We start from the raw sequence: 56,782 nt of genomic DNA, 5'->3' as shown, positions 1-56,782 counted from the left end.
TGACACCGTAATGACGTCGCCAATCTTGAGGCCGAGGCCGTCAGCAACTTCCTTGCCAAGGCTGACCTCAGGCCCGCCCGCATAATCCGCTGGCCACCATTCGCCCTCCACCACTTTGCTGCCCTTACCCAGGTCGCTCATGTAGGTGAGGCCGCGGTCACCGCGTAAAACCCAGCGCACCTCGGGATCAACCTCCACGTCCTCGGCCTTCACACCGTTCAGGCGAATAACGCGGCCCCTAAGGTTGGGTACGGTCACAAGGTCCTGCACATCGTCAATGCCAGCAACGGTGGCCTCAAAGTCGGGTAGTTGTGCCCGCTGGATGTCAAGGAAGAAGAAGGCCGGCGCCTCTTCCGGTACTTGTTCCGACAAGCGAGCTTCAAGGTTGCCTTCAATCAGCGCGAGGCTGGCAAAAAGCGTGAGGCCAAGCCCAAGCGACAGCACGACAGCACCGGTGGCAGCGCCGGGCCGGTGCAGGTTGGCAATCGCCATACGCCTTAGTGCGTTTTTTGATCGTGGCGCCTTGGCGGCACCCCGTTCGATCAGCCAGCTAATGCCGCGCAGGATGCCAAGTGTTATACCCGCACCAATCATGAAGCCCGCCGCGAGACCGCGATTGTCCGACATACCAACGGCCAGCAGCACGACCACAAGCGCGGCACCAAAAATAGTGGCGGTATAGATAAAACGCGGCCAGCGGGTCTCGGGTGCGACGAGCGCCCGGAACAGGCGCACGGCAGGTAGGTCGCGGGCCTTACCCAGCGGCCAAACGGTGAAGGCGATAGTGATCATCAGGCCATACAGCGCCGCCAGTGCCAAAGCCACCGGGTAGACACCGCCTTCTGGCTTGACCGGTAAGCTGTCGGGCAGGAACATGGCCAGCACACCCGGGAGGAATGCGCCCACAACAGTGCCAATGGCAATGGCGACCAGCCCCATGATGACAACCTGAAAGAAGTAGGTTTTAAAGATAACACTGCCGTCTGCGCCCAAAATCTTGAGCGTGGCGATGGTACGTGTCTTGCGGTCCATATACCCTTTAACGGCGTTACCCACACCCACACCACCCACCACAAGGGCAGAAATGCCAACAAGGGTCAGAAACATGCCCATCTGGTCGACAAAGCGCCTGAGGCCCGGTGCGCTGGTGGAGCGGTCACGCACGCGCCAGGTCTCGTCAGGGAAGGCTGCGCTCAGGCTTTCCTTGGCGGCTTCAATATCGGTGCCGGGGTTCAGTTTAATCTTGTAATAATGGTTGATCAGGCTGCCAGTGGTTACAAGGCCGGTTTCAGCCAGCGCCTTGTGGCGGATCATTACCGACGGACCAAGCTGGAAACCAAGGTTGGCTTTGTCGGGCTCATGCTCAATGAAGGCGCGAATGTCGGCCTGAATGGCGCCGAAACTCAAGGTGTCGCCAAGCGCAACGCCCAGCCGGTCCGCAAGCAATGGATCGATCGCCGCGCCCCAGCGCCCCCCACGTTCTTCAAACAGGGCGTTATTATCAAGCTGTGGGATGGTTTCAAAATTACCGTAGAGCGGGTAAAGCCCGTCAACCGCGCGCAGTTCCACCAGGGTTGACGTGCCGCCATCCTTGAAATGCGCCATGGTGCGCAGCCGCGCGGACACCGAAAGCGTGCCTTTGTCTTCAACCCAGGTCAGCAGCTCAACACCCGCTTCGCGCTGGAAGATATTAATCTCCATATCGCCGCCAAGGATGGATTGTCCTTCGCGTTCCATGCCTTCGGTAATGGCGCGGGTCAGCGAGCCAACGGCCGCAATGGCCGTCACGCCCAAAATCAGGCAGGCCATAAAAATACGAAATCCCGAGAGGCCGCCACGCAACTCCCTCAGGGCCAGTTTCAGCGCCACTGGCATGGCAGGGCTGCGCGTGATCATTTGCCACCCTTCACTTTGCTGGGAGCTTCATCTTTGATCTGCACCGATTTTGTGTTGCCGGTATCGTCGACAATATTGCCGTCTGACATTGAGATTACGCGGTCGCAGCGGTCGGCCAAAGCCGGGTCGTGGGTGACAAGCACCAGGGTTGAGCCGCGCTGTTCTGACAGGTCGAAAATCAGGTCAATGATGGCGCGGCCGGTTTTACCGTCGAGGTTGCCGGTGGGCTCATCACCAAACAGGATAGCAGGCTGGGGTGCCATCGCACGGGCAAGGGCAACACGCTGCTGTTCGCCTCCTGAAAGCTGGGCGGGGTAATGTTCCATGCGGTGCGCAAGGCCCACGGATTCAAGCTCGTGCGAGGCACGGTCAAAGGCGTCGTTCACGCCAGCCAGTTCAAGCGGCACGGCAACATTTTCCAGCGCTGTCATGGTCGGGATCAGGTGGAAGGCCTGCATGACGATGCCGACACGGCTCAGCCGGTGACGTGCGAGCGTGTCTTCGTCAGCGCCGTCCAGCAAAAGGCCATCAACGGTCACGCTGCCGCCGGTGGCTTGCTCAAGCCCGGTCATCAGGCTCATGAGCGATGATTTACCGCTGCCTGAAGGGCCCACAATGCCGACACTTTCACCGGCCATGATGCCAAAACTGATGTTTTTTAAGATGTTGACGGGGCCCGCACCGCTCTCAAGCGTGAGGGAGACATCCTTAAGCTGGATGATGGCTTTTGCCTCTACCATTGAAATTTACGTCCTTCGCTGCCAATTATTTTTGTTCGAGTGTATCGTTTTTATTACGTCTATAGCTAGGAGCTGGACCTATGATGGTCAATCGCCAACCCCTGATTAAATTATTTACCGCACTTATTGCCCTTTGCGCAATTTTTGGCACAGGGAGCAATAAAGTGCAGGCAGATGAGGGGACTACGGCCGAAATCGTCGCTTTTGGCGACAGTCTCACTGCGGGCTACGGCCTCGCCCCCGGCGAAGGTTTCACTGACCAGCTTCAGGCTTGGCTTGATGAGAACTCGGCTCGCAAGGTGCGGGTGATAAACGCCGGTGTCTCGGGCGACACGTCATCGGGCGGCCGCGCCCGGCTTGACTGGGGTCTCGCGCCGGTGAAGGACGGCAAGCCCGACCTGGTGATTTTGGAGCTTGGCGCCAATGACGGTCTGCGCGGTATCGACCCCAATATCACCGCAGAGAATATCGACGCCATGGTCGCTGAACTGGCTGCTCGCGATGTGACGGTGTTGGTGGCAGGCATGATGGCACCGCCCAATCTTGGGGCTGAGTATGCTCAGGTGTTCAACCCGATTTTCAAGGATGTGGCTGATAAATATGACATGCCGCTTTACCCCTTCTTTCTGGAAGGGGTCGCGGCCGACGCATCACTTAACCAGTCTGACGGTATGCACCCCAATGCCCAAGGGGTGAAAATTATGGTGAGTAAAATTGGCCCGGTGGTGAAGAAACTGCTGGCTGAATAAGCTTATTGTGTTCCCAGTGCGCCAAATAGCGACGCAAGCCCGAACAAAAGCCAGTGTGGCAGGCGCACGAGACGCTCTCTGAACCTGAGCGTAACAAAGATGCTAAGCGCGCTGAGACCCGCTGTCAGCAAATTGGCAGCTTGGGCGAGAAGCCGCACCTCCGGCGATATGGCTGCCCAGAGAAAACCCGCCGCTACGCCGATGTAGAGCAAGGTAAAGGCGTGCCAGCAGCCGTATAGAACCGCTTTCATGGTTTTATTCAGGCCTGCCACCGCCAGCATCGGCTTTATGACCCGCCTGCCGCCAGCGACGCAGTGAAAAGCCACGGTGATGGCGCATATGAGCGCTGCCAGTGCAAGATAGCTGTTCATTGTCTTATCGTTCCCTCTCTGTCTTTCAGTCCTCCTTGCCGCTTGACCGTAGCTTCGCTTTTGTGCGGCGTCCATGTGTCTGTGTGCCGCAACGGGCAACGTAGGCCACGCTGGGTCACAAAAATTTCACGAGACATACATGATTCCCTTTCAGTAAATAATACGCTACAGTTTGTGGGTCGGGGCACCTCGGCCCCACGATATTGATCGAAGGGAGGTCGACCATGGTACGTTTGTTCGTCGGCCTGGAAATTCCGGAGACTATCAGAGACGCGCTCTCAGAGGTTCGCGGTGGCGTCGAAGGCGCGCACTGGCAACGGGATGACCAGCTCCACCTCACTCTCGCTTTCATTGGCGATGTGCCGAAGAAAGCCCTGCATGAAATTGAAGGAGAACTTTCCCGCGTTTCCGTGAACCCGTTTGATTTTGCTCTGAGGGGCGTCGGGCTTTTTGGCAAGCCCAAGCAGCCTAAATGCCTCTGGGTGGGTGTTGAAGACAAAGCGCCGCTGGTGCACCTGCATGAGAAGATCGTCAATGCGCTCGCGCGGGTCGATGTGGATGTAGAGCGGCGCAAATACAAGCCGCATGTTACCCTGGCGCGGTTCAGGCGCGGTGCGCAGGCCCGCATTGGGGACTGGCTCCTGCACGGTGAGAACCTTTATACACCAGCCGAGACAGTGCAGCATTTTACCCTGTTTTCAAGCCAGCGCACCAATGAAGGCTCTTACTATACCGTTGAAAGCCGGTTTGGCCGCGCGCTTGAGACGGAGCCGGAGGCCGGTGATGCCGAGCAAGCCTATCACATGGGCCGTGAATTTGGCTGGGTGCTAGAGCCTGCCTTCTAGGCAAGTCGCATGCCCGTCATGAGCGCGCTTGTCATGATAGTGAGATAAAGCCTCTTTATCAGGAGGTCGGATGGCGTAGACTATATGCCAGTGACCTGAAGGTGGAGGGGATTTTATGAACCGTTTTTCACGGCGGCAGTTTATGCGTGGCGCCAGCCTTATGGGGCTGGCCGCCTTTTCCGCACCGCTTTTGGCCACGCCCGCGTGGATCAGTGGCAAGCCACGGTTTATCTCTTATCCCTTCACTTTGGGTGTTGCGTCGGGTGATCCGCTGCCAACCGGTTTTGTGATCTGGACCCGACTTGCGCCAGACCCGCTTGATGCTGGTGCTGCGGGCCATGAGCCGATACCAGTTGCCTATCAGGTGGCCGAGGATGAAGGTTTCAGGAAGGTCGTGCAAAAAGGCGCGGCCGTGGCGTATGCGGAAAACGCACACGCTGTGCACGTGGACGTGACCGGCCTCGCGCCTGGGCGACCCTATTACTACCGTTTCCGCGCAGGTGATGAGGTCAGCCCCGTCGGCCGCGCCCGCACGATGCCTGCCTTTATGGCACCGTTGGACCGTTTCCGTTTCGCCTTCTGTTCATGCCAGAATTATACTGAAGGTTATTTCAAGGCCTACCGCGATATGGTGGCGCAGGATGTGGAGCTGATCGTCCATCTGGGAGATTATATCTATGAGAAGTCCTACAGCGCACCGCTGCGCCGCACGCCGGTGGTGGAAGCCAATGACTTGAACAGTTACCGTGCCATGCACGCCGCTTACAAGCTCGACAGCGACCTACAGGCCGCGCATGCACACACAAGCTGGCTGTTCACATGGGATGATCATGAGGTCGCGAATGACTATGCTGCTGATCAGGGGCAGTTTTTCGAAGACAGCAAAGAGTTTCTCAAGCGCCGTGCGGCGGCATACAAGGCCTATTACGAGCATTTGCCGCTGAGGCGCGCTGCAGCGCCGATTGGAGCAGACGCCACGATCTTTGGTCGCACCAGTATCGGCAACCTGATGGAAATCAACATGCTGGATACACGCCAGTACCGCACGGACCAGCCTTGCCAGACACCGGAGGAAGGTGGCTGGCAACTGATTGACGGCAAATGCGCAGACCGCTTTGACCCGAGCCGCACCATTCTGGGCACGGAGCAGGAAAAATGGTTACTAGGCGGCATGGGTCGTGCCGGGGCCAAATGGAACGTGATGGCGCAGGGTATGCTGTTTTCCAAACACGACTATAAACCCGGTGACGGGGAGTTGATCGGTAGCGAATATTGGGACGGTTATACTGTATCCCGCGAGAAGGTGCTGAAGATGTTTGAAGACCGTGCGGTCTCAAACCCGGTGATCATCGGCGGGGATGTGCATGCCAATTACGTCTGTGACGTCAAACGCGACTTTGATAACCCAAAATCTAAAACGGTTGCGTCGGAATTTGTCGCAACCTCCATCACCAGTAGCAACTGGTACTGGCAGCGGAATATGCCGTCCATTCCCGAAAACCCGCATATCAAGCTTTATGAAGGTCGCCACCGTGGCTACACGCTCGTAAACGTGGACCGGGAGCGCTGGACCGCTGACCTGAGAACGGTGGGCGATGTGATGGTGCCTGAACTGAAGGCTGAAACACTCAAACGGTTCGTGATTGAGGACGGCGTGCCAGGACCGCAGGAAGCCTAAACGCCGAACTGATCCAGGATGCTGGCCACCTGCCGGACATACCCCCCGCCAAACAGCCGCACATGTACCAGAAGCGGCCATAGCTGATAGATCGCCTTACGTTCTTCGAAAAAACCGGATTCGATAGGTCGGTGGCAGTGGTAGGTGTCAAAGAACGAGTGCTCAAGCCCACCCATAAGCGCGATGAAGGCAAGGTCCATCTCGCCATGGCCATAGGATATGGCGGGGTCGATAAAACCTGCGGCCATATCGCCATCGATCAATATATTGCCTGCCCACAGGTCGCCGTGAAGCAGGCTCGCAGCCGGCGCTTTCGGTAATATGTCTGGCAACTTGGTCGCCAGGGTTTCAATGCGCGCTAACAGCTCAGCCCCAAACTTGTCCGTGCGGTGACAGCTTGTCGCCATCGCCATCAGGCGGTGTTCGGTAAAGAATGTAACCCAATCACGTGCCGGACGGTTTTGCTGCACCAGTGGGCCGATGTAGGTGTCGGCTTTAAAACCATACGGCGCCGTCTTGTCGCTGGAGAGGTTGCCATGGAGGCTTGCCACGTGCGCGGCTACGCTTTTTGCCGCTTTTTCAGGTTCCCTTATGCCCGCATGAGGGATGTGGCTGATGACAAGGATACCAGCGTTTTGAAAAAGCACCTTGGGCACTGGCAAATCTGAATGCGTGCTGAGGTGCTTGAGCATCATTGCTTCAACCGCAGTGGTGTCCGGCTGGTCACCGCGTGGGCGTTTGGCGACAACTTTGTGCCCGCCAGCCAATGTCAAAAGCGATACATCGGCGATGTCGCCGCCACGCATCGGACGTGAGCCAATAACCGCTGAGCCGAGCGCTTTTTCAAGCTGTTTGGCAAGCAGAGAGGCCACGGCCTAGAACCGTTCGTTCTTGATTTTGATCAGCAAGCCTTCCGATGCGTCCATAGCGGCTAGATAGCAGGTGTCAAACTGGTCGCGGTGACCATAATAGGGGTCTGGCATTTCATCAAGCGGCAGGTCCGGCGCATGTGAGAGAAACAGGCTGATACGCGCCTTAAATTCATCCGGGCAGCGTTCCATCAGGTCGCTGTAGTTGTCATGGTCCATGGCCAGAATATAATCAAACGCTGCGAAATCCCCTTCTGTCACCTTTCGTGAACGTTGGTCCGCGATATTAACGCCTCGTTTTTTCGCGGTGGCAATTGCGCGGTCATCGGGCGCTGACCCTGCATGGTAGCCAATGGTACCAGCGCTATCGATACTGAATTGTTCGGCAAGGTTGGCCTGTTCGGTCGCGCGCCTGAAGGCTCCTTCCGCCATGGGGGACCTGCATATATTGCCCATGCAGACAAACAGCACTTTTACCGCCATAACTGTATTGCTCCGTGTTCAGCATTTTGTGTTCGCCGCTAAAGTGGTACCCGATTGGAGCCAGAATAAAAAGGGTGGCCATTTAAACCTGTTTTTTGAAGCCGCCCGGTGGCCCGCCTACATGTAGGCGGGCAAGTACATCTATATGATGATTTGCGCGCTATTCAGCTCATTGAGCGTTAACCCGGCGAGGAAAGCGCTTTCACCGCCCCCGAAGTCGAGCATAACACCGCTTGTCCCATTCACGCTGGTCTCGCTTGCCCCGCTGAATACGTCATCAAGGCTTTCAAACGCACGGTAGGACAGATCAAGCGTGTCCTCATCTGCGTTAAAGTCGGTAACCACGTCATTACCGCTTACCGTGCCAAAACAGAAGGTGTCTGCCCCCACCCCGCCGGTGAGTTGGTCGTCGCCTGCGCTGGCCCAGAGCGTGTCATCGCCCGCACCGCCATCGACAGTATCCGCGCCGGAGCCGTTGAAGGCCAGATCATCCCCGGCACCGCCAAGCATCAAGTCATCGCCCATGTGGCCAAAAAGGGTATCGTTGCCGTCGAGACCTACCAGCTTGTCATCACCGGAGCTACCGCCTATCAGGTCAGTGCCGCCGGAACCCACCCCCACATCATTGCCTGCGCCAGCCCAGATATTGTTTTGTTCGGTGCCGCTTTCTATTTCCTCGCCGTCATCATAGCGACCGTTATCGTCGATCAGGTCATCATCCCAGCCGCCGCCGAGAATGGTGTCATCCCCTGTGCCGCCACGGATGGTGTCTGCGCCGTCGCTTGAGGTATCGCTGTTTTGTGTGAGGGATTGGCGGGTTGCGCCGTCAGATGCGCCATCGCCCACAATAAAGTCATCGCCGCCACCGGCCCGCACCATGTCGTTGCCAGCGCCGCCAACGATGATGTCCTGTCCGTCGTCGTTGCTGTCCTTCAGGATGGTGTCATCGCCGTCGCCGCCATCAAGTGTGTCATTGCCAGCGCCGCCTGTCAGCGTATCCCGACCATCACCACCCATGACCATATCATTGCTGTCCGTGGGCTTGTTGACAATAGCGTCCGGCAGGTCATTCACGGTAATGTTCAGGAAGGCAGACCTGCCTGTGTTGCCGTCTGACGCGGTCACTTTGATGCTAAGCTCTTGAAGTTCTTCATGGTTGAGCGCAACATCGTCAGCCAGATAGAGCTTGTCACCCACCACTTTGAAACGCGGGTCATCCACAGAGAAGCTAACGCCATCCCCTTCTGGGTCGGTAGCGTTCAGGGTGCCAACAAAAGCGCCATTTGTATTTTCGTCAACACCGGTTGAGATCAGCCAGGGCGAGGATGGTGTATCGTTAGCCCCCACGACTGTCACGGTTATTTCCTGTGTGGAACCGTCCGTGGCTTCATAGGTGATACTGTCTGTCAGGTTGCTGCCTGCGCCCTGCCCCTGAACCGCATTACGGTCAAGTGTATAGGTCCATGTGTCACCAGTGAGTTCAAACTTGCCGTATCCGTTATCGCCCCTTGTGGCGCCCTGGTCAGCGAAGGTGGGGGTGTCGTCTTCATCCAGATCGCTGATCGACAGCGTGCCTGTTGTTATGCCCGACGAGGTTGCCTGCTCAGATACGGAGCCGCTGAACGTGCCGGTGATAACGGCGTCATCAGCTGTGCCGGTAATTGTTATTGTGATTTGTTGTTCCGCGTCGTTTGATGCGGTGTAGGTGATGGTGTCTGAGACAATATCGTCAGCGTCCAGGTCCTGCACTGCGGTTTGGTCCAACCTGTAGATCCAGCCCCCACCCGTTAGCTCAAATGTGCCGTAGGCGTTATCCCCCGCTGTGGCGGCCTGATCCGCAAAGCTGGGGTTGTCTGTCGTGTCCACGTCACTGATCGACAGCGTGCCGGATGCTGTCGTGCCCCTGCCGCCATCACCCTCATCACCCTCAACCACCTCGCCGGTGAAGGTGCCGGATACAACGGCCTCGTCATCAACAGCGGTGATATCCACATTGGCGCTTTCGCTCACTGTGGCATTGCCGTCGTTGACCGCGACGGTCAGTGTTGCGGCGTTATCACCTTCCGCATTTTCCGCCCCGGTATACTGAACGTTGCCTATGGTATCCAGATAGCTGGTGATGTCACCCGCGCTGCCCACAAGGGTGATCGTTTGCGCGTCCGTCAGCGTGGCTGTTACCCCGTCGCCAACACTGGCGCCGTCCGCAGGTGCGGTGAACGTGCCGCCGGTGACCGTGAGGGTCAGTGTTTGCGTGTCGTTCGTATCAACATCAGTGATACTGACGGCGGACAGGTCGAGGCTTCCTTGAGTGTCTTCCGTGAAGATATAGTCGCTTCCAACACCGGTAAGCGTTGGTTCGTCGTTCACGCCTGTTATCAGCATGGATATTTCGCGTTTGGTGCCGTCGGCGGCCTCGACATCAATACCGTCACCAAGGGTGTCGTCGCGGCTCAGGCCCGCCACAATATCGAGGTCATTATTGAGGTCGAAAGTCCAGGCGCCGTTTGCGTCAATCGTCAGGGTGCCAAAATCGCCTTCCAGCGTTTCGGCTGTAAAGCTGTCTGCGCCGTCTACATCACTTACATTCAGCGTGCCTGAATAGGTGTCTGTATCTTCATTCATATAGGCCGAGACATCGCCCGTGAAGACAGCAGCATCGTTTATGCCGCTGATCGTAATGTCGATATCGACATTGTTGCCGTCGTCCGCATAAACCGTGACAGTGTCACCAAGCGTGTCGCCCTCTGTCAGCCCATTGACCGTATCGCTGGTATTATCAAGCGCATAGGTCCAGGTGCCGTTGGCTTCAATGGTAAGCGTGCCATGGTCGCCCTCAATCGTATCGGGAGTGAAGGCAACATCATTGTCGACATCATTGATGCCAAGGTAATTGCTGGTGGTTGGCACGCCTTCAAAAATCGTACCTGTTGTGGTGCCGGTGATAATGGAATCGTCGTTGGCACCGGTTACCGTTATAACCACCGAACTTTGGGTGCCATCGTCTGCTTCAATGGTATAGGTCAGGTCAATCTCGTCACCTTCCTGCATTTGATCAACGACGCTATAATCATTGTTGAGGTCAAAGCTCCAGTCGCCGTTTTCGGCGATTTCAAAGTCGCCATAGGATGAGGTTGAAGTATCTGCGTTGAAGCTGTCTTCTCCGTCCACATCACTGACAGACGCAGTGCCGCCAATACTGTCTGTATTGTCGTCAAGGTTTGCTGCGAGGGTACCGCCGATGACAGCCGCATCATTGACGCCGCGGATAGTGACGTTAACTGATTTTTCGGTCCCGTCCGAAGACTGAATGGTGAAACCGTCGCCCAGCGTGTCGCCAGCACCCAGTTCATTAATCGTGTCATCGCTGTTGCTGTCTGGCGTATAGGTCCAGCTGCCGAAGGCATTGATGGAAAGGCTGCCATAATCACCGTCCTGAACACTTGCCGTGAAATAGATATCACCGTCCGGGTCGCTTGAGATCAAATCGCCGCTTATCGATGTGCTGCCTTCGTTGATGGTGCGGGCATCTGTGCCCGTGATCACAGACGGATCGTTAACCGGTGTGACGGCGACATCGATCGATTGCCCGACCGTGAAGTCGTAGGTCAGGAGGTCGTCCTCTGAAAAAGCGCCGACAACAGCCTCATATACGCTGTCGCCGTCAATATCGCCTAAGGCCACGTTGCTGATATAATAAACGGATACATCATTTAACGGGTTGTCGTCGCCGGTGCGCTCGGTGAAGCTGGCACTATTGGTCGAGCCTGTGTTCTCAAAATAGCTGATATCGCCGCTGTTTTGCCCAAGCACGGCGTCCAGATCGCCATCGTTATCCATGTCAATAAGCTCAATTGACGATGTTGAGCTTAGATCTACGCCGTCGAGCGGGTTACTGCTGCCGCTCACCTCTGTGAAGTTAGCATTGTCGTCGTTGCCGTCGTTCCGGAAGAAGGTGAAAGACCCGTCCCCCTGACCCGCGAAGGCGTCGAGATCTCCATCATTATCCAGGTCACCAAAGGCAAGCGCTGCTTTGCTACCCACGTCGAGAACATTGAGCGGGTTGTCGCTGTCTGTGCGCTCTGTAAAGCTTGGGGTCGCGGCGCTGCCCGTATTCTCAAAGAAGCGGACGGTGCCGTCGTTTATACCTACGAATGCGTCCTTGTCGCCGTCGCCGTCAATATCTGCGAAGGTAGGTGCCGCACGTGTACCAAAATCCACCCCGTTAAACGGATTGTTGGCGCCGGTTTGCTCGGTAAAGTCGCCGCTGCCATCGTTCTCCCAAAACCGAATTCCGGCACCCGCGTTCCCAAACCCGACAAACAGGTCTATGTCGCCGTCATTATCAATATCCACCATCGTAGGCGCGGTATATTGATTGCTATATGTATTGTCATAGAAGGGGTTGTCGCCCGATGCACGTTCTATAACCTGACCGCCGCCAAGCACGGAGTTGCCGTCTTTGTCAGCCACATTCAGAGTCAGGGTGCGGGCTTCAACCGGGCTGTCATCTGTGGCGGAGAAAGTGAGCGCTTCGATAAGCGCGTCAACCACTTCATCGGACGCGTTAGCGTTCAGCGCAATGGAGAAGGTGTCGCCGTCACCGCCCGATGTGGTGCCAACGCTCACGCCCTCATAAGTGACACTGGTGCCCGAAAAACCAACTTCGCCGCTTCCGCTTCCGGTATCCTGCAAAGATACCACGTCACCGGACAAAAGGCCGCTAACGGTGAGCGTGCCGCCGCTTGAATCAATGTCGGTGAAGGTCACATCGCCATCAAGTAGGGTGATTTCGTCCTCATTCACCGTAACGCTGCCAGCAAAGCCAGATAGCGAGCCCGGGTCATCGGCCCCGTTGATCGTGATGGTAATATCCTGGTTGGCGCCGTCTGCTGTCTGGATCGTTATCACATCGGTCAGCGTTTCGCCTTCTGTCAGGCCTTGTACGTCAGCGTGGCTTTCATTCAGGTCGTAGATCCAGTCGCCTTCATACTCTGTGGTGATCCGGCCATAATCACCATCATAGGCGAAGCCCGAGAGGCTTTCGGTCCCGTCCGGGTCGGAAAGGTTCAGCGTGCCGGTAACGGTGCCGGTGTTATCTTCATCGATATTGCCGCTTGTATCGCCGGTAATGACCATGGGGTCATCAACCGCAGTGATATCAATCGTGAGGGTGTCGTCATCATTGCCACCGGCACCGTCAGCTGTCTGGAGGCGGATCGAAGCGGCTCCGTCGCCGTAAGCATTGGCTGTTGGTGTAAAGGTGAGGCTGTCGAGTGCCGCGTTCACCTCCGCCAATGTGCCTGAGAAGGTCACGGCCGCATCGTCGTTGCCGTCACCAACCGAGAAGGAAAGATCGCTGCCATCAAGCGAAACCGTGCCGCCCGTTACAGTAAGCGTTACGGTCTGGTCGTTGTCGTCTTCATCAGCAATGGCAATTGCATCGCCAATAGCGACGTCTTCGTCGTCCTCAATCACCCCGGGGGCGTCTGGCAAGGTAATTACCGGCGCGATATTATCCGGCGTGATCGTTACATTCACCGTGAGTGTATCGGTGTCGATGCCATCTGATACTTGCACCGTAAAGCTGTCCGAACCGCTAACATCAGCGTCAGGCGTATAGGTATAGGTGCCCGGCAGATCCCCGCCGCCAGACGTTGCTGTTGCCGTGCCTGTCAGGGTAACCGAGCCTTTGTTGGGGCCGGAAAGAACAGTCCATGTAAGCGTCTCACCCTCGTTGTCGTCTGTTGCCTCGAGGCCGGTGATCGTTGTCGCACCGTCGTTTTCATCAAGTACGAGGGTAACTGTATCATCTGCATCGTCGAATTCGGGGGCATATTGGTTGAAAACCAGATTATCAAAGCCAGGATTGAATGTGCCCCCGTCCCTCATCGTGACAATCAGATTGCCTGCGTCGGTAAAATATGAGCCTGGGTTAAAGGCTTGAACACCACTAATTTCGCTGAAATTAGCGACTCCGAATGTGATCGATTTCAGGTTTCCTTCAGTTACCTGATACTTCGGATTCCCAGTGGCGACGTTATCAATCTCGATATGCTGAATGCTGTCGATGTTGATATTTTCAGAGAACTCAAACGTCACATTGGTGACAGACTGTCCACCCGGCGTGAAGACAAACACACCGTCAGAGCCGCCTCCGCCGCCAACGCTTGACATAATTACAGTGCCGCCCGTGAAGGTGACCGTCATGGTCACACCGTCTTGCGTCTCTGTATAAACCGTATCGCCGTTTGAAAGGGAACCGCTTGAGAAATCAAACATCGGCAGCGTATGCGGATAAGACGACTGGGCCGTCTCAGTGAACGGTGCGGGCACGCCAATATTCCAGTCTCCGCCAAGGGACGCAGCCCCCACGGGCCGGTCTGTGGCATAAATCTCTGCACCCGTGGCGGCTGCCAATGCGCGAATGAAGCTCTCACCCGGCGGTGTCCACGCAACAGAACAGGCCCAAAGGGCGATACTTGCATCGTCGGGCAACAGTGTCTCGATGGCAGCAAGCATGCCTTCCTGCGTGCGAAGATAAGCTTCATCCACATCCACACCGCCAAGGTGCAGCATGCCCGGCGAGCCGTGGGCAAGAATGTGAACTGTTTCAATGCGAGTGTGGAATACCAGCGCTTGCGCGATCTGGAACAGGGGATTCTGGTAGGTATTGAGATAAACAACTTCAGTGGCGCGCGAAAGCTCGTGTAAAAGGATATCTACCTCTTTCACGTTTGGGTCAATAACCAGCAGATTGCGCGCCGCCTTGCGACCAGTTCCAAATACTGAGTTATAATTGGTCATGGGGTCCCTCCCGCCATTTTTTAATCAACAGCGCTCGGTTCGACATTTTAGTCTCGTTGGGCGCATTCCTGTCTTGTTGCTAAGTTCCCATGAACATTGGCGAAAAATCCTGCCAGAAGCCTTGAATTTTCTGCATTGGCAGAAATGTCGGGGTTAATTGGCAGGATTTTCCGGCCTGTTTTCGGTTTGTTTTTACCGCGAGGTTTCTTGCTGCGGTATACTGCATCCATGGCGGGTATTTTTCGCGCAAGTGAAGCCGTTGCGAATGTCAGCCTAAAAGAAACCGCCGCGGTAATCGGGGTGGTGTCAAAAAGTGCCGGTTTGTGGATTCGGCGTTAAGCCCATGTTGGCATCGAGCCCGGTATCTTTTACATCTGCCCGATATCAAACGTGCTCACTGACCGCTCAAGGTCTGACGGTGTGTAGAGCACGTCACTGCTTACCAGCGCGAGGGCCACATCAACCGCCCTTAGTGGCCGGTCAACTTCAAGGCCATCAAAGGCATCAGCCAGTGTGCGGATAGCGCTCTCAACATCCTCGCTTAACGCAGGCTGGTTCGGTTGCTGCTCGGCTGCGGTATTAATACGTGCGCTTTTGCAGAGCTCGCGGCTTATTTTATAGGTGCCCAGACTGTCTGCCTGATTAAAACAAACTGCCACCATCTCAGAGCAAACAAGGTGTTTTTTTTGTCGCCAGCGGTCAAGCGCGCGGTGGAAAATATCCACAAGGAATAACTTGATAGTTTCCGGCCCAACAAGCTTGAACAGCATATCTGTGGCCTGTGCCCCGAACGCAAGCACCAAGGCGGCACGCAGGTGGTCCAAGACAGTGTCTTCCCCTGCCTTGAACAGGCACCAGATAGCCAGAAGGCCTGCATGATAATAGCCGTATTCAATGTCGCCTGCCTTATAGAGGTCAGAAGCTTTTTTTAGCACTGGCCCCGCAGGCAGCAGTTTGTCGCCGAGGGACACCGCATCCTTATGGAAGCGGTAGACACTGATCGGCCCATCCCAATAGTCCTTGAGGGCTGTCTGCATAATGCCTTTGGGGCCAGCCTCAATCACGACGTTTTCATTATCCGCATCCTGCCCGACAATTGCAGCATGGAAATAGCGGCTATTGTCAAACGCCGTGATGGCAAAATGGATAAGCGGCATCAGGGCCGCAAAATGCGTTTCACGGGTTTCCTTGTCATAGTTCGTCCAGTGTTTCCAGTCCTCAACCGCTTGATGTGCCAGCTTGAGAAGCTTCAGCATCTCGGCAACTTTATTGTCTTCAGGTACATAGTGCAGCAACAGGATATCTCCCGGCTGTATGTCTGTCGTGCTGATAGACGGCTCCATCTTCTCATCCCCTTTCGAGGAAAGCGTCGGTTCGTTGCATTTCTTCAGCGCCGCGATAATGGATGACGGTGACATGGAAAGCCCCTTTGTTGCCGAATATATAGGCTTATCCGTTTACAGGCGTTTGAGGAGAAAATCCTGCCAGCAGCCACGATTTTCCCGCCATGGCAGGAATATCGTTTCATATGGCAGGTTTGTCAGGGTTCATGAGCGGGTTTGGATTGGTTTCCCTTATTGCGGGATGTCGTTCAAAAGCTCTGAGGGGGATTTCCGATACCGGTTTGTGAACAGTTTGGTGAAATAGCTCACATCCCTAAACCCGCATTTATACGCGGCTTCTGACACATTGGCGGCACGTGCGCTCAGGATTTTGTGGCCATACTCCAGCCTGAGGGTGCGGATAAGCGCGGCGGGTGTTTGTGCCGTCAGGTTCACGACCCGGCGGTGCAATTGCCGGGTGCTGACGGCGAGGGCCTCAGCAAGCTCGGTTACCTGAAAATCAAAATCACCAAGGTTTTCTTCGATGGCGGTCCTCAGTTTCTGCTCAAACACCTGATCTTTTGACAGAATTTCCGGGTCGATCTTTTTTGCCGCTTCAATGGTGCGGTATTGGATTTCAGCCTCAAGCAGGTCTGTCTGTTCGTCCACACGTTGGCGCGCGCGGTCAAGCGACTGCAACATGGCATTGAAACCGTGGGCAATATCGCTCACCTCGTCTTCAATACCCACATCCAGCCTATGATCCAGATTACCTTCATCAACCTGCTTTACCCCGGCCCGGATACGGTCAAGCGGTTTGACGATGACATGGCTGAGATAAGGCCGAAGGAAAACCAGTAAAAGCGCAATGATTATAATGAGCATAATGGCGAGCGGATAGAGCTTGTCATGCGTGGCGAGACGGCGCCCGAGCGCCAGATCAAACCACAATGAGCCACCTGTGCTGGCGACGGGCATGTCGGCAAGGCTGAGTGAATTCGGTGGCCAGACGGTGCCGTCCAGTATGCCGATGGCATTGGCACGCCGGAGCGACGCTGTGACAGGGAAAGCGTCATACGCCAGGGTGATCGACCCATCTGGCCGGAGTGCGGCACCAAACGCCAGCGAAGCCTGGCTGCCTGTGTCTTCCTCCGGTAACATCCAGACAATCTGCTGAACATCAGGCGTTGAGGCGACATAGATATTCAGCTTCTCTGCGGACAGGCAGAAAACAGCGATGACTGGCTCGCCGTCCCGACAAAAGAAAACTTCCCAAAGTCCAATATGCCCAGCATCACTATTGTTTGTTGGGGAAATTTGCCCGTCGGGGAAAATATCAAGGCGGCTGTACGACCGCCCAAAGAACGGAAACTCAAACGGGAGCTGAATATTAACCGCCCTTTTTTCCTCATGGGTGAGCCGTACCAGATTCTCAGGTTGTGCAAAACCGGCTGTGCTTGTGGCACGGTAGCCGTCCCCGAGCGGGGTGATCTCGACACCGCCCTGACGCAGCATGGCCATATCCTGTCCTCGCATGGGCGGGCGATCTGCAAAAAAGGCAAGCGTTACAAACACCGATGTCATCAACACCGCAACAGAAAGCACTCCGGTGATACGGGCAGCCAAGTTTGCCCGTTTTTCAATATAAGCCAGAAAGGTGATCACCATGCCTGCAACGATCAGCAGGTTATTGGTGAAGAAAAAGCCATACACAAATTCCATTGGCATGCCAGGGATACGGCCAAAAACAGGCGCGGCAGAACTGAGCAGGCGCAAAAACGTGGTTATCAGGAAGCCGATCATCGCCTTGTTGGCGTCAGATATGGGGGGGGCGGCCGCTGCATAGGTTGCTGGACTCAAGAAGCGCACGCCACTTTTAAACAGCTCGCGGGAAAAAATAACCAGTGGCCAGCAAAACAGCAGGATCGGCAAGACAAGAAGCTGGCCATAGATTGCGGCTGTATAGTCGAGGCTGGTATAAAGGGCATATGAAAACGCAGCGAACCATATGGCAGAGACGCTATAGACAACGGCCCTATATATTTTTAGCTGTTTGGTGCCGCCAAGCCCCGCAACAGCGTAACAAAGCTCCCCGTACAGGAGCGCTGCGGCCAGAATAGTAGGATATTCCAGATAATAAGAGATCCGCACGCTGGGGGTATAGATGCTTTCATCCGCAAGGGAACAAACGCAGAAAGCCAGCGTGGCGACAAGATGCCATAATAACCATTTTCGACGCTTGTCCCGGTGCGAGCTGCGCGCGACCTCAATGATCGCAACCACTAGCAAAAGAGCGACGGACAAAATCAACAGCGTGAAATGGGAAAATAGCATCATGAGTTGTCACCTGTGCTGAGGGCGCGGGGGCGTGGCCAATGGCCTTGACCTGGTGTGGTCTGGTGCAACAATTGGCATAACGGCAGCACATCACTCTCCCCAAAACTTCGGCTGTGGCCCGAAATATCGCCTTAAGCACGATACACCAGTCTTTGATGCAGCCTCACGCTAACGTATGCCACAGCTAAACGTCAACTATTCACGTTCTTATGCGCAGGTTATATCAATTAATTACAAAGGGTTACATTGTGCCTGTGATCGCAAGAAGCGAAAAACAACAGCAGCTACACCTGCGCCACGCGGTCCCACGAATTCCATCACACTTTTCAAGTGAGGCCATACATGGTGAGGGACTGGACTCTATCGTTGAGTGTCAGGGGCGGCGTATAAGTAGACGGTCTGGACCTGCTTTGAGCGAGGCGCTAACTGTCATAATGCATTTCGAGGGTGTGGCCATGGTGAGTCCGCCTGCCAGAAAAAGCGCCGGTGGGCGCGCATGTCGCATAAAACGGGGCAAGACCGCTTAACAATTACCATGTCGTACCGACGGTATGTCACCCACGCTCCGGCCATAATTGTATGGTTCGGTGAAATGCCATTTTACATGGATGAGATTGCACATCGCCTGCACGCCTGTGATTTGTTTATTTCCTTCAGTACCAGCGGCACTGTCTACCCTGCGGCTGGCTTTGTGGCCGAGGTGCGAAATGCCGGAGACGTGCGTATGGTGGACATGAACCTGGAGCCTAGCACAGGGGTCAGCTATTTTGCCGAATGCTGTCATGGACGGGCGGGCGAGCTTGTGCCAAAACTTGTGGATGAGCTATTGGTTTGACACAATTCAAAAGGAGGGATGAACCCCATGAATACAGAAACGACACAACTCTCCGCAGATGAGCGCGACGCAGCATTGGCAGCACTTGAAGGCTGGGTTTATGATGCGGATGCCAAGGCGATTAAAAAGAATTTTCGGTTCAAAGATTTCTCCGAAGCCTGGGGGTTCATGAACCGCGCGGCACTACTGGCGGAGAAAATGGACCACCATCCGGAATGGTTCAATGTTTACAATAAGGTAGACGTGAAAATGACCACGCACGACGCCGACGGCGTTACGGCGCTGGACATCAAGATGGCGTCAGCCATGGATGGCTTTTCCGGTGTACTGAGGTAATCCGCACCATTGCGGCGGCTTACATATGGTACTGGGAGGCTGAACTGTCGGTGTATGGCAGCGCTGTACACCGGCCAAAATGCATGACCAACATGATTTTGTCAGGTGTTTTATGATCTGATGCCAGGGGCAGGTAAAGGATACCTGTTTCCTTTTCCCCGGCTTTGACGATACTACACAATTCAGTCCAGTAGTTGGGTTTTGCCTCTTCCCGTGTTCGGGTGACATGTTCCCAGAAGCTGCTGCCTGGGCCTTTCCCGGGGACGTCTGAGAAGCGGCTGCCCGTATAGTCCCGGTTGAGTTCGTCCGCCACATCCTGCCCGATCAGGCGATACTCATAGTCAATTGGGTCATCCTTGACATCGATAATGATGATCTTCGAGGCATAACGCCCAATATCCTTGAGTTTCATGTCCGCCCGGGAGGGGAGGTCGCCCCTGCGCATGGATAGCTTCGTCCAATGACTGAGCATACGTTGCTGGGGTTCTGACATATTCATAGACACCTCCAATTACCTGTCCGGGTCTTGCATCTAATCCTTACTTTTATGCAAAGGTTAATGAACTGTTAAAGATACCACATCACGCCCCAGTCCCGGAGTCTTTTGAGCGAATTTTATGCAAACTTTACATTTTTGTAGAATGTTCACTCAGGCTATTGAGGTCGAGTTCTTGAGTTTTCCCGTCTAAAGCGGCGTGCGGGCCATGATCTGTGATTTAATTTTCTGCCAACCACGCGTCGATAAGATCGCGGGCGATCGCCATGAAGGGCGGCATGAAAAAATCGGGTGTTTCCCCCCTGAGTGCGCGGCGAACTTCATCCTTTGTCACCCAGCGGGCATCATCGATCTCGGTTTTATCCATGGTGATTTCTTCGCCGTCAACCCAGGCAAAACAGCCGATCATCAGGGTCGAGGGCCATGGCCACGGCTGGCTAGCCTTATATTCTACACGGGTTGCCTTAAGGCCTACTTCCTCCATCAACTCCCGGGCCACGGCTTCCTCGATTGTCTCGCCGGGTTCCATGAAGCCTGCGAGCGCGGAATAAATACCGGGAGGAAGTTGATAACCTCTGCCGACCAAGGCTTTTTCCCCATTTGACCCTTCAGGAAAGGCGAGCATGATGACAACCGGGTCTGTGCGCGGGAAATGACTTGCGTCACAGGCCGGGCATCTGCGCTCGTATCCGGCTTTGACCAGCGCGGACTCTGCGCCGCATTTGGCGCAGAAGCGGTGGCTGTGGTGCCACGAGAGCATGGATTTCGCCTGTGCGATAATGCCAAGGCTCGGGTGTGCGTGCCCCAGCTTGGTTGCGACAGCACGTGCTTCGCGGAACTTGGCGGGCGTGAACATGTCGTCAAATTCCTGTGTGTCCCCGTAAAGACTGGCCGCGTACCGCGGTGCCGCATCATCGAGGCCCAGGAATATGGTGGTGCCAAGCGGCAGGAAACGGCACTTGGAAGGCGTCAGCCACAGGATATCGCCAAATTCGTCGGTCAACACACGGTCGCCTGCGAATAAAACGAATCGGGTATCATCGCGCCTGGCTTGAGTTGTGAGAATATCTTCATGCGCGCGCATCAGGTCCGCACGGTCGAGCGGATTGCCGGAAAATGCTGTTGTTATCTTGGCTAAAGCCACATCAAGCTCCCTATTATCTATGCGCCATAAGCTAGGGCGGACATATTCCCCTTGCAAGTGCGGCGAGAAATCGCCATATACCCCGACGGGAGAGCCGGCGGACATTCCGCTCGCCAATCCGGTCAGGTCCGAAAGGAAGCAGCCGTAACGAGTTTTGAATGGGTCGTGCAGGCCCTCCCACCCTTCCAGTTTTCTGCGCATTTATTGCTCATTTATTGCTCAGTCCGCGAAGCACGGCGACAGCTAACCTTTTTGTGGCGCTGATCTGTTTTTCAGAGGTCGAACCTCTTTCCCCACGGGGCCATTCCTGCTAGTCATGATTTTCACCAGATACGGGGAACAGGACCGCGCATGAGCGACAAGGCACAATCACAAAACTACAGGGTGCTCGCCCGCAAATATCGTCCATCGGATTTCGACAGCCTTATCGGCCAGGAAGCCATGGTCCGCACGCTTTCAAATGCGATCGACAGCGGCCGCCTCGCGCATGCCTTTGTGCTGACAGGGGTCCGCGGTGTGGGAAAAACCACCACAGCGCGTATCATTGCCAAGGCACTTAATTGCACTGTACATGATGGACCGTCCATCAACCCGTGTGGCGCGTGTGATAACTGTAAAGCCATCGCGGAAAGCCGCCATGTTGATGTGCTTGAGATGGATGCCGCCTCGCGTACCGGTGTGGATGATATCCGCGAGATTATCGAAAGTGTGCGTTACGCGCCGGTATCCGCGCGCTACAAGATTTATATCATCGATGAAGTGCACATGCTGTCGAAGAACGCCTTCAATGCGCTTCTCAAGACGCTCGAGGAACCGCCAGAACATGTGAAGTTCATCTTCGCGACGACCGAGATCAGGAAACTGCCGGTCACGGTCCTGTCGCGCTGCCAACGCTTTGACCTCAAGCGGGTGGAAGCCGATGTGCTGATTGCCCACCTTGCCAAACTGGTGGAGCAGGAAGGCTGTAAGGCCGAAGATGGTGCGTTGAAGCTGATCGCCCGCGCGGCAGAGGGGTCTGTACGGGATAGCTTGTCGCTGCTTGATCAGGCCATTGCCCACGGTGCGGGTGAGGTGACCGAAGGGCAAGTGCGCGATATGTTGGGCCTTGCGGACCGCGCGCTGGTGCTGGACCTGTTTGAACAACTCATGAAGGGTGACGTGGCGACGGCACTTGGCACCCTTAGGCGGCAGTATGACGCCGGCGCGGACCCGGCGGTGGTGCTGAATGACCTTCTTGAGGTGACCCACTGGCTGACGCGCCTCAAGGTCACGCCTGATACCGGCACCGATACGCTGGTGTCAGAGGCCGAGCGAACGCAAGGTGGCCAGATGGCGGAAAGCCTTGGCATGCCGCATCTTACGCGGGCGTGGCAGATGCTGCTTAAAGGCCTTGGTGAAGTGAAAACCGCCCCCAGCCCTATTGCTGCGGCCGAAATGGTACTGATCCGCCTGTGTTATGCGGCCAACCTGCCCAGCCCCGCCGACCTTGTCAAACAGGTGCAGGCAGGTGGCAGCGGGGGTGCGCCGACGACAGGCCCGGTACCGGCAGGCGGTAGCGGCAACGTGCACGCCATGGCAACTCAGCAGGCACCGCAGACATCAGGCGGGCAGGGTCCGACGGCATCACACAGCGCGCAGGTTCTTGCCTTCAAGAACGATGATGCGCAAAACGGTGACCATGCGCTTTACCCCATGCCGGCGGATTTTGAAAAGCTTGTCGCGCTTTTTAACGCCGAGAAGGAACCCACCTTGGCCGTGATCCTGAAGGACCATGTGCGACTGGTAAATTATAAGCCTGGGGCTATTACCATCCGCACCCTCAGGCAGATACCGCCTGACTTCATGATGCGGGTAAAATCCTGCCTCAAGCTGTGGACCGGCGTGGAGTGGCAGATCACCATCACACGGGAAGCCGAGGGTGAGGATACTATCCGCACCAAGGAAATTGCGCGTGATAAACAACGCAAGGACGAAGCACTGGCGGAACCCATTGTGAAAGCGCTTTTAGCGTCTTTCCCGGATGCACAGCTTATCCACGTGCGGGATAGCCGCGCCGAGGACGAAGACCTTGCGCTTGTTGATGATGCGCTTGAAGGTGTGTCCTTCGATGACGATATGGGTGACCCGTCAGAATTTGATTTTTAGGTCTGGAGTAAAATTGATATGAAAAACCTTTCTGAAATGCTGAAAAAAGCGCAGGAAATGCAGTCCAAAATGGGAGATATGCAGGCCGAGCTTGACCATGTTGAGGTTGAGGGCACAGCCGGTGCGGGTATGGTGAAGGTGGTGTTGAACGCCAAGGGTGACATGAAGGCGGTGAACATCGACCCAAGCCTGTTTTCAAGTGAGGAAAAAGATGTGGTGGAAGATCTTATCATTGCAGCCCATGCACAGGCGCGCGGCAAGGCGGCAGAGGCGACACAGGACCGAATGAAAGACCTCACCGGTGGGCTTGATCTGCCGCCCGGCTTTAAGATGCCGTTTTAAGGCTACCGCTACAGTCATCAGAATGCCTTGATCGTGCGGGAGCGTTGTGCTTACGGTCGGTGACACCAATTCAGGGGGTATTCATGGCATCCAATACCACGTTGCAGGATTTTGTGGGCAAGGCACTTGAGGCGGGCAAAAATCGCAGTGAGATAAAAGCCGTGCTCAAGGATGCCGGCTGGCAGGTGGATGATATAAGCAAGGCACTGGCTGTCTATCACGATAGCGATTTCCCCGTACCGGTTCCAGCGAAGCACTACTCGCTCAATGCGCGGGACACGGTGTTTTACCTCTCGCTTTTTGGTGCGCTTTACCTCGCCTGCTGGGGCGTGATCATGCTTGCGTTTAATATTCTTGACCTCGTTATCCATGACGTGGCCGAACCCGGCAATTCAAATTATATTGAGGGCAAGATTCGCTATTGGACAGCGTGGAGCATTGTGTTTGTGCCTGCCTATCTGGTGCTGGCTTTCAAGGCGGAAAAACGAGGGAAAGGCAGCTTGGCGGCACCCATGTCAGGCGCGCGGCAATGGCTTACCTATCTCACGCTTTTCTTCGCCGGGCTCACGGCCCTTGGTGATGTTGTGGCGGTGCTTTACCATTTCCTCGGCGGAATGGCGACGTCGCGTTTCCTCCTGAAAGTAATGGTGGTAGCGTTTGTTTCGGGCTCGGTTCTGACCTATTATTTCCGCAGCATTAGGCAGGCAGAAGCGCAGGAGCCAACAGGTGAAGGCTGATGGCTTTGGGAAGGTTTTTCTGTTTGCGGTTACTTTCTTCGCCGCAGCCGTCGTCGTGGCGGGTATCATGCTCATTCGCTCGCCAGGTGAAATGAAACTGGTGAAACTTGATGCGCGGCGTGTGAACGACCTCAGACAACTTTCCAGAATGATAAATGCGCATCACAAGGATGGGGGTGTGCTACCTGCATCACTGGCCGAGTTGTCTACTGCGGGGCGGCCACGCGCGCTGCTGACCGACCCGGTAACGGGTGAGGCTTATGCCTATCAGGTTGCCAGCCCTCTTTCCTACAAACTGTGTGCGGTGTTTGCGCTTTCCGACCACGACGAAGACCCATCTGAATTGTATGGCTACAGCGTCGGAGCGCCGACTGATTGGCGACATGATGCCGGGCCTTATTGCTATGAACTAACGGTGAAGAACCGTGACGCTGAGTGAATTCCATTATCCGTGTTTCGTTTATGTGCTGGTTAGTGTGTCGGCCGACAAAGCCCGCACCTATGTGGGCTGGACAACAGACGTGGAAAAGCGCCTTGCGGCGCATAATGCGGGCAGGGGGGCCAAATCTACCCGTGGCCGCATGTGGGTTATTCTGCACACAGAGGAATTTAAAACCCGCGGTGAGGCCATGAGCCGCGAGTGGCACTTGAAACGCGACCGGAAATTCCGCAAAAAGCTATTGGACACCCATCTGGGGACATCATGACAATGGGACAGGGCATATGAGCGAAGCGGCGACAGGGATAACACCGGTGAGGCTTGTGTCATACCTTGGCATTTTTTCCGTCTGGTATATCTGCGCGCTTTTGGCGCTGACAGGTGTGAGCTTCGGTCTCGGTATAGGGTTTGGTCATTTGGGCAATGTGGTGACCCTAATCATTTCCGCGATTATGACAGGCGTCAAGTTTGCCGAAGAAAACCGGCGAGAGTTTATCGGGGCGGAAAAATGGAAACTTGGCCTGATGTGTTTGCTGGCGTCTCATCTTTGGTCGGCGCTAAACACAGCCATGGTGACACTGTTGTTTCTTGACCATGCCGAACGGCAGGGTTTCATGAGGGCGCTGCAAACCCTGCAGCTTGACGTCTGGGCTTTCTCGGTCGCTATTGTATCCTTCTTTTATTATGTCGCTATTGTGCTGTTCCTCGGCGTTGGTGCCACCAATCGCTTCAGGAAACAGCAGCAAGGGACGGAAGGTTAGGCCATGCCCCGCAGTCACGGCAGTGAAATTGATACGCTTATCCAGCTGTTGGCGAAGTTGCCGGGACTGGGCCCGCGCTCGGCCCGGCGTTCAACCCTGCAGCTTCTCAAAAAGCGTGACAGCGTGATGGTGCCGCTGGCCAGGGCGCTTGAACAGGTGGCCGAGAAAATCGTCATCTGTGGCACGTGCGGCAATATCGATACAACCGACCCCTGCCACGTATGTGAGGATGGTCGCCGCGACCGCACGACGGTGTGTGTGGTTGAGGATGTCGCTGACCTCTGGGCGCTTGACCGGTCAGAGACCTATCGCGGGCTATACCACGTGTTGGGCGGTACGCTTTCCGCGCTGGACGGCGTTGGACCGGACGAGTTGAACATCGCCCCGCTGCTTGCGCGCGCCGCCACGGGTGAAGTTAAAGAGATTATCCTTGCGCTCAATGCCACTGTGGACGGGCAGACCACCAGCCACTATCTAGCGGAACGGCTGGCTGAATTTGGTGTGAAGGTCACGGCCCTTGCACACGGTGTGCCAGTGGGCGGCGAGTTGGACTATCTGGATGACGGTACACTTGCCGCTGCGCTAAAGGCGCGGGGCACTGTCAGCTGATTCTCCGTCTATCCTAAAAGTTACTTTTATGCTACTATAGAGCTTGTTCTGTGTTGGCGTTTTCTAACAACGAACAGAGGCCGCGCATGATTACCCGCCGTAGAATGCTGGGAGGGGTATTGGCATCAATACTTCTGCCTGGAGCTGTAGAAGCTCAGTACGCACCTATAGACTTGGGCATTCCGAATATACGCCAGGAGACACCTGTGTGGTGTTGGGTTGCTGTAGCACAACAAATCATCATATGGAGGAGAGGAAATGCGCCTCCCCAATGTGCATTGGTCGCAATGGCTAACAATCGTCCCCCAGCATTTTGTTGTTTCGGCAACCCCCAATGCGTAGTTACCGGCGGCCTGCAGCAAATTCAGTGGTTAATAGCGCAATTTGGAGCGACGATTTCGACTATCCAGCCGCCAGCAGGCCCAACTGTAATATATAATACTCTGGCTCAAGGACGTGCGATCATTATGGCTGTACAGTCAGGTAATTCGGGCCATGTCGTGGTTATCCGGGGCATGTATATTGAGCATGGCGTCCCTTTCTTAATAGTCAATGATCCGATGAATATGCCGTTCATGTCTCAGCCGATCCCCTTTCAACAACTCATGCCTTATTGGCGCGCGGCAATTGTCACAAGCTAATTCAGTCATGCACATTACCCGCCCTCGGTAACCTTTATTATTCGGCCGGATTGGGCTAACTTCCGGGTTTTAAGGTAGTGGATTTATTTGTGACCCAGCTTTTTGTAACCCATAAAGGCAGCTGCCACTGTGGCCGTGTGGCCTTTGAGGTAGACGCCCCCGCTGATATTGAAGCGAAAAACTGCAATTGCAGTATTTGCCGCATGACCGGCTTTGTGCATTATTTCGCCGCGCGGGACGAATTTCGCATTACTGCGGGTGCAGACCATCTGAGCGAATACACCTTTAACACTGGTACGGCAAAACATCTGTTTTGCAAGACGTGCGGCGTGAAGGCGTTTTATGTACCGCGCAGTCACCCGGATGGTTGGTCGGTCAACACCAATTGCCTTGATATGGCAACTGTGGACACTCTCATTATCGGCGATTTTGACGGCGCCAACTGGGAAGATAACATTGCAGCCCTACGCGGCGAAGACTAGGGCGTGACTTGAGCCACAAGAAAAAAGGGGTCTGCGGGAGGCGCAGACCCCTTTACCGTTTGAGCACCCGTCATGTAGGGCAATAGAGCGCTCAGGGGAGCAGGCCTGCATCAGAGTCCATGTGCAACCATATCGGGAGTCCCCTTGGGGCAGAACCGTTGGGACGGCGGGGCGTATTCTCCCGGTATGCCACACAAACTGCTGCAAACCTTTCGCAACCCTACAGGCAGCGCGGTACGCGCGAAACTAGAATTAATTTAGGTAGGGCGTTGCGTACCTGTCTAGCCGAGGAGGCGGTCAAGCACGTCGGTGTATATGTCCGTAAGCGCCTGAATGTCAGCAACGGCGACATGTTCATCCACCTTGTGCATGGTGGCGCCCACCAGGCCAAATTCGACCACCGGACACATATTTTTGATGAATCGTGCATCCGAGGTGCCGCCCGTGGTCGACAGCTCAGGCTTTACCCCAAGGCGTTTCTCAACGGCTGCACCCAAGGCATCCGAAAGGTCACCCTCTGGGGTCAGGAAGCTGTCACCCGACAGCCACCAGTCAACCTCATAGGCAACGCCCGCGCTGTCCATGCGGCGGCCCAGCTCGGCCTTCAGGCTTTCGGGTGTAAACTCGTTGTTGAAGCGCACGTTAAAACGCGCTTTGGCTTCGGCTGGAATAACATTATGGCTTTCGTTGCCCACATCGACATTGATAATTTCGAGGTTGGATGGCTGAAACTGCGCATTCCCGGCGTCGAGAGGGCCATCGAGGCTGGCTAGTAGTTTTACAAGGTCCGGGATCGGGTTTCGTGCAAGATGCGGGTAGGCGACATGGCCTTGCGCACCCTTAACCTTGATCACTCCGTGCAGACTGCCACGTCGGCCGATCTTGATCATTTGTCCCATCTCTGTCGGGTTCGTCGGCTCCCCCACAATACACATATGGATTTTTTCACCGCGTTCGGTCAGCCAATCCAGCACTTTGCGGGTACCGTTTATGGCCATGCCTTCTTCGTCGCCGGTGATGAGAAACGATATTGACCCCTTGGGCTTTTTTGTCCGCCCGGACAAAAATCGCTCTGCCGCAGCGACAAAAGCTGCGATGGCAGATTTCATATCCGCCGCGCCACGACCATAGAGCTGCCCATCCCGTACCTCAGCGGCAAAAGGAGCCACTGTCCACTGGTCGGCGGCGCCAACAGGCACCACATCGGTATGACCCGCAAAGCAGACATTTGGTCCTTTTTTGCCGAAGCGAGCGTAGAGGTTGGGTACAGGGTCGGTACCTTCTTCCTCGAATACCAGCTTATGGCATTTGAAGCCGAGAGTGGTGAGCACGCCCGCCAGAAAATCAAGCGAATCGCCATTGTCTGGCGTGACGCTTTCACGCCGGATCAGATGTTGCGACAGGCTAACAGGATCGAGCGTGAGCATATTCTCTAATCTCTCAAAAGGTCGTTGATCGAGGTTTTGGACCGAGTCCGTTCATCAACGCGTTTTACAATCACAGCGCAGGAGAGGCCGGGGCCCATGCCGCCGTCCGCCATCGGTTTACCGGGCAGCGTGCCAGGCACCACCACACTATAGGCTGGAACGCGGCCCATGAAAATCTCGCCTGTGGTGCGGTCGACAATTTTTGTTGATGCGCCGATGAAGACACCCATGGAGATGACGGCACCTTCTTCAACCACCACACCTTCAGCGACCTCGGAGCGGGCGCCAAGGAAACAGTTGTCTTCAATGATCACGGGGCCAGCCTGCAGGGGTTCAAGCACGCCGCCAATGCCGGTGCCGCCCGATATATGCACATTTTTGCCAATTTGCGCGCAGGAGCCCACGGTCGCCCAAGTGTCGACCATTGTGCCTTCACCAACATAGGCGCCAAGGTTTACGAATGAGGGCATCAGCACGGCACCCTTGGCGATATGCGCGGAGCGTCGCACGATGGCACCAGGTACTGCGCGGAAACCTGCGTCCTTGAAATTACCGGAGGTCCAGCCCTCGAATTTGCTGGGCACCTTATCCCACCAATGAGTGCTCTCACCTGGGCCGCCCGCGATCATTTCCATGTCGTTAAGTCGGAAGGACAGCAGCACTGCTTTTTTGAGCCACTGGTGAACCTCCCATGCACCGCTTTCTTTGGATGCGACACGTAGCACGCCGCTATCCAGCAGGTTTAGGGCTTTGTCCACTGCGTCGCGGACCTCTCCCTTGGTGCTGGCGCTGACCTGATCACGGGTATCAAAAGCTGTGTTGATGGTGGTCTCGAGCGCGGCATAAGACATGGGCGGCAATCCTGCTGTTGGGGAATAGGCATAAAAATCCCGAGAACAATAGCGACGAGACGTTTCAAGTCAATCGCACCTCGAGCCTATCTACCCTAGAATTCCTTATCTAGCGGGTTAAAAAACCGTGCAGCCAATTTGTGAGAGTGTCGGTTTCCGCATGCACAAAACTGTCGTCATGCCCTGCCTCGCCCCACTCGCTGCCGGTGTTCACCCATACAGTCGCCATGCCAAGCGCATGGGCCGGTTTCAGGTTGCGCACCATATCTTCAAACATGACAGAGCGGTTGGGATCTATGCCATATCTATGCACAAACCTGTCATATACCTCGCGCTTTGGTTTAGGCTCAAGATTGGCGGCATGGATGTCGAAAATATCTTCAAATTGATCCGCGACACCAAGCCGGTCTAGTACTTTTTCCGCGTAGGTGAGGTCGGCATTGGTAAAAATGATTTTCCGGCCCTTGAGTTCGCTCAAAAGCGTGCGCAGGTGTTCATCGCGAGGAATGGGAGAAAAGTCTATATCGTGGACATGGTCCAGATAATGGCTGGGGTTAACGTCATGATTTGCCATCAACCCCTTGAGCGTGGTGCCATGCTCAAGCAGGTAGCCCTTTTGCACCTTACGCGCTTCATCTGGCGGCAGAGCCAGAAGGGACTGCACATATTCGCCAATCTTTTTATCGACCTGTGCAAACAGGTTACACTTTTCCGGATACAACGTGTTGTCGAGGTCGAATACCCACGTGTCGCGGGTATCGAGGAAGGCGGGATGATAGCTTTGTTTATAAATATCCAACATAGCTCTTACAATTAGGCCCAAATGTCTGTTTAATCTACATTAACAATAACTAATTTATATTAGTGCAAGTTGAAAAGGTGTGGGAAGTCGGTACGTGAGCACACTGACGAAATTTGTATCATCCTGGCGTAAGTCAGATGTCGGCGCAGACCTGTCATGCGCCGATGTTTGTGCTGTGCGCATTGATGAGGCTGGAAATGTGGTGGATCAGTCGCCTTCGGCCGCTTCACTTGTCGCGCTCTGGCATTCAGACAACCCGGCACTGACTGAGCTTGTTGCGAAAGCATTTGAGCAAGCGCTGCCTGTGGAAGCACGACAGGAAACCAGGGGCGGTACCAATCACTGGCTTGTGGCAATGCCGGAGCTTGGCGCGGTCGTTGTTGTTGCTCGTGATACCACGTTGCACGATAAAGTGACTGAGGCTTTGATGCAAAGCAGGACTCTTTTAAAAGAGTTGCTCGATTCATCTGCTGACCTGGCTTTCGAGGTGGATGGTGATCTCAATTTTCGCTTTTTGACGCCGGTGGAAGCATTCGGTATCAAAACAGAAAACTGGCTCGGCAGGTCGGCGAGCCAGTTTTTCTGGCCGCAAGGGGAAGCGCCGATTCGCAATCCGTTCGCCTCTAACAAAGTGATGGCGTTTGATGCAGTGCCCGTTTGCATTGGGGCGCAGGACAAACGATGGCTGCATTTTGCTGTGCAGCCGAGATTTGACGATAAGGGTGTGCGGGTTTCGCTTCGTGGCACATGCCGCGACATGACGGCACGGTATCTTACGGAACGAAAAGCACGGCAAGACAGCCTGCGGTTCACTTTGTTACAGCGCATTACCAATGGGCTGAACAGGTTTGAAACCGCACAGGAGCTGATGGACAATGCCGCCGAAGCCCTGCTGGATGTCTTGCGAGCCGACATGGTCTGGGCGGTTATTCAGTATAAAGAGGGGTTGGTACCTCTTTCCATGCTGGGGTCACGTCATCAAATTCTCGATCTGGAAACAATATGGGAATCCCTGAGCGGGCAGCACACGTCATCTGCCCTTGTGCAGGACGACGAGCGCGATCATTTGGCGATCCGGCTTGAGCTGAGCGGCAGTGCCCTTGGCATGGTCATCATCAGCCGGGACACGAGCGTCAGCCCATGGTCCGAGCAGGAACATCAATTGCTGGATGGTGTTGCAGGCGTGTTGACCGCAGCTTTCAGCAAGGCGCAACTGATTGACAAGCTGTACAGGCTTTCAAGCAAGGATGACCTCACCGGACTTCTCAACCGGCGCGCACTTGTGGAAACTATTGAAGCCCGCCTGAAACATCAGTCTCGTACCGGGCAAGCCGGATGCTTGCTGTTCATCGATCTTGATCACTTCAAGGAAGTGAACGACACAATGGGCCATCAATCCGGCGACGACGCTTTGCGCATGGTGGCTGACCATTTGCAGAATATGATTCGTCCCTGTGATTATGCAGGGCGGTATGGCGGCGATGAGTTTGTTTTGTGGATTGAGGATGTGGATGCTGAAAAAGCAGCCGAGAAAGCTCGGACTCTCCTGGATGTGATGCCGGAAATCCGTCGAGCGATAGGAGGAGAGGCATTGCGCTTGAATGCTTCGATTGGTATTTGCCAGTCCGTTGCGGGGGAGGACTTTTCCTTTGATGAACTTGCCGAGAGAGCCGACGCCGTACTTTATGGCGTAAAAGCTGCGGGGCGTGGTGATATCGCGATCGTGACCCGGAAAGACAGGTCGGAGGCAGAGGAATAATATGCTCAGGAAGCTGAAGTCGCTGTTCGGCGGCGCTGAGAAAAAGGCGGACGCCAGCGCGGAGGGTTTGCCCGCCACTTTGAGCAAAGAGCAGGAGCAGCATATCCTGCAGTCGGGTACGCAAGGGCAACGCCAGGCATTGGCAGGACGCCCTGACGCACGGCCTGAAGTGTTGTATTATCTCGCTGAAGACACCTCAGCGGAAGTTCGCAAAGCGATTGCACAAAATCCTTCCACACCTATTCAGGCGGCGCAAAAGCTGTCGTCGGATGATGATGAGGGTGTGCGTGAGGAGTTGGCTCGAAAGATCGGCCGCTTGGTACCAGGGCTTGCGCCCGGTGAACAAACCGCGCTGCGTGAAAAAGCGATCAAGCTGCTTGAGACGTTGGCGGAAGACCAGCTGCCTAAAGTGCGGTCTATTATCGCAGATGAAATCAAGACCAGCGATCAGGTGCCGAAGGACATCATTGACCGACTTGCGCGGGATGTGGAGGATATTGTCTGCGGACCGATCCTGCAATATTCACCGTTGCTCAACGATGACGATTTGCGCGAGATTATCGCCGCAGGAATCAGCATCGGGGCACTAAAGGCTATTGCCAGCCGTTCAAATGTTTCGGTTGATGTGTCGGAGGATATTGCGGCTACACTTGATGTGCCCGCCATTGCATCGTTGTTGGCAAATGCCAATGCCCAAATTCGGGAAGATACGCTTGATCAGATCATAGACCATGCAAAATCCGTCGAGGAGCTGCACGCGCCGCTCGCTCTTAGGCCACAGCTCTCCATTCGTGCCATGAAACGCATCGCAGGTTTTGTTGCGTCCGCGCTTGTGCATGCGATGATGGATCAGGCGGCATTGCCAGAGGAACAGGCCGAGGAGCTTTTGGAGCGGGTACGGGACCGGCTGGCAAGCGAACGCGTTGGTGACGACGAAGAATCCGAATTGGCTAAACGTGCTCTGGACTATTTTCAGAAAGGCATGTTGGACGACGCTTTTATACATGATCAAATCGAAGCAAACAGGCGCGAATTGGTATTGCAGTGCCTTGCTGTTATGGCCGACCTGCCAATTAAAACCGTGCGCCAGATTGTCCATTCTAAAAGTGGGCGTGCGGTAACGGCTCTTGCATGGAAGGCGGGCCTGAATATGCGGACCGCTTATGAACTGCAAACCAGATATGCCCTTGTGCCTACAGCGCAACTGCTGAGTGCCAAGGACGGTGAAAACTATCCGATTGATGACAATGAACTTGATTGGCACCTGAGCTATTTTGTTGAGCAGGCATAGTTTGCCCGATTGGCCCAATTCTCACCACAGTAAGCTCTATTCTGAAAGGAAAGGAGATAGCTGATGGCCGATACGCGTACGGAAACTGACTCACTTGGCCCTGTCGAGGTGCCCTCGGACCGGCTTTGGGGCGCTCAGACCCAGCGCTGCCTCATGAATTTTCCTATCGGTCATGAACGCATGCCGCTGCCGTTTATACATGCGCTGGGGATGCAAAAGTACGCTTCTGCAGCAGCCAACAAGGCGCTCGGGCTTTTAGAAGCCCGGATTGCCGACGCCATAATGACCGCAGCGGAGGAGGTGTTCTCGGGCAAGTTGGATGATCAATTTCCTCTGCCTGTGTGGCAAACCGGTAGCGGCACCCAAAGTAACATGAATGCCAATGAGGTCATTGCAAACCGGGCCGCTGAAATTCTCGGTGGCCGGCGCGGCGACAAGGATACGGTGCATCCAAATGATCATGTGAACATGGGCCAGTCGTCCAACGACACCATTCCGACCGCGATGTTGGTCTCTGCTGCGTTGAGGGTGAGCCGTGAACTCGGCCCGGCGCTTGAAGGCATGGTCGAGTCCCTCCAAGGATTCAGCGCCCTGTATGGTGAGATTATCAAACTTGGGCGGACCCATATGCAGGATGCAACGCCAATCACGCTGGGGCAGGTATTTTCAGCATACCAAACCCAGGTCGAAGCGGTGCTTGATGCCCTCGCGGATGTGATGCCAAGACTCTGCAAGCTTCCTCAGGGCGGCACTGCAGTTGGAACAGGTATCAATTGCCATGAGGATTTTCCTGCTGAGTTCTGCAATCAGCTAAACAAGGTAACGGGTTTCAACTTTGAGCCGTCCGCAAACAAGTTTTCCGGTATTAGTGCGCACGACGAACTTGTCGCATTATCTGGTGTGCTGAACGGAGCTGCAGCTGCACTCTTTAAGGTCGCGAATGATATTCGTATGATGGGCTGCGGCCCGCGCGGTGGTTTCGCCGAGCTTGTTTTGCCAAAAAATGAACCCGGCTCCTCCATTATGGCAGGGAAGGTCAACCCCACGCAAGTGGAAGCCCTGACAATGGTTTGCGCGCAGGTTATGGGCAACCATACGACCATCACTATCGCGGGCAGTCAGGGACAATTCGAGTTGAATGCCTATAAGCCGGTGATAATTTACAATGTACTGCAATCGGTGCAGCTACTGACCGATGCGACGTGCAGCTTTACCAAGCGGTGCCTGAAAGATATCAGGCCGGATATAGATCGTATTGATGAACTGCTGAAAGGGTCATTGATGCTGGCGACATCGTTGGTGCCCCATATCGGCTACGACAAAACAGCGGAAATTGCGGGCAAGGCAAGCAAGGAGAAGTCTACCCTTAAGCATGCAGCGCTGGCCCTTGGCTATGTCTCCGAAAGCGATTTTGACCGGTGGACTGACCCGGCCCAGATGGTCGGCCCGGACAAGCGGCGCTAGTCCTTCAGGCGGATCAGCGTACCGGCACCGCGCTCGGTGAAAATTTCCAGCAACATGGCATGTTTGACCCGGCCATCAAGAATAACCGCGCCTTTGACTCCTCTGTCTACCGCGTCGAGGCAGGTTTCCACCTTGGGCATCATGCCGCCCGTTATAGTGCCATCGGCAACCAACGCATCAATGTCGTCACGGTCGAGCTCGGTCAGAAGCTCCTTGTCCTTGTCAAGAACGCCGGGAACATCGGTCAACAGGAAGAACCGACGGGCACCCAGTGCGCCAGCAATTGCCCCCGCCATGGTGTCGGCATTGATGTTATAGGTATGGTCATCCTCTCCGGGCGCGATAGGCGAGATGACCGGTATGATGCCATTTTGGATGCATTGCTGCACAATCTGTGGGTTGACGGTCGTCGGTTCGCCAACGAAGCCGAAGTCGACCACCTTTTCGATATTTGAATCCGGGTCTCGTCTGGTGCGGGACATTTTTGTCGCCATGACCATTGAGCTATCTTTGCCTGATAAACCGATGGCACGGCCACCTGCGGCGTTGATATCAGCCACGATGGATTTTCCGATAGAGCCAAGGACCATTTCCGCGATATCCACGGTGGCTTTACAGGTAACCCTGAGGCCATCTACAAATTCGGTCTCTATGGATAGCCGCGACAGCATTTGACCGATTTGAGGCCCACCACCATGGACAATGACAGGGTTGATGCCGACTTGTTTGAGCAGCACGATATCCTGTGCAAACTGCTTGGCTAAAGCGGGGTCTCCCATGGCGTGGCCACCATATTTGATGACAAATGTTTCACCCGCGTATTTTCGCATGTAGGGCAGGGCCTCTACGAGTGTTGAAGCCTTTTTCTGAAGTTTTCTTTTATCCTGGTCCACTGTGATCATGACCTTTGTCCTGAAACCGAAGGCGTTCTTCTGGGCGGAAACAGCCTTCTAGTCAAATCTATATCCGCCTGAATAGGCCGGGCGATCTTCGGTTAACATCACGCCCAGCGTTACCATGAACTGGCTCATGTAGTAGCTTACCCATACAAAATAGCCGACATAGTCAGGTACACTCATAAATTGGCGGGCGCCAAGCGCGGCGTCGGAAAACACAAATAGCACCGCGCCAATCCCGACAAGCCGGGGGGGGAACTTGCTCAGTAATGCGGCAGACGCCATGAGCACGAGAATCGCAGTGTATCCCAGCACATAATACAGCATATCGCCCAGAGCGTCGTACATCCAGTAACCAGCGACAAAGGCCGCTGCCCAAAGCATGATGACAAAGCGCACCCGGTTGGCGGTGATGTGATTGAGCCGCTCTGCGTTTATCAGGTATAATACGATGAAAAGTATATGTGCTACGCCGAAGGCCATGAGCCCGCGCAGGAAAGACTGATCGTTTGGTATTACCAGCAGCACATCGCCAGCGGTAGAGGCGACAAGCGCCAACAGCAGCAAAAAATGGCTGAATGTTTGCAGGTTGATACCCACGAACAGAATCAGAAAGCCGACGGCGCTCATTTTGACCAATGCCTGCCACAGGATGCCTTCCGGATAAAGGCCCGCTCCATAGAAGATGGCACCCAGAAACGACAGGATGACAAAAATCTGCCCCATGGCTTCTATGATTGGTCGTTTGCGTTGGCTGAAGATGCGTGTCACGACAGTCCCTTCCTCTGCGCACTATAGACAGGGGTTTTACCTCGCCACAAGTCTTTGATTCAAATGCATCAATTTGATGGCGGGATCACCCGTTTTTTTGGATTAGAGACGTGCCATCAGTTTGCTGGCTACCGGCAAAATCAGGAGGTTGGCGACCGCGTATATCAGCAGGACGTGTGACGACGTAAGCCCCGCTACAATGAGGCCTGCTGCGACAATGGTGCCACCTGCCATGAAACCACTGTTAACGATATTGTTGGCCGCTATCATACGGGAGCGTTCGCTCCGTGCGCTGCGATCCTGCAGGATCGCATAGAAGGGCACAATGACCATGCCGGCAGAAATGGCAACTGACACCAGAAGCAGCAGCACAGCCCAGTTGCCTGCAGCGCTTAGGAACGTGCCCAAGCCAATTGTCGCCACGGCATACACACCGTTTTCTCCCGGTAACGCAAGATAAAGCAGGATACTGGTTACAGCCAGAGCGACCAGCGCCGGGCGCGCCAGTCTGGCTGAAATTTCACCCTTCAGGAGCCGACTGCACATTAAAGACCCAAGCCCCACGCCAATGGAAAAGCAGGCAATGATGACGGTAACCACTGTCTCATCGCCACCCAGCCGATTTTTCACGATATCCGGAATCTGCGTAATGTAGATTGAGCCATAAAGCCAAATCCAGCTGATGCCAATGATAGCTGGCCTTGCAATGTCGTGCTGCCAGGCGGTTTTAAGCTGTCGAACCGTCGCAGTGAAGATATTGAAATTGATCTTGAGTGTGGGTGCGGCAGCGCCGGTACGGGGTACAAAGCTGGCTGAGATTGTGCCGATGATGGCGAGGGTGATCATCAGATATGCCATCTTGTCGGTACCGCCAGGCTGGAGAACCAACAGGCCGCCAATAAGGAGGCCCAGCAGAATCGAGATAAATGTGCCTGCTTCAATCAGGCCATTGGCGCCTAAGAGCTCTTCTTTACTCGTCAACTCTGGCAGGATGGAATATTTGATGGGGCCGAAAAAAGTGCTTTGCAGTCCCAGGCCCGAAAGCACGGCGATCATTAGCGGAAGGCTCTCTATGCGGAAGGCTAGGGCACCGATGAGCATCAACCCCACTTCCCACAACTTGATCCAGACGATCTGCCGGGATTTGTCGAATTTGTCTGCAAGTTGTCCTGCAACTGCTGAGAAAACAAAATACGGAAGGATGAAAAGCCCAATTGCCAGATTGTTCAATACGGCAGGCTGTACGGCCATCTGCTCTGCGATACGGTAGGTGATGAGCATGATGAGGGCCTGCCGAAACAGGTTGTCATTCATGGCACCCAGAAACTGGGTCACGAATAATGCCAGGAACCGCCGGGTGCCTAAAAGCGAAACTGCTGAACGCGCCATCCTTGCAGCCTATTCAGCGGCTGCGTGGCGATGATGGTCCACGAGTTCCGCACGTGCCTGCCTGATAATTGCGACGGATCCGGAAAGAAAAATGCTTGCCATTATACCGGCCACGACAAGGTCTGGCCAGCCTGTGCCTGTTGCCCAAACTCCGGAGGCCGCGATCATGACCATGACGTTGCCGATAGCGTCGTTTCTGCTGCATAGCCAGACGGACCGAACGTTGGCATCCCCGTCCTTGAAACGCATGAGTAACAGCACACTCGCGATATTGGCCGCAAGCGCGGCGGCCCCTACTGAGCCCATGATAAAAGCTTGTGGTTCCTTCAGATACAGCACGGTATATAGCGTGGAGCCCAAAACCCACAAACCCATCGCGGACAGGCTGAGACCCTTCAAAAGAGCAGCCTTTGCCCTCATGGTGCCTGCCTTACCAATCACATACAGTGATAGCGCGTAGGTAAATGTATCGCCGAGAAAGTCGAGAGCATCTGCCTTGAGTGCCTGGCTTTGGCCAACAAACCCCATGGGCATTTCCACAAGGAACATGCCGGCATTGATAAAGATCACCGTAATAAGTGCGCGCTTGTATGCCGGATTGAGGCCTTCAAACTTCACATTATGACAACAGTTGGCGCCCATGAGGCAGTCTCCTTCGTCTTTATTTGGCATTACAGGCGGTATATCTGCAACCCAAATTTCTGTATTGGCCAAGATGCGGCATGTATTGTCGATTGCCATCACAGGGGGCGTTCTGCGACTATGCATTCAACAACACTGCGACAGGAGACTGCGTTATGGTCCGTCTGATGGCGAGGCTGATATTGGTATTATTGCTTGGGCCCGGCTGGGCCAGCCAAGCGGAGGACTTTGCCGTAGGAGATGTCCCGGTGATTGGCTCGCTTGATGTCGCAGGTCTGGCAGCGGGACGGCATCACTTCTATTTTAACGCTGGTCGCGGGCCTACCGGTTTGCCGTTGCTTGTGCCGGTGATCGTGCTCAAGGGCGCCCAGCCGGGCAGACAACTGCTTTTGACCGCAGCCGTGCATGGGGACGAACTGAACGGGGTCCGGGTTATCCACCGTCTAGCTGCGGATATCGCGACAGATGATCTGGCAGGCACCATCGTGGCGGTGCCGGGGGTGAACCAGCCGGGCATGGAGGCCCACAGCCGGTATTTCGGCGTGCGTGGAGGCGACCCGAACCGCGCTTTCCCGGGCAGTGAGAGGCAGGGCGATGCCGAGTCACGCTTTGCTTATCATCTGTGGCATGGTTTGTTCCTGCCGGGCACGGACCTTGCCGTCGATCTGCATACCCAGACAACGGGTACAAGCTATCCACTTTTCGTCTTTGCCGACTTTCGTAACGAGACCGCTCGTGGAATGGCCTTTTCTCTGTTGCCGGATATGATCAAGAATGACCCTGGGGAAGAAGGTACCCTTGAAACCAGTCTGGTGAGGAAAAATATCCCTGCAGTTACGTTTGAGATTGGCGGCCCAAAGCAGTTTCAGAAGTCTCTGGTGAGTAAAGCCCAGGCGGGGGTTATGAATTTGTTGACCGAGCAGGGGTTTTTGCAAGGTGAAATACAGCGATCAAGGCGGCAGCCTGTCGTGGGTACAACCTTCACCAATGTGTATGCGGACGAAGGCGGCCTCGCGGTGATCGAAGTAGACCTTCGGGACCGGGTGAAAAAAGGCACCGAGATTGCCACAGTATACGATCCGTTTGGCCAGCCCCTTCGGCGCCACCTTGCTCCTGTCAGCGGGGCGGTAGTTGCGATTGCGACTGACCCTTTGCGTGACCCTGGTGCCATGCTTGTGCGTATCCTACACTAGCGCTTGCGCCCCGCGATTGCTGTCATCGCTATTTTTTGTGAGCCACACTGAGCATTTTATCGTAGGAAAGCTTTAACACCTTAAATAACCAACACATAATGAACACGCGGCGCATCATCATGACCAACCACCCAGATATCAAACACGGTAAAATCGGTATTCTGCTCCTGAGCCTCGGCACACCAGATGAGCCGACATATGCGGCTACCCGCCGTTATCTGGCGGAGTTCCTCTCCGACCCCCGGGTGATTGAAACACCGAAGCTGATATGGCTGCCGGTTCTTTATGGACCTCTCCTGACATTCAGGCCGGCGAAATCAGCCAAGGCGTATGCAAAGATATGGGATTACGAACGTGGTGAATCGCCGCTCAGAACTCATTCGCGCGATCAGGCAGAAAAGCTGCAGTCTATCATCGGAGAAGCGGCTCATGTGGAGTGGGCCTTCCGCTATGGCCAACCCAGCACGGAAAGCGGCCTTGAGGCACTGAAGGCCAAAGGATGCAGTCGTATTCTATTGTTTGCGTTATACCCGCAATACAGTGCGACAACCACTGCTTCAGCATATGACAAGGTGTTTGAACTGCTGGGCAAAATGCGTTGGCAGCCCGCCGTCCGCACTGTGCCTGCCTATCTCGATTATCCGCAGTTCTCGGATGAGTTGGCTGCATCTGTCACCGACAGCCTTGAGGCAATTGACTGGCAGCCCGAAAAGATACTGGCTTCTTACCATTCTATCCCGAAATCCTATTGGGACAAAGGTGACCCATACCCATGCCAATGCTTTAAAACCAGCCGATATTTAAGGGAAAAACTTGGCAAAACAGAAGACGAATTGATCACCAGTTTTCAATCTCGTGTCGGGCCGGTGGAATGGGTTAGCCCCTATACCGACAAGACGGTAGAAAAACTGGCGCAAGACGGGGTGAAAAAGCTCGCGGTTCTGGCCCCCGCTTTTAGTTCTGATTGTCTCGAAACACTCGAAGAGATTAACATGGAACTGCGAGAAACCTTCCTTGAAAATGGCGGCACGCATTTTTACTACATCCCCTGTCTGAACGCAGGTGAGCGCGGTATGCGTGTTATAGAGGCCGTTGCAAGGCGCGAGCTTCAGGGCTGGTTATAAGCCCTGTTCCGTCAGTCCCATAAGGCCAGTAACCTCGACGATTACAGGTTTTTTCCCTGCTTTTTCGAACTCAAGCGTTACGGTAAAAACGTCACCTTCCTCAAGCGGCTGACTAAGTCCCATCAGCATGATGTGATAACCACCCGGTTCGAAAGAAAGCACTTCACCGGGGGCAATCGGCAGGTCGTCAACGTGATCCATCTGCATGATACCGCCCACTTCCTGACTACGGTGAACCATGGTAGTGGCAGCGATATCGGTGCTGGCACCCTTCAGGTGCTCAAGTTGGTGGGTATCGTTTTTGATGGTCAGGTAGACAGCAGCGGACACCATACGGCTGGTTTTGCGTGCCCAGGCCTTCTCGATGCTCAGGCCATGGGTTTCGTCGCTATGCGCATGGGCGGCGAGGCTGGTGAATAAAAGAGCACATATTATGAGTAGGTATCGCATATCAGTCTCCGACGTTTTCTAGGCCCTGAGTAGTCTTAGTTACTCAATTGTGCAAGTGACAGGATGGCGCAGGTCAGAGTGCATCGGTCGCGCATATAAGCTCATGTTGGATTGCTGGTTCAAAAGCGGAATGCCCGGCGACGGGCACAATCTTCAGCGATGCCCAGGGCATGGCCTGAGCCAGATCCCATGCGCTTTTGGGCGGACATATGGCGTCATAGCGCCCCTGAACTATTGTCACCGGGACATCCTTGAGCTTATGGGAATCACGTAAAATCTGGTCATCGTGTTCCAGAAAACACTGATGAAGGAAATAGTGCGCTTCAATACGGGAGAATGCCAAAGCAAAGACAGGGTCGACAGAATGTGTGCGCTGTTCAGTGTCCGGGACCAGTGTTACGGTACTGCCCTCCCACAGGCTCCACTCTTTTGCATAGGTTAGTCGTTCACGCTCGTATTCGGGCGCGGTCAGCCGGTAGTGATAGGCTTTGATCAGGTCGCCGCGTTCTTCCACCGGGATTTTCTCGGCAAAGCGAGCCCAGGCCTCCGGGAAAAGCGACCGTGTACCGCCTTGGTAAAACCATTCCAGCTCTGCCTTGCGAGACAGGAAAACGCCGCGCAAGACTATGTTTCTGACCCGGTCAGGATGCGCTTCGCCATATAACAGGGACAATGTACTGCCCCATGATCCGCCGAACAGAACCCAGCTTTTGATCCGCAGGTGTTGTCGGATCGCTTCCATATCGTCAATCAGGTCCGATGTAGTGTTGTGGTCAAGCGATGCATGGGGCCTGCTTTTGCCACACCCGCGCTGATCAAACAGGATGATACGGAACTTTGCTGGATTGAAGAAACGCCGCTGGATCGGGCTCGTGCCTCCGCCCGGCCCTCCATGAACAAACAATACTGGAATGCCGTGGGGATTGCCGGATTGCTCTACATAAATTTCATGCCCGTCCGAGACCGGAAGACACTCGCTGATATAAGGCTCTATAGGGGGGTAAAGTGAGCGGAAGGTCGTTGAGCTGTCGGCGCGCAATGGGCTATCCTTCTTATTTTCTCCTGCCTGGCCAGAATACGCAGCAAGCGTTAATAAAACAAGAATAGCGTGTGGTGGTGGCCAAAATACGAGAACATAAAAGGCCTCACTGCGAGGCCGCGACAGCCCTGTTATTATTTAGCGGCTGCCGTGGACCGGGATTGCAAGATACGTTCCGTGAGGGCAAAATCACCCGGGTTATCCACATCAATCGGTGCATCGGCAAATGGCATGCGAATAACCTGCACATTCATTTTCCACCGGCGCCCAAGCGTGCGGGCAAGTTGGTCGATTGTTGCGAGTTTGTAGCGGTACCGAAGCATAAACATCAAACCAAATGCCTTGAGGATACGTTGTGGCTTTTTACCAAACTGGCCGCCGCCCTCAAAAACCTTGGCGCTTTTCAGTGCCTTGTTTGATGTCAGCGCATAGAGGTTGCAACTTGACCAGCCACCATCTTTGAGGTTGTGAAAAGCGCGTTTACCATCCGGATAGGCTGCGAGAATAACTGATGCCGGCGTCATGCCGACAGCGGCATCAGCGTTGCCTGCGAATAGCGCGCCGCAAAAATGATTAATCATTTCGGTGGTATGCAACGCATTGTCACCGGTTGTGATGATGAGCGGCCATGGCTTATCAATTTTTTCTACGCTTTTTGCCACTGACAGATACAGGTTCTCTTCACTGGGTACGTAGTGAATTTCGCCGCGATCCAGCATATCGCCAAGAGCAGGTACGGACCTCAAAAGGTCTTCACTTTCAATGGATACATATACGCGGCCTATTCCATCGGCCGCCACCATTTCACGCACGACGCGTTCCAGCATTACCACACCGTCAAGGGTGACAAGACACTTGTGGCTGACGCCCTGAATTTTGGCTACTGTATCCTCTGCTCCGCGACGGCTTGCTGCCAGCACGAGGGCGGTTGCCTGTTTTTTGTCAGTCATGTGATTTATCCTCTGCCGTTCAGCAATTCTTTTAATTTAATTTGTCCGCGATAGCAAAGCCATGAGTTCCCGAACACTACATTCGCCATCAAGCGCCATAAGGACGGCTTTGATCTCCGAAGTATTCTGTGCGGACAGGTGGCCGGAAACGCATCCTTCAAATTTCTCCAGCAATTGTGCTTCGCTCAGCGGAGAGGCATTCGACCCAACCGGCATGGCAACGCTTGTGGACAGTTTTCGCCCGTCGATCAACGTCACATGTACTTCGGTAGGGAAATCGCTTTCCAGCGCGTTGATATATTCTTTACGTACGAGGGGTAACAAATCCGTCACGTCGGGGCGTCTGATCGCCTCCTCTTGGTAGTCTTGCAGCGTCGCATTACCGCTAAGTAGCCCAACAGCAAGACCATATTCAAGGCTGAACTTGGCTTCCATCGTGTTGTGCGGGCGGTCGTACATCAGGTTGTTCAAATGTGCGGCCGGTGCACGAATAAAAATTTCCTTAACGTCTGCCGGCCCGAAGCCATATCGGGCTTTCAATTCAAGCAGCCCGTCCAGTGACCGGTGCACGCTACCGCAATTCGGAAATCGCTTGACCTTCAGACCATATTTTTCGATGTGAAGCGGGTTGCCTATTTCTGTTGTCGCAAACTGCACCTTCTGGCCATATTCATCCTTGTCGGCCATGGCCTTGCGCAGGTCTTCAACGTCCTGCCCCACCATCAGGGTGCCCATGCCGTTTTTGCCGTGCAGAGTTTGGTCTCCGGCCGTAATGCCAGCCTCTGCAAACAATGCAGCCTGAACGGCACCCGCGGCGGCAAGCCCGGCGTGCAGCGGCTTGGTCATCGTGCCAAACTGGCTCATGAAGCCCCCTGCAAGGCTCGTAGACAAGGAGATGGCATGGGCTGTTTGTTCGGCATCCAGTCCCAAGAGGCGAGCACATCCGGCAGCGGAGCCAACCGCGCCAACCGTGGCCGTGGCGTGCCAACCCCGGCTGCGGTGAAATGGATTTACACCCTGTCCGACCCGGCCGATGATCTGCAGCCCTACGATATAGGCATCAAGCAGTGCGGCGCCATCCCTGTCGCGCTCGTCGGCAAGGGCTAGCAGTGCGGGGCCAAGAACTGCGGTCGCATGTGCCTTCGCCGGATCGAAATTGTCGTCGAAGTCCAGCGCATGTGCGGCGGTGCCGCCTACCATTGCGGCCATGGGCGCAGAAAGGCCATCCTCAAACCCTACAGTGTGGCAGTCACCGCGTCCCCAGCTTCGCGCCAACTTGTACACCGTCCGGGTCACCGGCTCCGTGGCGCCTGGGACCATGACGGCGATGACATCAATAAAGGCATCGCGCGCGCGGGCGCGCGCGAGCTCTGACCACGCATGCGAGGCCGTTGCCGTCCATGCAGCGAAAGCATGCAGGGGGTTCTCGGTGTTCGTTTTCATCTGTCCCGTGTTCTTATAAGGGTTGTTTGTTGGGCTATAATCGGCAAGGTTAGGTATAGTGAATTTACGTGAATAGATAAAGCCTTGCGCGCGCCTATTTGGGTGTTAAGGCACCAACAATCAAGGGTTGCCTACCGTGCCGGACGAACTTTTTGCAAGCGATCATGTGCAGGTTGAGGCGGGTTCGCCCTCAGCAATGGTACGCCTGCACGGTGATTGGACCATTGAAAACGCGGAAGCGATTGATGCTGTGATGGCTGAAACCGTGAAGGTATGCACGGGCGGCGCTGTGCTGGACTGTTCCGGCGTTGGCCAACTGGACACGACAGGTGCTGTGTTGATACGGCGCTACGCTGCACGTATAGAAGAGAAGGCGGCGGCTCTGTTAACCGGTGTGAAAGCTGACCACAAGCCGCTTCTGGACGTAATATCAAGTTGCCCACCACCTGCACCGACCGAGCCGGAAAGCGTGGTCTGGTATCTGTCGCCTTTCCTTCAGGTCGGTACCAGCACAATCCTTGGTCTGAGGTCCAGTGGTCGTCTGGTCAGTTTTCTGGGGCTTATCCTGATCAGGCTCTTCGGTGCGTTGATGGACCCTGCGCGTATCAGGCTTGTACCCATGGTTCACCAGATGGAAATCGTGGGTATGCGCTCCATGGGTATTGTTGGGCTGATCGCCTTTTTGATCGGCGCAGTAATGGTAAACCAGGGTGCCATACAGCTGGCAAAGTTTGGGGCCGATATTTTTGTTATCGACATGCTGGGTATCGGCCACTTGCGGGAACTTGGCATTCTACTGACCGCGATCATTGTGGCCGGTCGTTCTGGCAGTGCCTTCACAGCTGAAATCGGCTCTATGGTGCTGAATGAAGAAGTCGATGCAATGAAGACCTTGGGCATGAACCCTGTGGATGTTTTGGTCCTGCCACGGCTTCTTGCCCTGGTTATATGCCTGCCGCTCCTGGGCTTTTACGCGGATGTCGTCGGGATCGCCGGCGGTGCGCTCATGGCATGGATACAGCTTGATATCACGCCCGCCAACTTTCTCGTTTATTTCCGGGAAGTTATCACGATAGATCACTATTGGGTGGGTATCATCAAGGCGCCGTTTTTTGCCGCCATTATCGCCACGGCTGGGTGTTACAACGGCCTTCGCGTTGAAGGTAGCGCCGATTCCCTCGGATCGCGAACTACCCGCGCTGTAGTGCAGTCCATCTTTATGGTAATCGCGCTTGACGCCCTGTTTGCCATCTTCTTTACAAGTGTGGGATTATAGGTTTGACCAACGAGCGGAAAAAGAACGAGATGGCTATCAGGGTGCGCGGCCTCCGTACCGCCTTTGGCCCCCATGTCGTGCATGAAGGCCTCGACCTTGATGTTCGTCGCGGGGAGATACTGGGTGTGGTTGGTGGCTCGGGCACGGGAAAGTCTGTGCTGTTGCGGGCCATTGTCGGGCTTTTGGCTCCGGCTGCAGGTACGATTGAGATCAATGGGCGCGACAAGGCCGAGATGAGTGATGAGGAAGATCGGCTCTCTCGTCGCGAATGGGGTGTGCTGTTTCAGGACGGGGCGCTTTTTACCTCGCTGACTGTTGCGCAGAATGTTCAGGTGCCTCTCAGGGAACATTTCCATATGAGCCAGGATCTAATGGACGATCTGGCGCTGAGCAAAATCACCATGGCTGGATTACCGGTTGACGCCGCGGTCAAATTCCCGTCCGACCTATCCGGCGGGATGCGCAAACGGGCGGCTTTGGCACGCTCACTCGCGCTTGACCCGAGTATACTGTTTCTGGATGAGCCCACGGCAGGGCTCGATCCCATCGGGGCGTCTGCATTTGACCAGCTGGTGCTGGAACTCAGCCGTTCGCTTGGTCTCACCGTCTTTCTGGTGACACATGATCTCGACACGCTCGCGCGGGTGTGCGACCGTGTGGCGGTGCTGGGTGACAAAAAAATACTGATTAATGCGCCGCTTGAAGAAGTGCGGCAATTTGAGCATTCATGGGTGCAGGAATATTTTGGTGGTCCGCGGGCTCGGGCCGCAGGCATTTATAAAGACTAGGCGGGGACGTTTCGGCAATGGAAACACGGGCTTCACACATTCTTGTAGGTGCATTTGTACTGGCGTTTCTGTCGGGCCTTATTGCCTTTGCCATCTGGATCGCGAAAGTGGATCTTGATGCCGAATATCAGGACTATGATATCTACTTCAATGGCACGGTCTCGGGCCTCTACAAACGCAGCATCGTGTATTATCTGGGCATTCCGGTGGGGGACGTGCGGGACATCCGCGTGGCAGAAAATGACAGCAGCAAAGTGCATGTGCTTGTGCGGCTGCGCCAGGAAGTCCCGGTAACCGAGGCCACCACTGCGCGCCTTGAATTCCAAGGGCTTACCGGTGTTGCCTATATCGAACTGAAGGGTGGCGCCGCCGGTGGCACACCGCTCACACCAGCGCCCGGTAAAGAACGTGCGGTCATCCCGTCTGAAGCGTCGCCTTTGCTGGAGTTTTATGAAAGCGCGCCCAACCTGATCAACGAAGCGATCCTTGCTATCCAGCAGGTACAGAAACTGTTGAGCAATGAAAACCTGCAAAAGGTTGGCACCATTCTCGACAATGCAGACCGTATGAGCGCTAACCTCGCTGCAGGCACTGAAGATCTTGATAAACTGATTGCCGATGCGCGTGGTGTCATGGCCCAGATAGGTGAAACCACCGTCAAGCTCAACCAACTGGCGGACAACGGTAACAAGCTGCTGTCTGAAGATGCCGCCTTGCTGATTACCGAAGCTGTGAAGGCTGTGAATGCCGCAGAAAAAACCTTGAACCGGGTTGATAGTCTTGTGGCTGCAAACGAGGATAATATTACACAGTTTGTCGCCGGGAGCCTGCCTGAGGTTACCCGAATGATCGTGGATCTCAGGCGTACCGCACGAAGCCTTTCACGGCTCGTGACCCGGATCGAGCGTAACCCGGGCGAAGCGCTTTTTGGCCCGGCGGATAGTAAATATGATCTCAAGACCCGCAAAGAAGAGGAAAAGAAAAAATGAGCAGGCCATTCACTCTTCGCCCGCGGGCTGTATCCGGTTTTGCTCTGGCCGCTACTTTGGCACTGTCAGCGTGTGGGCCGATCATTTCTTTTGGGGATGACGGACCGGGCGATAGCGAATATTCGCTGCAGTATTCGGGTGATTATCGCTCAAGCGGTGATGACGCTCCGGTTATCTATGTGGATGAGCCTCATATGGCAGACGGACTCGCCGGGCAGAAAATCACCGTGGTTTTGCCGGGCAACAAACGTAGTTCTTTGAAGGGGGCTCGGTGGTCGGCACCGCTTAGCACCTTGGTGCGAGACTATGTTGCCCGTGCTCTTGGTGACAAGGCTGGTGCTCATATGATCGGCGAAGGCGGGCTTGATATTCACGCCGGGTGCCGACTTGGGACCAAGGTGTGGGCGCTTGAATTCGTGCCGGGAGGTAATGCGCAGGCGGATAAGGTTGAAGTTGCCATGGAACTGTCTCTCGTGCGCTTGAGCGATAGCATGCTTGTCAGTCACCCCACCTTCACGGCATCAGCGCCTGTCCGCGGAGCAGAGGGAGACGCGGTTGCTGGCGCGTTCAGGGCCGCAATGGCTGACGTGGCAGATGACATGGGGCGGTGGCTCAAGGCACAAGTGAGCACGTGTGAAATCGCTGCTAAATAGCCCGGCTTGCCAGTTGCCTGATCTCAAACACCGCCCAAGTGAGAACGATTGCGCCGGTCAGGGCCACCGCGAGGTAGGGTGTGTAGGCAGAAAATCCCTCAAATATGAAGCCGCCGCTTAACGGTCCAAATACACGCCCAAGCGCAGATATGCCGGAGGAAAGGCCTAGCGCCGTGCCCTGAACGCGACGGTCTGATCGCATGGAGACAAGGCTATTGAGCGCAGGAAATGAAATGGTCAGCCCGCTCATGATCATTGGGAAGGCGACAATGGCGGTAGCAGGGTGCGCCGGGGCGATGAACAATAAGAGTATACCTGTCAGATGAGTGACAGCACCCAGTATCAGGGCTTTAACTTCGCCGAATACGCGGAACAGAGGTCCCACCGCCAGTGACTGTATAGCAGCGACACAAAGTCCGACCCCGGCCAATAGAAACCCGACCTGGGTCTGGCTCCACCCTAAGATTGCGTTGGCCCAGAATGGCGTGATGGCAAAACAGATGCTCTGGCCAACTGCCGTAATGAAAAACATCGCATAAAGCGCAAACGCGCCCGGCGCCCTCAGAACGGCTGTCCAGTGCGGAAGCGGTGCATCTGGCTCGCTCTCGTTAAGCGTTGTGTCATGGCCTGCTGTGCTTGTTTCAGGCATAAACCGCAGTGTCAGCATCATGGCTGTGAAAGAGAATGCGGCGGCTGCAAGCCCTGGTATAAATACATTTGGCTCACCGCCTACGCCGCCAAGCAGGCCGCCGATGAAAGGGCCAAACGCAAACCCAAGCCCAAAAGCTGCGCCAATCAATCCCATGGCACGGCCGCGATTGTTCTCATCTGTCAGGTCGGACATCGCCGCCATCGCAATACCGACATTGCCCGCCATCATGCCGGACATGGCGCGGGCGACAAACAACATGATAAGGCTGTCCGAGAAGGCAAGCATGGTGTAAGCGACGGTTGAACCGAAAAAGGTAGCGGCCAGAGCTGGCCGTCGGCCAATTTTATCAGACAAGCGGCCCCACAGGGGGCCAGCCAGAAACGTCGTCAGCGAATAGACGGACATCAACGCCGCCCCCAACAGCGCATCACCGCCATATTGCAAGGTCAGGAAAGGCAGGATCGGGATAATGATGCCGAAGCCGAGAAGGTCGATAAAAACGGCAAAGATAATAACGGGCATGCAAAATGTCCTACAGGGTTGGGTGCGCGAACAGCATACCGTTTTTGAAGGCATGCGGAATCACAAGGTCGGGAGGGGAGCGAGAGCTGCTGCCTCTAGTTGGACAAGGCGTCGACTTTTTCCTTGAGCGCAGCAAGTTGCGCTTGAAGTGCGGCTATTTTTTCATCTTTCTCAACCGAGCGCGTAGCCGCAGGCTTGGCTGCTGTGGGGGCGGCCTTGCCGGTTGTCCTGCTGGTGAAAACACGCATGCTTTCCTCGAACAGCGCCATATTCTGTCGGGCGATCTCCTCAAAGATCGGCATGAAGTTGCTGGCGTTGGCAGCATCGCCGCAAGCTTGGCGAATCTGGTCCTGATTACGGGTCAGTACTTCCATGGCGCTTTGCAGGTAGGTTGGCACCATGGCCTGCAGGCCATCACCATAAAGGCTGATAAGCTGGCGCAGGAATGACAGCGGCAGCATGTTCTTTTCGTTGGTTTCTTTTTCGAAGATGATTTGGGTCAAAACCGTGCGGGTCAGATCTTCGCCTGATTTCGCGTCATGCACGATAAATTCTTCGCCGCATTTTATCATGTCAGCAAGATGGTCAAGCGTTACATAGCTTGAGGTTTCGGTGTTGTAGAGCCGTCTGTTGGCGTATTTTTTGATGACGATTGGCTCGCCCGGCTCACGCTTTTTACGTGCCATTTTTCGTCCACCCTTTGTACCCGGTACCGCCTGCATACCTGAAGCAGTTTCATTTCTTGCCGCATTGCCCACTGCGGTGCAAGAAATGTATAAATCCTTATCCGAACAAAGAATTAAATGGTATTTGATGCGCTGCCGCAAGGAAAATTGTGCGTTTGCACACAGAAAATGTTCTTGTCTCAAGCGCAGTATCCTGTAGGGATTTTACCATGCATGAAGAGGATATCGATAAAGCAGCAGACGTATTTCTGGCCCTGTGGCAGGAGAATATCCGCCTGTGGGCGGCAGAGAAGGAATTGCTGACACCCCATGAACTCGCGACGTTGCTTGATGCGGCAGGCGCGGCGGCAAGCCCGCAGGGTGGAGATACATGAAGGATGATGCACAGCAAAGGATGGATGTCCGGCATATCAAAGGGCCGCGGCCGATGTCCCTGCACCTCTCCAACGCGTTGAGTATCTGGCAACAGGCAACAGCCGGCGCGAAACGTTTGCTGGAAAACACTGACGGCTGGCACCCGTCTCTTATGGCGGATATTGAAACCCTGCGCGCATGTCTGCCAGACAGCGAAGCCGGTGAAATGTTCCTGCGGGCAGTTGAGCATAAGACAAATGTGCGTAGTGGCGAGGTGCTTGCGGGCATCAATCGTTATCTTGTCCACCCCTACATGCGCACCGGTTCCAAAACGGAGGTGTGTCTCACTGTAGGGCAATGTGAGTTGTTTGATTTTGGTGGTGACGGCACGCCGATCCTTTTGGTGCCAAGCCTTGTCAATCCTCATTATGTGCTCGACCTTAAATCAGGGCGCAGCATCGCGGCCTATCTTAAATCGCACGGTTATCGACCGTTTTTGGTGAAATGGTTTGAACCGGGCGAAGAAGAGCTGGGCTTTGGACTCAGTGATTATGTGATGAAACGCGCGCTGCCCATGCTTGAATATATTGTCAACGTTGGTGGTGGTCCTGCACCTGTTCTCGGCTACTGTATGGGCGGCACCTTGTGCACGGCCCTGGCGGCCCGTGCACAGCATCATGTCTCTGCGCTTGCGCTGGTTGCGGCACCGTGGGATTTTGCCAGCGAAGTGCCGCACGCAGGCAGGCGCTATGCTCATGTTATGGCTGATATGCTTGACCGGTTGCCTGAGGGCATGCCGGTGCCTGTTGATATGTTGCAGGTGTTTTTCACCAGCGTTGATCCCACGCTGACGGACCGCAAGTTCCGGCGGTTTCTGTCACTTGATCCGGCGTCTGAAGCGGCGGCCTTTTTCATTGCGCTGGAGACATGGGCAAACACCGGCGCCCCTTTGCCGCGTCAGGCGGCAAAAGATGTCATTCGCGGCTGGTATATGAACAATGAACCGGGCCGCGGGGTATGGCAGGTGGGGGACGCTGCGGTAAAGCTGGCCGACATTGCCTGCCCGGTCTGGATAGCGGCGCCGCAGGCAGACAGGCTTGTCCCGCAGGAGAGTGCTTATGCCATGGCTGGCCAGTTGAGACATGCGACAACCCATGATCCGGGCGCCGGCCATGTTGGCATGATGGTGGGCTCCAAAGCCGAGCGTGGCCTGTGGGCACCGCTTGTGCACTGGCTGGCTGCGCAGGAGTCGCAGAATGCGGCCTGAAGTCCTGACATTATACCGCTTCTATGCCAGCAGGCTGGGGCAGACAGTGGCGCCCATTGTCGCGGGCAGGGTACAGAATTTGCTGCAGCCGTGCCGGGGCGGCATCACCATCGGTCTTGGCTTTCCCTTGCCGTACCTTGACCACCTGGCGGCAAGCGAAGCGGATGAAACCTGCCGCTATCTTGCATTTATGCCAGCGCAGCAGGGCGTTTGCCATTGGCCGGAACCCCATGGGTCGCGCACAGCACTGGTGGAAGAATACCATCTGCCACTGCCTGATTCGAGCATTGACCGTGCAGTGATTGCGCATTCGCTTGAGCATGCCAACAGGCCGGAACATTTGCTGCGCGAGATGTGGCGTGTGCTGGCGCCGGGCGGGCAAGTCGTGTTGATTGTGCCCAACAGGCGACGGAGTTGGTCCGCGCTTGACACCACCCCCTTTGGCCACGGGCGGCCATATTCCCGTGGTCAGCTATATGATCTGATGAGCGAACAGCTTTTGCCGCCTGAGGGATGGGATACGGCACTTATGTTGCCGCCGTTTGGCTGGCCCGGTGGTTCCAGGCTGGTGCGCTATGGTGAGCGTGTTGTGCATGCCCTGGGCCGCAATTTGGGGGGTGTGCTGATTGTCAGCGCGCGCAAACAGGTTTATGGCGCTTTGCCTAAAACTTCCAAGCTGATACGCGCCATGCCGGTCCTGACGGGACCCGGCGCTGGCGCACACAGGTCACCGGATGAGCCAGGACGTTCGCCGCGTTGAAATTGCTGTTAAATATGCTGCCACGGCATTGTCATTTTCGCGCGGCAGACTAGCTTTTGATACAGGCCTGTCAGTTAGAAACACCTTGTATTATTATTGCGTGTTTTATATTGTCTGGGTCATAAAATTATTCAAAAATCGTGTCAAAAGTGGAGAGCACCATGACGAACGAGACCCCTACAGATTCGACGATGAGCGACGACAAAGAAATGGCGATCCGGCAGGTAGCAAATGCCCTGCACCGCCTGAACGATGCCGTAATCTCGGCGGTCGGCAAGGGTGTCACCGTTGAGTTGATGCGCGCCTCGCGTTATCACAACGAAGCAGGGGCATGGGGTGACATGCTCGTACCCATCATTCACAAGCAGGACTGATACCCTGAGGCTGGATAGAAGAAACTGACTGCAGGACGAACGAATATCATGCCATTGCGCAAGATCAACACACCAAAACTCGCCACCGCTGATGTGTGTGACGCGATGGGTGATGCTGTCTCCGTCCTGCCGGTCGACTTTCATGACTATGGCGGCACGCTCGATTTCGCCGGGCCTGCCGTCACGCTTAAGACGCTGGATGACAACACCAAGGTGCGTGCGCTGCTTGAAAGCAAGGGCGAAGGCCGCGTGCTTGTGGTGGATGGCGGCGGCTCAAGCCGGGTTGCGCTTCTGGGTGGCAACCTTGCGGCACTCGCCGCCAAAAACGGCTGGGAGGGTGTGGTTATCTATGGCCGCGTGCGTGACCAGCACGAACTGGTGCGTGAGGATGTCGGTATCAAGGCGCTGGGCGCCTGTCCGCAGAAAAGCGAAAAACTGGGCCGTGGTCAGGTAGACGTTGAAATCGCCATCGGTGGTGTGACTGTGCACCCCGGCAACTGGGTCATCGCCGACGCCGACGGCGTCGTCATCGCCAAAGAGCTGCCAAGTCTTTAGCCTTGAAGCGAAGTTTCCTACCTCGCCCAGTGTTTGTTATCCTGAGTGTGAATCAATACACCAGTCGCAGAATTCTGCACCTAAAGAAAACTGCACCCTAGATTTTATGCTCCTGACCCAATGAGTATATTCATCCTTGGGTAGGCAACGTGCTCCCCAGATTAGTACAGGCTGCTCCCAAGGCGAGAGTTCATTTATTCGTGTCTTTTGCTTTCTGAAAAAGTTGATGTCACCTAGCTTGTAGCGAAGCGTGATCAAATAGCGCTTATCGAGAGTTTCGCTAAGAACAGACAAGCGCTTGATTTGGTTGTTGTCGATTGGGAGAAGATCTCTAACGAAGAGCTCGAAGAGCCATGCGCGAGAAGCTTGTAGTGTCCTTAAAGTGTCCGAGAGAAGTAAATCGACAATAAATTCAGACATTTTATCGAATGATGCGTCACCATCTTTTTTCAGTTCTTCAATGACCAGAACAACGTCTTTGATAAATGGTATCAGGTCCTTGAAGCGTCTAACAATAAACTCTGAAGCTGCACGACTCTTAGTTAGGCGAATGGCACGCAGCAGTATGCGGATACGTCCGATATCCCAGTGGTCTTCGGACATTTCTTCTTCCAGTTCCGGGAGTAATTCACGCGCCTTTAGCTCTGCAAGCGCTTCTTCATCGATGGCTTCGTCCTCGCCATAAGCGGCCCAATATAATTTTGTTATACTTGCTTGTTCAGCCTGCTCCCTATCTTCACCACTGTCATGGTTCAAACTACTTATATACTGCTCCAGTGAGAGGATTTTTGTTTTTTGTGAGTTAAGCGAAAGCCCTTCATTTACCATTAGGTGGCCTGCAAGAAACGCTAGTGCAGTATACGGATCTTGATCTTCCGTTAACAACACGACGATGTCATCCACATAACGGGTGTATTGATAACCTTCCGATAGCAGGGCCTGATCCGTGTCACAGAGAGCAGCTTCGGCTAGAAGGCGGCATGCATTGCTGCCTACTGGAATTCCAAATGATTGCCTACCTCGCCAATCATTCATACAGTTTTCGAGAAATTTAACAAACGGCGAGTTTCGGGTATAGGAATTGAGGCAATTTTCTAGGCGATGGCGGTAAATTCGTTGATAGAAATCGGAAATGTCTGTTGTAATCACGTTCGTAAAGTTCGCTGTGAAAATGGTATTCGTTGACAGACATTCTCTCCAATCCCCGTAACGGTGAGCGTCAGAAAACATCCGATAGTCTTCAGAATGATTAATGTACCGGTATGAGAACGCTTTATTTAGTTCTGCTGTTTTTGGTGCGTCGCCCCTAGCACTTTCAATTTCTGCAGCGATGGAGACTGTTGCAGCAGAAAAAATAACGGCGTCTATTGGGAACATTTGATGAGCCATGCGAAAGCCATATCGGCTTTTCGGGTGCAAGGTCTCGACCAAGCTTGTTACACGATGGTTACGTAAGGGAATCTTGGCCAAGGACTCTGCGATTTCTGCGGTTTTTGCCTCGAGAAACTCAAATTCCATTGGGTGCGGAAAGATGTCTGTGTCGCCAAACAGCACTAGGTGTTTTATAGCCCAGACATAATCGTCCGCAGAAAGCTTTGCTGCTGACATACAGGAACCTCTTGATTGCAAGCAATACTGGCAGGAGCATGCAGCTTATAGCTTTGAAAGGCAAATTCATATGTCAGCTGATATCGAGATCCCATTAGAGCCCTCACCTCTCCAGCAGGAAAAGGGCCTGATCAGCGTGCCAGTTGGCGCGGCGGGGGCTTAGGGTCAGGCGTTTACCTGCTTCGGTGTGGGGCACAAACTCGCGCACGCTGAAGCCTAGCTCACCGATAAGGTCGAACAGGTCAAGGATGGTACAGAAGTGGATATTGTCCGTATTGTACCATGTTTTGTCGAGCGCTTTGGTCACCGGCATGCGACCACGCAGCGCAAGGCTCATGCGCACTTTCCACTGGCCGAAGTTCGGGATGGTCACCACGGCATGTTTGCCGATCCTCAGCAGTTCCGACAGAACAAGCTGCGGTCGGTGCACCGCCTGCAGGGTTTTCGACAGGATCACATAGTCAAAGCTGCCGTCGGGATATTCCGCGAGGTCATTGTCCGCGTCGCCCTGAATGACAAACAGGCCCTTGGCGACACAGTCGTTCACGCCCTTTTGGCTGATCTCAATGCCCCGGCCATCGACCTCTTTTTCGCGCACGAGATAATCCAGCAGCGCGCCGTCGTCGCAGCCGACATCCAGCACGCGGCTGCCGGGCTCTACCATGTCGGCGATCAGTTTGAGATCGGGGCGCAGGTTATGCATCGCTTGCCCCCCGCCCGGTGTCCGTCAGTCCATTGGTGCGCGCGGCGGCGCAGACAAAACCGTTCAGCATATGATCCATCTCCGGGACGTCGAGGAGGAAGGCGTCATGGCCAAACGGGCTTGCTATCTCGGCAAAGCTGACCGGCACACCTGCGGCGTTCAGCGCATGCACAATGCGCTTGTTCTCAACCGTCGGGTACAGCCAGTCAGAGGTGAAGCTGATCACACAGCAGCGCACGTGGGCTGCTGCCTTGAAGGCGTCGGCCAGGCGGCCATCATGGCGTGCGGCAATGTCCAGATAGTCCATCGCGCGGGTGATATAGAGGTAAGAATTGGCGTCGAAACGATCCACGAAGGTGGAACCCTGATGGCGCAGGTAGCTTTCCACCTGAAAGTCGGCATCAAAACCAAAGGTCACGGCTTCGCGTTCCTGCAGGTTGCGGCCAAACTTGGCGGTCAGGGCGTCCTCGCTCAAATAGGTGATATGCGCGGTCATGCGCGCGACGGCAAGGCCTTTGGCCGGTTTTTCTTCATGCTCGTAGTAGCGGCCATCCTGCCATGCGGGGTCAGCCATGATGGCTTGCCGTCCGACCTCGTGGAAGGCGATGTTCTGCGCTGTATGGCGCGCGGCGGTGGCCAGCATCACGGCAGAATGTAGCCGCGCGGGAAATGTGGTCAGCCATTCCAGCACTTGCATGCCGCCCATCGAACCGCCGATGATCATCATCAGGCGGTCCACGCCAAGGTGGCTTATGAGTGCGGCTTGCACACGCACCATGTCACGCACAGTGATCACGGGGAAGTCCACCCCCCAAGGCTTGCCGGTCGCCGGGTTGTTCTCCCACGGGCCGGTGGTGCCAAGGCAACTGCCGAGCACGTTGGAGCAGATGACAAAATACCGGTCGGTATCAATCAGTTTGCCGGGACCAACCAGCCGTTCCCACCAGCCGGGTTTGCCGGTAATCGGGTGATTGGAGGCAACATACTGGTCACCGGTGAGAGCATGGCAGATGAGAATGGCGTTGTTGGCGTCCGCGTTCAGC

At 55.0% G+C, this 56,782-nt stretch carries 54 protein-coding genes and 1 other RNA gene (1 of these 55 cut by a window edge); 29 read left to right on the top strand and 26 right to left on the bottom strand.

Annotation, left to right across the window (positions count from 1 at the left end):
• Both ACN0VM_RS05690 and ACN0VM_RS05685 read right to left on the bottom strand, forming a co-directional pair.
• Positions 1–1,896: the 5' portion of an ABC transporter permease gene (locus ACN0VM_RS05690; protein WP_417449888.1), read on the bottom strand. 639 nt of this gene lie to the left of the window's left edge; 1,896 of the gene's 2,535 nt are visible here — the first part of the coding sequence; the start codon lies at positions 1,894–1,896; its stop codon lies off the left edge, out of view.
• Positions 1,893–2,636 (bottom strand): ABC transporter ATP-binding protein, encoded by a 744-nt coding sequence (locus tag ACN0VM_RS05685; RefSeq protein ID WP_417449887.1) that lies wholly within the window; start codon positions 2,634–2,636, stop codon positions 1,893–1,895. Before ACN0VM_RS05685 ends, ACN0VM_RS05690 begins: the two co-directional genes overlap by 4 nt.
• Before the next feature lie 80 nt (positions 2,637–2,716).
• On the opposite strand from ACN0VM_RS05685, the gene ACN0VM_RS05680 reads away from it, so the two are divergent.
• Positions 2,717–3,385, top strand: coding sequence for an arylesterase (locus ACN0VM_RS05680; protein ID WP_417449886.1), 669 nt, complete (start codon positions 2,717–2,719; stop codon positions 3,383–3,385).
• Positions 3,386–3,387: 2 nt separating this feature from the next.
• Here ACN0VM_RS05680 and ACN0VM_RS05675 read toward each other — a convergent pair whose 3' ends face one another.
• Positions 3,388–3,756, bottom strand: a complete 369-nt coding sequence (locus ACN0VM_RS05675) for a hypothetical protein (RefSeq protein ID WP_417449885.1) — start codon at positions 3,754–3,756, stop codon at positions 3,388–3,390.
• Positions 3,757–3,980: 224 nt separating this feature from the next.
• On the opposite strand from ACN0VM_RS05675, the gene thpR reads away from it, so the two are divergent.
• Both thpR and ACN0VM_RS05665 read left to right on the top strand, forming a co-directional pair.
• Positions 3,981–4,601, top strand: coding sequence for an RNA 2',3'-cyclic phosphodiesterase (gene thpR, locus ACN0VM_RS05670; RefSeq protein ID WP_417449884.1), 621 nt, complete (start codon positions 3,981–3,983; stop codon positions 4,599–4,601).
• 115 nt (positions 4,602–4,716) lie between these two features.
• Positions 4,717–6,279: an alkaline phosphatase D family protein gene (locus tag ACN0VM_RS05665; RefSeq protein WP_417449883.1), complete on the top strand. Its 1,563-nt coding sequence runs from the start codon at positions 4,717–4,719 to the stop codon at positions 6,277–6,279.
• Here the strand turns inward: ACN0VM_RS05665 and ACN0VM_RS05660 are convergent.
• The 5 genes from ACN0VM_RS05660 to ACN0VM_RS05640 all read right to left on the bottom strand — a co-directional run bounded on the left by ACN0VM_RS05660 (position 6,276) and on the right by ACN0VM_RS05640 (position 18,094).
• On the bottom strand, positions 6,276–7,151 hold the full coding sequence (locus tag ACN0VM_RS05660) for a fructosamine kinase family protein (protein ID WP_417449882.1): 876 nt from the start codon (positions 7,149–7,151) through the stop codon (positions 6,276–6,278). The genes ACN0VM_RS05665 and ACN0VM_RS05660 overlap by 4 nt on opposite strands.
• A 3-nt stretch (positions 7,152–7,154) precedes the next feature.
• Positions 7,155–7,631, bottom strand: a complete 477-nt coding sequence (locus ACN0VM_RS05655) for a low molecular weight protein-tyrosine-phosphatase (protein WP_417449881.1) — start codon at positions 7,629–7,631, stop codon at positions 7,155–7,157.
• 141 nt (positions 7,632–7,772) lie between these two features.
• Positions 7,773–14,435 (bottom strand): VCBS domain-containing protein, encoded by a 6,663-nt coding sequence (locus ACN0VM_RS05650; RefSeq protein ID WP_417449880.1) that lies wholly within the window; start codon positions 14,433–14,435, stop codon positions 7,773–7,775.
• 368 nt (positions 14,436–14,803) lie between these two features.
• Positions 14,804–15,853: a hypothetical protein gene (locus ACN0VM_RS05645; RefSeq protein WP_417449879.1), complete on the bottom strand. Its 1,050-nt coding sequence runs from the start codon at positions 15,851–15,853 to the stop codon at positions 14,804–14,806.
• 156 nt (positions 15,854–16,009) lie between these two features.
• Positions 16,010–18,094 (bottom strand): helix-turn-helix domain-containing protein, encoded by a 2,085-nt coding sequence (locus ACN0VM_RS05640; protein ID WP_417449878.1) that lies wholly within the window; start codon positions 18,092–18,094, stop codon positions 16,010–16,012.
• A gap of 496 nt (positions 18,095–18,590) precedes the next feature.
• Here ACN0VM_RS05640 and ACN0VM_RS05635 point away from each other — a divergent pair, with 496 nt between their 5' ends.
• Positions 18,591–18,929, top strand: coding sequence for a hypothetical protein (locus tag ACN0VM_RS05635; RefSeq protein ID WP_417449877.1), 339 nt, complete (start codon positions 18,591–18,593; stop codon positions 18,927–18,929).
• A gap of 27 nt (positions 18,930–18,956) precedes the next feature.
• Positions 18,957–19,265, top strand: a complete 309-nt coding sequence (locus ACN0VM_RS05630) for a 4a-hydroxytetrahydrobiopterin dehydratase (RefSeq protein WP_417449876.1) — start codon at positions 18,957–18,959, stop codon at positions 19,263–19,265.
• 19 nt (positions 19,266–19,284) lie between these two features.
• Here the strand turns inward: ACN0VM_RS05630 and ACN0VM_RS05625 are convergent, their stop codons facing one another.
• Together ACN0VM_RS05625 and nudC are read right to left on the bottom strand one after the other, a co-directional pair.
• Complete coding sequence (locus ACN0VM_RS05625; RefSeq protein ID WP_417449875.1) at positions 19,285–19,764, bottom strand: PAS domain-containing protein; 480 nt, start codon at positions 19,762–19,764, stop codon at positions 19,285–19,287.
• A gap of 217 nt (positions 19,765–19,981) precedes the next feature.
• Positions 19,982–20,905 carry an NAD(+) diphosphatase gene (gene nudC / locus ACN0VM_RS05620; protein ID WP_417449874.1) on the bottom strand — a complete coding sequence of 308 codons (924 nt, stop codon included), beginning with the start codon at positions 20,903–20,905 and terminating at the stop codon, positions 19,982–19,984.
• Positions 20,906–20,989: 84 nt separating this feature from the next.
• On the opposite strand from nudC, the gene ffs reads away from it, so the two are divergent.
• From ffs to ACN0VM_RS05570, 10 genes are all read left to right on the top strand, one after another.
• An RNA gene (ffs, locus tag ACN0VM_RS05615) (signal recognition particle sRNA small type) lies at positions 20,990–21,090 on the top strand.
• A gap of 166 nt (positions 21,091–21,256) precedes the next feature.
• On the top strand, positions 21,257–23,050 hold the full coding sequence (locus ACN0VM_RS05610) for a DNA polymerase III subunit gamma/tau (protein WP_417449873.1): 1,794 nt from the start codon (positions 21,257–21,259) through the stop codon (positions 23,048–23,050).
• 18 nt (positions 23,051–23,068) lie between these two features.
• Entirely contained in the window at positions 23,069–23,392 is a 324-nt protein-coding gene (locus ACN0VM_RS05605) for a YbaB/EbfC family nucleoid-associated protein (RefSeq protein ID WP_417449872.1), read from the top strand.
• 83 nt (positions 23,393–23,475) lie between these two features.
• Positions 23,476–24,129 (top strand): DUF5671 domain-containing protein, encoded by a 654-nt coding sequence (locus tag ACN0VM_RS05600; protein ID WP_417449871.1) that lies wholly within the window; start codon positions 23,476–23,478, stop codon positions 24,127–24,129.
• Positions 24,119–24,568, top strand: a complete 450-nt coding sequence (locus ACN0VM_RS05595; protein WP_417449870.1) for a hypothetical protein — start codon at positions 24,119–24,121, stop codon at positions 24,566–24,568. Before ACN0VM_RS05600 ends, ACN0VM_RS05595 begins: the two co-directional genes overlap by 11 nt.
• Positions 24,555–24,836 carry a GIY-YIG nuclease family protein gene (locus ACN0VM_RS05590; RefSeq protein ID WP_417449869.1) on the top strand — a complete coding sequence of 94 codons (282 nt, stop codon included), beginning with the start codon at positions 24,555–24,557 and terminating at the stop codon, positions 24,834–24,836. Before ACN0VM_RS05595 ends, ACN0VM_RS05590 begins: the two co-directional genes overlap by 14 nt.
• A 16-nt stretch (positions 24,837–24,852) precedes the next feature.
• On the top strand, positions 24,853–25,329 hold the full coding sequence (locus ACN0VM_RS05585) for an ABZJ_00895 family protein (RefSeq protein WP_417449868.1): 477 nt from the start codon (positions 24,853–24,855) through the stop codon (positions 25,327–25,329).
• A gap of 3 nt (positions 25,330–25,332) precedes the next feature.
• A complete protein-coding gene (gene recR / locus ACN0VM_RS05580) occupies positions 25,333–25,938 on the top strand; it encodes a recombination mediator RecR (RefSeq protein ID WP_417449867.1) in 606 nt (201 codons plus the stop codon).
• 86 nt (positions 25,939–26,024) lie between these two features.
• Positions 26,025–26,579 (top strand): papain-like cysteine protease family protein, encoded by a 555-nt coding sequence (locus ACN0VM_RS05575; protein WP_417449866.1) that lies wholly within the window; start codon positions 26,025–26,027, stop codon positions 26,577–26,579.
• 89 nt (positions 26,580–26,668) lie between these two features.
• The gene (locus tag ACN0VM_RS05570; protein WP_417449865.1) at positions 26,669–27,061 is read left to right on the top strand and encodes a GFA family protein; all 393 of its coding nucleotides are present in this window, start codon (positions 26,669–26,671) and stop codon (positions 27,059–27,061) included.
• 281 nt (positions 27,062–27,342) lie between these two features.
• Here the strand turns inward: ACN0VM_RS05570 and dapE are convergent, their stop codons facing one another.
• The 3 genes from dapE to ACN0VM_RS05555 form a co-directional block, all read right to left on the bottom strand.
• Positions 27,343–28,488: a succinyl-diaminopimelate desuccinylase gene (gene dapE, locus ACN0VM_RS05565; protein ID WP_417449864.1), complete on the bottom strand. Its 1,146-nt coding sequence runs from the start codon at positions 28,486–28,488 to the stop codon at positions 27,343–27,345.
• A 5-nt stretch (positions 28,489–28,493) separates the two neighbouring features.
• Complete coding sequence (gene dapD, locus ACN0VM_RS05560; RefSeq protein WP_417449863.1) at positions 28,494–29,339, bottom strand: 2,3,4,5-tetrahydropyridine-2,6-dicarboxylate N-succinyltransferase; 846 nt, start codon at positions 29,337–29,339, stop codon at positions 28,494–28,496.
• Positions 29,340–29,448: 109 nt separating this feature from the next.
• Positions 29,449–30,138, bottom strand: coding sequence for a pyrimidine 5'-nucleotidase (locus tag ACN0VM_RS05555; RefSeq protein WP_417449862.1), 690 nt, complete (start codon positions 30,136–30,138; stop codon positions 29,449–29,451).
• 97 nt (positions 30,139–30,235) lie between these two features.
• Here ACN0VM_RS05555 and ACN0VM_RS05550 point away from each other — a divergent pair, with 97 nt between their 5' ends.
• From ACN0VM_RS05550 to ACN0VM_RS05540, 3 genes are all read left to right on the top strand, one after another.
• A complete protein-coding gene (locus ACN0VM_RS05550) occupies positions 30,236–31,900 on the top strand; it encodes a diguanylate cyclase (protein WP_417449861.1) in 1,665 nt (554 codons plus the stop codon).
• Between the two features lies 1 nt (position 31,901).
• Positions 31,902–33,191 carry a DUF2336 domain-containing protein gene (locus ACN0VM_RS05545; protein ID WP_417449860.1) on the top strand — a complete coding sequence of 430 codons (1,290 nt, stop codon included), beginning with the start codon at positions 31,902–31,904 and terminating at the stop codon, positions 33,189–33,191.
• 63 nt (positions 33,192–33,254) lie between these two features.
• Positions 33,255–34,655 (top strand): class II fumarate hydratase, encoded by a 1,401-nt coding sequence (locus tag ACN0VM_RS05540; protein ID WP_417449859.1) that lies wholly within the window; start codon positions 33,255–33,257, stop codon positions 34,653–34,655.
• On the opposite strand, the gene argB is transcribed toward ACN0VM_RS05540, so the two are convergent.
• The 4 genes from argB to ACN0VM_RS05520 all read right to left on the bottom strand — a co-directional run bounded on the left by argB (position 34,652) and on the right by ACN0VM_RS05520 (position 38,353).
• Positions 34,652–35,557, bottom strand: a complete 906-nt coding sequence (gene argB / locus ACN0VM_RS05535; RefSeq protein WP_417449858.1) for an acetylglutamate kinase — start codon at positions 35,555–35,557, stop codon at positions 34,652–34,654. The genes ACN0VM_RS05540 and argB overlap by 4 nt on opposite strands.
• A 48-nt stretch (positions 35,558–35,605) precedes the next feature.
• Positions 35,606–36,322 (bottom strand): lysoplasmalogenase, encoded by a 717-nt coding sequence (locus ACN0VM_RS05530; RefSeq protein WP_417449857.1) that lies wholly within the window; start codon positions 36,320–36,322, stop codon positions 35,606–35,608.
• 102 nt (positions 36,323–36,424) lie between these two features.
• Positions 36,425–37,711, bottom strand: a complete 1,287-nt coding sequence (locus tag ACN0VM_RS05525) for an MFS transporter (RefSeq protein ID WP_417449856.1) — start codon at positions 37,709–37,711, stop codon at positions 36,425–36,427.
• A gap of 9 nt (positions 37,712–37,720) precedes the next feature.
• The gene (locus tag ACN0VM_RS05520) at positions 37,721–38,353 is read right to left on the bottom strand and encodes a cation transporter (RefSeq protein WP_417449855.1); all 633 of its coding nucleotides are present in this window, start codon (positions 38,351–38,353) and stop codon (positions 37,721–37,723) included.
• Between the two features lie 155 nt (positions 38,354–38,508).
• Here ACN0VM_RS05520 and ACN0VM_RS05515 point away from each other — a divergent pair, with 155 nt between their 5' ends.
• Together ACN0VM_RS05515 and hemH are read left to right on the top strand one after the other, a co-directional pair.
• Complete coding sequence (locus tag ACN0VM_RS05515) at positions 38,509–39,546, top strand: succinylglutamate desuccinylase/aspartoacylase family protein (protein WP_417449854.1); 1,038 nt, start codon at positions 38,509–38,511, stop codon at positions 39,544–39,546.
• Positions 39,547–39,665: 119 nt separating this feature from the next.
• Entirely contained in the window at positions 39,666–40,670 is a 1,005-nt protein-coding gene (hemH, locus tag ACN0VM_RS05510; RefSeq protein WP_417449853.1) for a ferrochelatase, read from the top strand.
• Here hemH and ACN0VM_RS05505 read toward each other — a convergent pair.
• The 4 genes from ACN0VM_RS05505 to ACN0VM_RS05490 all read right to left on the bottom strand — a co-directional run bounded on the left by ACN0VM_RS05505 (position 40,665) and on the right by ACN0VM_RS05490 (position 44,552).
• Positions 40,665–41,120 (bottom strand): copper chaperone PCu(A)C, encoded by a 456-nt coding sequence (locus tag ACN0VM_RS05505; protein WP_417449852.1) that lies wholly within the window; start codon positions 41,118–41,120, stop codon positions 40,665–40,667. The genes hemH and ACN0VM_RS05505 overlap by 6 nt on opposite strands.
• A 73-nt stretch (positions 41,121–41,193) precedes the next feature.
• Positions 41,194–42,159 carry a prolyl aminopeptidase gene (pip, locus tag ACN0VM_RS05500; protein WP_417449851.1) on the bottom strand — a complete coding sequence of 322 codons (966 nt, stop codon included), beginning with the start codon at positions 42,157–42,159 and terminating at the stop codon, positions 41,194–41,196.
• A 134-nt stretch (positions 42,160–42,293) separates the two neighbouring features.
• On the bottom strand, positions 42,294–43,109 hold the full coding sequence (locus ACN0VM_RS05495) for an NTP transferase domain-containing protein (protein ID WP_417449850.1): 816 nt from the start codon (positions 43,107–43,109) through the stop codon (positions 42,294–42,296).
• 36 nt (positions 43,110–43,145) lie between these two features.
• Positions 43,146–44,552: an MmgE/PrpD family protein gene (locus tag ACN0VM_RS05490; protein ID WP_417449849.1), complete on the bottom strand. Its 1,407-nt coding sequence runs from the start codon at positions 44,550–44,552 to the stop codon at positions 43,146–43,148.
• A gap of 136 nt (positions 44,553–44,688) precedes the next feature.
• Between ACN0VM_RS05490 and ACN0VM_RS05485 the strand changes: the two genes are divergently transcribed.
• The 4 genes from ACN0VM_RS05485 to ACN0VM_RS05470 are packed head-to-tail and all read left to right on the top strand — an operon-like array spanning position 44,689 to position 48,258.
• The gene (locus tag ACN0VM_RS05485; protein ID WP_417449848.1) at positions 44,689–45,828 is read left to right on the top strand and encodes an MlaE family lipid ABC transporter permease subunit; all 1,140 of its coding nucleotides are present in this window, start codon (positions 44,689–44,691) and stop codon (positions 45,826–45,828) included.
• A gap of 29 nt (positions 45,829–45,857) precedes the next feature.
• The gene (locus ACN0VM_RS05480) at positions 45,858–46,616 is read left to right on the top strand and encodes an ABC transporter ATP-binding protein (RefSeq protein WP_417449965.1); all 759 of its coding nucleotides are present in this window, start codon (positions 45,858–45,860) and stop codon (positions 46,614–46,616) included.
• Between the two features lie 17 nt (positions 46,617–46,633).
• The gene (locus ACN0VM_RS05475) at positions 46,634–47,605 is read left to right on the top strand and encodes an MlaD family protein (RefSeq protein WP_417449847.1); all 972 of its coding nucleotides are present in this window, start codon (positions 46,634–46,636) and stop codon (positions 47,603–47,605) included.
• Positions 47,602–48,258, top strand: a complete 657-nt coding sequence (locus ACN0VM_RS05470; protein ID WP_417449846.1) for an ABC-type transport auxiliary lipoprotein family protein — start codon at positions 47,602–47,604, stop codon at positions 48,256–48,258. Before ACN0VM_RS05475 ends, ACN0VM_RS05470 begins: the two co-directional genes overlap by 4 nt.
• On the opposite strand, the gene ACN0VM_RS05465 is transcribed toward ACN0VM_RS05470, so the two are convergent.
• A complete protein-coding gene (locus ACN0VM_RS05465) occupies positions 48,251–49,432 on the bottom strand; it encodes an MFS transporter (protein WP_417449845.1) in 1,182 nt (393 codons plus the stop codon). The genes ACN0VM_RS05470 and ACN0VM_RS05465 overlap by 8 nt on opposite strands.
• A 95-nt stretch (positions 49,433–49,527) precedes the next feature.
• A complete protein-coding gene (phaR, locus tag ACN0VM_RS05460; protein ID WP_417449844.1) occupies positions 49,528–50,118 on the bottom strand; it encodes a polyhydroxyalkanoate synthesis repressor PhaR in 591 nt (196 codons plus the stop codon).
• Between the two features lie 209 nt (positions 50,119–50,327).
• Between phaR and ACN0VM_RS05455 the strand changes: the two genes are divergently transcribed.
• The 5 genes from ACN0VM_RS05455 to rraA all read left to right on the top strand — a co-directional run bounded on the left by ACN0VM_RS05455 (position 50,328) and on the right by rraA (position 53,428).
• Complete coding sequence (locus ACN0VM_RS05455) at positions 50,328–50,492, top strand: hypothetical protein (RefSeq protein WP_417449843.1); 165 nt, start codon at positions 50,328–50,330, stop codon at positions 50,490–50,492.
• On the top strand, positions 50,489–51,739 hold the full coding sequence (locus ACN0VM_RS05450) for an alpha/beta fold hydrolase (protein WP_417449842.1): 1,251 nt from the start codon (positions 50,489–50,491) through the stop codon (positions 51,737–51,739). Before ACN0VM_RS05455 ends, ACN0VM_RS05450 begins: the two co-directional genes overlap by 4 nt.
• Positions 51,729–52,499 (top strand): class I SAM-dependent methyltransferase, encoded by a 771-nt coding sequence (locus tag ACN0VM_RS05445; protein ID WP_417449841.1) that lies wholly within the window; start codon positions 51,729–51,731, stop codon positions 52,497–52,499. The genes ACN0VM_RS05450 and ACN0VM_RS05445 overlap by 11 nt, the downstream gene beginning before the upstream one ends.
• Before the next feature lie 161 nt (positions 52,500–52,660).
• Positions 52,661–52,873: a hypothetical protein gene (locus tag ACN0VM_RS05440; RefSeq protein ID WP_417449840.1), complete on the top strand. Its 213-nt coding sequence runs from the start codon at positions 52,661–52,663 to the stop codon at positions 52,871–52,873.
• A gap of 48 nt (positions 52,874–52,921) precedes the next feature.
• Positions 52,922–53,428 carry a ribonuclease E activity regulator RraA gene (rraA, locus tag ACN0VM_RS05435; protein WP_417449839.1) on the top strand — a complete coding sequence of 169 codons (507 nt, stop codon included), beginning with the start codon at positions 52,922–52,924 and terminating at the stop codon, positions 53,426–53,428.
• A gap of 36 nt (positions 53,429–53,464) precedes the next feature.
• Here rraA and ACN0VM_RS05430 read toward each other — a convergent pair whose 3' ends face one another.
• The 3 genes from ACN0VM_RS05430 to metX all read right to left on the bottom strand — a co-directional run.
• Entirely contained in the window at positions 53,465–55,036 is a 1,572-nt protein-coding gene (locus tag ACN0VM_RS05430) for an RNA-directed DNA polymerase (protein ID WP_417449838.1), read from the bottom strand.
• A gap of 103 nt (positions 55,037–55,139) precedes the next feature.
• Complete coding sequence (metW, locus tag ACN0VM_RS05425) at positions 55,140–55,739, bottom strand: methionine biosynthesis protein MetW (protein ID WP_417449837.1); 600 nt, start codon at positions 55,737–55,739, stop codon at positions 55,140–55,142.
• Positions 55,732–56,782 (bottom strand): homoserine O-acetyltransferase MetX (gene metX, locus ACN0VM_RS05420; protein ID WP_417449836.1); only part of this gene is annotated, 1,051 nt, incomplete at its 5' end. The genes metW and metX, both read right to left, overlap by 8 nt.

Origin of the sequence: Kordiimonas sp. (assembly GCF_048260245.1) — a bacterium.
Taxonomy (GTDB): domain Bacteria; phylum Pseudomonadota; class Alphaproteobacteria; order Sphingomonadales; family Kordiimonadaceae; genus Kordiimonas.
This window is presented reverse-complemented; position numbering and strand designations above follow the sequence as displayed.

What these genes read in the sequence shown, in the direction of transcription:
- ACN0VM_RS05515 (WP_417449854.1), top strand. Translation starts at nt 38,509, where the DNA reads ATGGTCCGTCTGATGGCGAGGCTGATATTGGTATTATTGCTTGGGCCC.
- phaR (WP_417449844.1), bottom strand. Translation starts at nt 50,118, where the DNA reads ATGGCACGTAAAAAGCGTGAGCCGGGCGAGCCAATCGTCATCAAAAAA.
- ACN0VM_RS05685 (WP_417449887.1), bottom strand. Translation starts at nt 2,636, where the DNA reads ATGGTAGAGGCAAAAGCCATCATCCAGCTTAAGGATGTCTCCCTCACG.
- hemH (WP_417449853.1), top strand. Translation starts at nt 39,666, where the DNA reads ATGACCAACCACCCAGATATCAAACACGGTAAAATCGGTATTCTGCTC.
- recR (WP_417449867.1), top strand. Translation starts at nt 25,333, where the DNA reads ATGCCCCGCAGTCACGGCAGTGAAATTGATACGCTTATCCAGCTGTTG.
- ACN0VM_RS05450 (WP_417449842.1), top strand. Translation starts at nt 50,489, where the DNA reads ATGAAGGATGATGCACAGCAAAGGATGGATGTCCGGCATATCAAAGGG.
- ACN0VM_RS05675 (WP_417449885.1), bottom strand. Translation starts at nt 3,756, where the DNA reads ATGAACAGCTATCTTGCACTGGCAGCGCTCATATGCGCCATCACCGTG.
- ACN0VM_RS05680 (WP_417449886.1), top strand. Translation starts at nt 2,717, where the DNA reads ATGATGGTCAATCGCCAACCCCTGATTAAATTATTTACCGCACTTATT.
- ACN0VM_RS05455 (WP_417449843.1), top strand. Translation starts at nt 50,328, where the DNA reads ATGCATGAAGAGGATATCGATAAAGCAGCAGACGTATTTCTGGCCCTG.
- ACN0VM_RS05650 (WP_417449880.1), bottom strand. Translation starts at nt 14,435, where the DNA reads ATGACCAATTATAACTCAGTATTTGGAACTGGTCGCAAGGCGGCGCGC.
- ACN0VM_RS05575 (WP_417449866.1), top strand. Translation starts at nt 26,025, where the DNA reads ATGATTACCCGCCGTAGAATGCTGGGAGGGGTATTGGCATCAATACTT.
- ACN0VM_RS05490 (WP_417449849.1), bottom strand. Translation starts at nt 44,552, where the DNA reads ATGAAAACGAACACCGAGAACCCCCTGCATGCTTTCGCTGCATGGACG.
- metW (WP_417449837.1), bottom strand. Translation starts at nt 55,739, where the DNA reads ATGCATAACCTGCGCCCCGATCTCAAACTGATCGCCGACATGGTAGAG.
- ACN0VM_RS05610 (WP_417449873.1), top strand. Translation starts at nt 21,257, where the DNA reads ATGAGCGACAAGGCACAATCACAAAACTACAGGGTGCTCGCCCGCAAA.
- ACN0VM_RS05465 (WP_417449845.1), bottom strand. Translation starts at nt 49,432, where the DNA reads ATGCCCGTTATTATCTTTGCCGTTTTTATCGACCTTCTCGGCTTCGGC.
- thpR (WP_417449884.1), top strand. Translation starts at nt 3,981, where the DNA reads ATGGTACGTTTGTTCGTCGGCCTGGAAATTCCGGAGACTATCAGAGAC.
- ACN0VM_RS05475 (WP_417449847.1), top strand. Translation starts at nt 46,634, where the DNA reads ATGGAAACACGGGCTTCACACATTCTTGTAGGTGCATTTGTACTGGCG.
- ACN0VM_RS05645 (WP_417449879.1), bottom strand. Translation starts at nt 15,853, where the DNA reads ATGTCACCGTCATCCATTATCGCGGCGCTGAAGAAATGCAACGAACCG.
- ACN0VM_RS05665 (WP_417449883.1), top strand. Translation starts at nt 4,717, where the DNA reads ATGAACCGTTTTTCACGGCGGCAGTTTATGCGTGGCGCCAGCCTTATG.
- ACN0VM_RS05545 (WP_417449860.1), top strand. Translation starts at nt 31,902, where the DNA reads ATGCTCAGGAAGCTGAAGTCGCTGTTCGGCGGCGCTGAGAAAAAGGCG.
- ACN0VM_RS05440 (WP_417449840.1), top strand. Translation starts at nt 52,661, where the DNA reads ATGACGAACGAGACCCCTACAGATTCGACGATGAGCGACGACAAAGAA.
- ACN0VM_RS05540 (WP_417449859.1), top strand. Translation starts at nt 33,255, where the DNA reads ATGGCCGATACGCGTACGGAAACTGACTCACTTGGCCCTGTCGAGGTG.
- ACN0VM_RS05600 (WP_417449871.1), top strand. Translation starts at nt 23,476, where the DNA reads ATGGCATCCAATACCACGTTGCAGGATTTTGTGGGCAAGGCACTTGAG.
- ACN0VM_RS05655 (WP_417449881.1), bottom strand. Translation starts at nt 7,631, where the DNA reads ATGGCGGTAAAAGTGCTGTTTGTCTGCATGGGCAATATATGCAGGTCC.
- argB (WP_417449858.1), bottom strand. Translation starts at nt 35,557, where the DNA reads ATGATCACAGTGGACCAGGATAAAAGAAAACTTCAGAAAAAGGCTTCA.
- ACN0VM_RS05585 (WP_417449868.1), top strand. Translation starts at nt 24,853, where the DNA reads ATGAGCGAAGCGGCGACAGGGATAACACCGGTGAGGCTTGTGTCATAC.
- ACN0VM_RS05430 (WP_417449838.1), bottom strand. Translation starts at nt 55,036, where the DNA reads ATGTCAGCAGCAAAGCTTTCTGCGGACGATTATGTCTGGGCTATAAAA.
- ACN0VM_RS05525 (WP_417449856.1), bottom strand. Translation starts at nt 37,711, where the DNA reads ATGGCGCGTTCAGCAGTTTCGCTTTTAGGCACCCGGCGGTTCCTGGCA.
- ACN0VM_RS05470 (WP_417449846.1), top strand. Translation starts at nt 47,602, where the DNA reads ATGAGCAGGCCATTCACTCTTCGCCCGCGGGCTGTATCCGGTTTTGCT.
- ACN0VM_RS05630 (WP_417449876.1), top strand. Translation starts at nt 18,957, where the DNA reads ATGAATACAGAAACGACACAACTCTCCGCAGATGAGCGCGACGCAGCA.
- ACN0VM_RS05605 (WP_417449872.1), top strand. Translation starts at nt 23,069, where the DNA reads ATGAAAAACCTTTCTGAAATGCTGAAAAAAGCGCAGGAAATGCAGTCC.
- ACN0VM_RS05495 (WP_417449850.1), bottom strand. Translation starts at nt 43,109, where the DNA reads ATGACTGACAAAAAACAGGCAACCGCCCTCGTGCTGGCAGCAAGCCGT.
- ACN0VM_RS05635 (WP_417449877.1), top strand. Translation starts at nt 18,591, where the DNA reads ATGTCGCATAAAACGGGGCAAGACCGCTTAACAATTACCATGTCGTAC.
- ACN0VM_RS05520 (WP_417449855.1), bottom strand. Translation starts at nt 38,353, where the DNA reads ATGGGCGCCAACTGTTGTCATAATGTGAAGTTTGAAGGCCTCAATCCG.
- rraA (WP_417449839.1), top strand. Translation starts at nt 52,922, where the DNA reads ATGCCATTGCGCAAGATCAACACACCAAAACTCGCCACCGCTGATGTG.
- dapE (WP_417449864.1), bottom strand. Translation starts at nt 28,488, where the DNA reads ATGCTCACGCTCGATCCTGTTAGCCTGTCGCAACATCTGATCCGGCGT.
- ACN0VM_RS05445 (WP_417449841.1), top strand. Translation starts at nt 51,729, where the DNA reads ATGCGGCCTGAAGTCCTGACATTATACCGCTTCTATGCCAGCAGGCTG.
- ACN0VM_RS05480 (WP_417449965.1), top strand. Translation starts at nt 45,858, where the DNA reads ATGGCTATCAGGGTGCGCGGCCTCCGTACCGCCTTTGGCCCCCATGTC.
- dapD (WP_417449863.1), bottom strand. Translation starts at nt 29,339, where the DNA reads ATGTCTTATGCCGCGCTCGAGACCACCATCAACACAGCTTTTGATACC.
- ACN0VM_RS05505 (WP_417449852.1), bottom strand. Translation starts at nt 41,120, where the DNA reads ATGCGATACCTACTCATAATATGTGCTCTTTTATTCACCAGCCTCGCC.
- ACN0VM_RS05625 (WP_417449875.1), bottom strand. Translation starts at nt 19,764, where the DNA reads ATGAATATGTCAGAACCCCAGCAACGTATGCTCAGTCATTGGACGAAG.
- ACN0VM_RS05640 (WP_417449878.1), bottom strand. Translation starts at nt 18,094, where the DNA reads ATGATGCTATTTTCCCATTTCACGCTGTTGATTTTGTCCGTCGCTCTT.